We start from the raw sequence: 57,671 nt of genomic DNA, 5'->3' as shown, positions 1-57,671 counted from the left end.
CGGTGCGCAGTCGTGGGCGCTTTGAAAATAAAAAACAGGTGGAGCAATTTTATAAGATTGAGCGCTTTGCCAATCAAGACATTCATGGCGATCTTACCCAGCTTTCCGGCATTACCGAGCACGGGCTCTGGCCACAGGTGACCTCAACGACGGAAAATTGCCTCCATAATGAGTGCCCAAACTTTGAGGATTGTTTTGTCTTTAAAGCGCGTAAAAAGGCGATGGAATCGGATATCGTGGTGATTAACCATCACTTACTCTGCGCCGACTTTTCTCTTAAAAACGAGGGATTTGGCGAAATCTTACCGGATGTTGATGTAATTATTATCGACGAGGCCCATCAATTAGCGGAAACCGCGAGCCTCTTCTTTAGTACGCAACTCTCCACCAAACAATTTCAAGATTGGGTAGATGATCTTAATCGCGCCATTGCCGTGGAAGCACCGGATTTTAGCGGACACGATACCGCGTGCGATGCGCTGTTTAAAAAGATTACCGATCTACGCCGTGCGCTTCCGCAAGTGAACCAACGTTTTGCTCTCGCAGAATTTGAAGCGAACCCCATCATCACAACGCTCTATAGCGACATTCATTCAGTGCTTGAAACACTGGTCACGATCACAAAGCCCCTTGCCTCACGCCATACGGTGTTTACCAAAATGATCGATCGGATTGAGGAGTTAACGCTCCGCTGGAAGCGTCTTCTTCTTGCAACTGAAGAGAATAAAAATGCCATCAATTGGCTTGAAACTTATACCTTTCATGTGGGCTTTAATTCAACCCCGCTCGATATCTCCGATCATTTCCGCCAAAATAGCCAAAAACTGCAAGCAAGCTGGATTTTCACCTCTGCGACCCTTGCCGTTCGCGATGATTTTAACTATTTTTGTCGCCCGCTCGGGCTTTCCACCGAGAATACCTTAAAGCTCGATAGTCCCTTTGATTATCCGCGCATTTCGCTCCTCTATCATCCGCCGGGACTTCCCAATCCAAGCGATGCCAATTTCCTACCGGAGATGATTGAAGCCTCGCTCCCGGTGATCGATGCCGCTAAAGGGCGCACCTTTATTCTCTTTACCAGTTATCGCGCGCTCAATGAGGCGCATACACTCTTAAAAGATCGCACCGAATACCCGCTCTTTGTCCAAGGAGAGATGCCGAAGATGGCACTCATCGAGGCCTTTCGTGAAGCGGGCAATGGGATTTTGCTTGGCACCATGAGCTTTTGGGAAGGGGTGGACGTTAAAGGCGATGCCCTTGCTTGCGTGATTATCGAGAAATTCCCCTTTGCCTCACCTGGCGACCCGATTGAGCAAGCGAAAATTGATCTGCTTCGCAGTCAGGATAAAAACCCTTTTATGCTCTATCAACTGCCGCGCGCGATTATTTCGCTCAAACAAGGGGTCGGACGATTGATTCGTGACCCGAGCGATTATGGTGTGCTTGTGATAGCCGATCCGCGTCTTTCCACAAAACGATATGGCGTTCAATTTCTCAATAGTCTGCCGCCGATGACCAAAACCCTTAAAGAGGAACGGGTCTATCGTTTTTTTGACTATATGGAAAAAAAGCGTCAAACTAGCGACTAATTTTTCACTTTCCAACGAGTTCCAATGAACATGAATTTACTGCTTCCCGCGCTGATCTTTTTGATTAGCTATCTTGCTGGCTCCATCTCTTCGGCGATTATTGTCTGCCGCGCCTTTGGACTGCCCGATCCCCGTACAACCGGATCAAATAACCCAGGCGCCACCAATGTTATGCGTCTTGGCGGGAAAAAAGCAGCGATTATTACTCTCGTTGGCGACCTTCTCAAAGGACTTATTCCCGTTGCGATCGTCAATCTCTTAGCGCTATCACCGCTTGCGCTCGCGCTCTCGGCACTTGGGGCATTTTTAGGCCACCTCTTCCCGATCTTTTTTGGATTTAAAGGCGGAAAAGGCGTAGCAACCGCATTTGGGGCGATTTTAGGTTTAAGTCCTCTTGTGGCGCTTTGCGCTTTTGGAACGTGGATTCTCGTATTTCTGACCACAAAAATCTCATCGCTCTCCGCCCTTACCGCGGCTGTGTTAGCGCCCCTTTTTCTCTATCTCTTTAAAGCCCCCTTTGAAATCGTTATTGTGGTGATTATGATGGATCTTCTCCTCATCTATCGCCATAAAGCCAATATCTCGCGCCTTCTCAAAGGGGAAGAGGGAAAAATGAATTTGAAAAAATAGGCAGATCGATCAAAATGCTGATCGACCGAAACACGGATCAAAAAACGCGATGGCTTTAAAAGGCGCATCGCGTTTTTTGTATCGGCTGTTATATCGATTACGTTCCTAGAGGATCACTCAATAATCTCATCACGCTTTGCAAAGCTTTTACGATCGGTGGAACTTGGAATTCCTAACACATCGCGATATTTTGCCACGGTACGGCGCGCAATTTTATAACCATGCTCTTCTAAGAGTGTCACCAGTTTCGCGTCGCTATAGGGCTTTTCAGGGTTTTCTTGATCGATAATTTTCTGCAATTCTGCACGAATCGCCACCGCTGAGGCATCTTCATCCCCGTCAGCACTTGAGAGCGCCACTTGATTGGAAAAAAAGAATTTAAGCTCATAAGTCCCCGTCGGGCAGAGCATATATTTACCGTTTACCGCGCGCGAAATGGTCGATTCACTAAAATCCAAACGATCGGCAATGTCTTTGAGTTGCAGCGGACGAATTGCACTCGCCCCTTCAAAGAAAAATGCCCGCTGAAAACGCACAATCTCTTCGGCTACCATCAGCATCGTATCAAAGCGGCTATGAATACTGCGGATAAAGCCCTGCGCATCGCTTAAATGGGTGCGGAGCATCGAGCCATCTTCATTGGCAAATTTCGCAATGGTGGCATACTCTTTATTGATGCGAAGTTTCGGCACTACCTCATCGTTGAGCGCCACATTAATCAAGCGTCCATCGAGGGTGACAATAATTTCAGGGCGAATCCCACCAACGTTTGATCCGCCAATTTTATAACCCGGTTTGGGATCAAGGCGTTGCAACTCTCCTAAAATCACGCGGAGCAGCTCTTCATCAATCCCTAAAAGACGGCGTAATTTTGGAATATTGAGGCGTTCAAGATCTTTTTTACCTTTTTCAAGGAGCGTCACGGCATGATCGGCCCAATAAGGGCGCGGGGTGAGATCATTAATCTGATTGACCAAACTCTCTTCCACCGAACGTGCGGCAATGCCGGAAGGTTCAAAGGCTTGAATCCGTTTTAACACCGCTTCCATCTCAGCAATGGTGATATCCGCATAGACTGTCTCGAGCCACTCTTTAATCTCATAGAGCGAGGTTAAAAAGTAGCCCTCGTGATTAATTTCACTAATAATGCACTTACCAATCGTACGTTCACGCTCGGTAAATTGACTCACTTCGAGTTGCCACAAAAGATCCTCGTGCACCGTAGTCCGATGGGCTTCCGTCAATTGATTGAGCGGATCATTCTCCTCATCAGGCCCTGTGCTATAGCTCGTCTCACCGCCGGAATAATAATCCCAATCGGTCTCGACAGTGACGCTGCCCTCTTCATCAAAATCAAGGCTCTCATCACCACTTTTTTCTTCAAAATGTTCTTCAAGCGACTCAAGAGGCTCTTGGTCGCGCTCGTAGTCATACTCAAGCATGATATTAGAGTCGAGAAACTCATTAATCTCTAGCTGAAGATCTTGCTGATTGAGCTGTAAAATGCGAATCGCTTGCTGCAACCCTTGGGTCATTGCAAGGCGCTGCTTTATCGCTAACCGTGTCTGTAACTTCATATTCTCCTAATAAATGCATCTTCTATGATTACAATAAAGGCTTTCGTCCTTGACCTAACTCTTTATTATACAGGGAATGATTCGCCTTTGGTCACTTTATCTTTAATCTATGCTTACCTTTTGACCGCATTCATCGACAAAAATTTAAGTTTGTATACAATTAGATATTAAAATTAATTATTAATAGTTATTGTTTTTTATCAAATTTAATTTACTATAACTTTCAATAGCGATCGATTCTTTACTAAACTTACTCTGAGTCATCTAGTTCATATTGAAAGGGGATTAAAATGATTAGGCTTATGCGTTTAGTGGAAAATTACACTTGTTTTTTATAATTTGACTTATACAATGCTCTATAGGATTGTATACAAGTTAGTTTATTTGATGGATTATTAAGGAAGGTTAATCAAACCATGTTACAGAAAAATAATAAAATACTTCTCGTTGACGACGATAAAGAATTTACCGCCCTACTAGGTGAGCATTTATCTCGCGATGGATTCAATGTTTCCGTGGCCCACGATGGGAAAGAAGCACTGGTATTAATCGATGAAGACGACTATCACCTCTGTATTTTAGATGTGATGATGCCCCGCCTTAATGGAATTGAGACACTTAAAGTGATCCATCAAAAATATCCTGCGATGCCGGTCATTATGCTTACCGCAAAATCAGAGCCGATCGATCGGGTGGTCGGTCTTGAGCTTGGTGCGGATGACTACGTCTCAAAACCCGCTGAACCCCATGAGCTAAGCGCCCGCATTAAAGCGGTGTTACGCCGTACTTATAAAACCTTTGACGATGATGAAGAATCGCAGAATGATAAGATCGATTGGGACGATAATAAACGACTTTTTTACATTCACGGTGAAGAAGTGTTACTCACCGGCATCGAATATGAAGTTTTAAAAGTCCTTGCCACGAACTTAGGCGAGGTGGTCTCAAAAGAGGAGATCTCTGAAATTGCACTGCAACGAACCCTTAAACCCTTTGATCGTAGCCTAGATGTGCATATTTCTAACATTCGTAAAAAAATTAGCGAACTCGGCATCACCATTAAAAGTGTCCGTGGACGCGGGTACCAATTGATCCTTTAAATTGTCTACACAATTCTTAACAAAATTAACATTATAAATCGCCCATTAACCTCTATATATTATTCGATGATATTCCATCGAGGATATAATGGGTCGATTTAAAATGCTTACAAATGCTTACAAATAGTTGCATTACCATGGCTCAAACCTGACTTTTGACGTATGCTGTGAGGATATTAGCCTTTTTCCTGTTGATAGGATGTGTACTATGATCTTTTTTCGTTCATACTTCCATAAAGTCTGGTTTTCCACCGCCTTTTTGCTCATCATTTTGATGGTCATCGGTCAAGGCGCCTACATTCTCTCCCTAGACAAAGTTGAGCGGGACTGGAGTAAACTCTTTCGCTCAGAACTTCTTCAACCAACGATCGAAATTGTACAAATTACTGAAGATCACGGCATCAAGGCCGGTCGCGATTATATTAAATCGATCAATCGTGAAAAAAACTTCATTCTCACCAATGTCGATGTCAATCGCCCTGAACGCCGTGATGAATCGGTACGATTAAGTAATCACCAAGCGGTCATCTTTTTCTACTTTATGGATGAGAATCGAAACCCTATTCTCCTTGAGATTCGTAACGATCAGCGCATTTCACAATTTTTTAGCTCCACCATAGGGGGCTTTGTCCTGCGAACGATTCCGCTTATTTTATTAAGTTTTATCCTCACCTTTTTCTGGGTACGTCGCTTTAGCCAACCGTTAGAAGAATTTTCAAGTTATGTTAAGCGCATCAGCGATGGCGAGATGAATGTACGGATTCCCGAGCGCCTCACCCATCAGGCCAACGAAGTTGGGGACCTTGCGGTGCACTTTAACTACATGATCGATAACATTGCCGAGTTGCAAGAGAATCAGAAAAGGCTTCTATCGGACATTGCTCACGAATTAAGATCCCCACTATCGCGACAAAAATTGGCGCTCACACTTCTGCAAGATCCGAAAGTGCAAAACGATTCTGATGCGTTTTATCAATATATCGATCGTGCCGAAATGGAAGCCGATCGCCTCAATGAACTCATTAACGAAGTGATGGTTTATCTCCGTGAAGGGCGCAATAGTCAAGAGGTAATTACGCTCGAAAAGCTCTCGCTCACCTCCATGCTCGAGTCGATTATCGAGGATGCGAACTTTGAATTTTCACAAGAAAACCGCTCCATCGAGGCCTATCTGCCGAGCAATATTTTTATCAAAGGCGATTACATTCGCTTAGAGCGTGCCATTGAGAATATCATCCGCAACGCCCTTTTCTACACCCATGAAAATACCCGTGTCTTTGTGTCGCTACAGATTATCCGCCATTATGCCGTGATCGATGTGATTGACGACGGCGATGGCGTGCCGGCGGAACACATTCCCTTTATCACCAAACCCTTTTATCGTACCGATGAAGCGCGCAATCAGCGCCAAGGGGGCTACGGGCTTGGGCTTGCCATCACCCAAGAGATTATCGAGTGCCATCATGGCTCAATCGAATTTAAAAACCATGAACATAAGGGGCTTCAAGTCACCATTAAGTTACCTCTTTTACAAGAAGGCGTTAGCTCTGCGGACCCCGAGCCTAAAACAGAGACAGAGACGCCGTAATGAGTCCTCCTTTTTCGTTTTAGCTCACCCCTTTTTACTAGCACGGGCACTGCGGTGCTCGTCCCCATTCTTTTGCTATAAAGTTGATCTGAATTATTGTATAATTAAAAGTTTATCGCTAATTCTTTATTTAAGGAAATTATGACTGAACGTCTACAGAAAGTTCTTGCTAACCAAGGCTTTGGTTCTCGCCGTGAAATTGAAGGCTGGATTGAAGAAGGCAAGATCAAAGTTAATGGTGAAGTGGCGAAGCTCGGTTGCCAAGTGGATGGCACCGAAACCATTCATATTAATGACCGTCTAGTGACTCTAAAACCACTCGACTCCCTTGAGCGCCGTGTGCTTCTCTACTATAAACCTGAAGGTGAAATCTCAACGCGCCACGATCCTGAAGGTCGTCGCACCATTTTTGAGAGCCTCCCAAAAATCAATAACGGCCGCTGGATCTCCGTCGGTCGTCTCGATATCAATACGCAAGGATTATTGCTCGTCACCAACGACGGCGAACTTGCGCACCGTTTAATGCACCCTTCTCACGAAATCGAGCGTGAATATGCGGTCCGCGTCATTGGTGAATTCACTGATGAGATGGCGGAAAACATGAAAAACGGGGTGGAATTTGAAGATGGTCTCTCAAAATTTGAGGAGATCTTATGGTCCGGCGGTACGGGCGCAAACTTCTGGTATCACGTCACCGTTAAAGGTGGGAAAAACCGTGAAGTTCGTCGTCTTTGGGAATCGCAAGGCCTCATGGTCTCTCGCCTTATTCGAATTCGTTATGGCAATGTGGAATTACCGCGCCATCTTAAAGCGGGTCAATTTGTCGATATCGATGATGATGTGTTAAAAGAGCTGGTTGAATCGGTGGAGCTTGAGCATGTACCGACCAAAAAACGTTCCGAGAAAGATGAGCGCGTGCGTTCAAAACCTCGTCGCGTAGGCCGTCAGCAACAAGAACGTCGTCGCGGAGATCGACCAGAACGTGGAGAGCGCGGCGAGCGAAATGATCGCTTTGACCGTAGCGACCGCCCCCGTGGAGATCGTCAAGCCCGTCCAAATCGTTCGGATCGAAATGACAGAAATGAACGCAGTGACAGAAATGATCGCAATGAACGCCCGAACCGTTCAGATCGCCCAAGTCGTGATGATCGTTCAAACCGTTCACAGCGCGATGACCGTGATAATCGTAGCCAAAACCGCTCTGAGCGTCCCAGCCGTGATCGGAACTCAGGCAACTCAGGTAAACCGCGTCGCCGTTCATAATCGTTGACTCTTCTATTTAAAGGTTCTATTTAAAGGAATTAATATGGCATCCACACCTGCACTAAAAATTAGTCAGTTACGCAAAGAGTATAGTAATGGGAAAGTTGCCCTCAAAGGAATTGATCTAGAAGTGGAGGAAGGGGATTTCTACGCGCTCTTAGGCCCTAATGGCGCCGGGAAATCCACCACCATCGGAATTATTACCGATCTTGTCGAGCCCACCGCGGGCGATGTTGAGGTATTTGGCCACAGCATTCGCACCGATAAACATGCGGCAAAAGCCTTGATTGGTCTCGTTCCACAAGAATTTAACTTTAACCAGTTTGAGCCGGTTGAAGAGATCATTATTAACCAAGGGGGATACTACGGTATTTCACGCACCGAGGCGCGCCGAAAAGCGCATCGTCTGCTTGATCTCCTCGATCTGAGTGATAAACGTAAAGTGATGGCTCGCGAGCTTTCAGGCGGAATGAAACGCCGTTTGATGATTGCTCGTGCGCTCGTTCACGACCCAAAACTCTTAATTTTAGACGAACCCACTGCCGGCGTTGATATTGAAATTCGTCGTCAAACGTGGGAATTGATGCGCCGTGTGAACGATGATGGCACCACCATTATCCTAACGACGCACTACCTTGAAGAAGCGGAACAGATGTGTAATAACATCGCCATCATCAATCATGGTGAGATTATTCACAAAAGCAGTATGGATGCGCTGTTACGCCAACTTCAGTCGGAAAGTTTTATCCTCAATCTGCGTGAAACGCCTACTGAACTGCCGGAAATGGCAGGCATTACGCTCAAAGCGCTCAATGATCTGACGCTCGAAGCGGAGGTGCATAAACCGCATACCATTAGCGATCTTTTTGCCGGACTTGTGAGTAAAAATATTCACGTTGAGTCGATGCGCAATAAAGCTAATCGTTTAGAGGAACTCTTCTTGCGGATGACGCAGAAAGATAATTAATCGTTTCAAATAGGGATTATGATGAATAGAAATTATTGGACCGCGTTTTACACCATTTTGACGAAGGAGTTTTACCGCTTCATTCGCATCTGGCCTCAAACGCTTCTTCCTCCGGTGATCACCACCATTCTCTACTTTCTGATTTTCGGAAAGATCATTGGCGATCGCGTCGGTGATATGGCGGAAGGGATCGGCTACGCGCAATATATCGCACCGGGACTCATTATGATGACGGTGATTAGTAACAGCTACGCCAACGTCGTCTCCTCCTTTTTTAGTGCGAAATATAGCCGGCATATCGAGGAATTGCTCATCTCGCCGATTCCCAATTTAGTCATTATTGCAGGCTATGTTGGCGGCGGAGTAGCCCGCGGGTTTTCCGTGGGATTGATTGTGACTGCAGTGACGCTCTTTTTTGTGGATCTTAACATTCACAGTATTCCGCTTATGTTATCGATCTTTATTCTCACCTCGCTCGTCTTTTCACTTGCGGGGTTGATTAATGCGATTTTTGCGCGCCATTTTGATGATATCTCCATCATTCCGACCTTTATTTTAACGCCGCTTACCTATCTTGGTGGGGTGTTCTATTCGGTCGCGCTCTTACCTGAGCCATGGCAGTCGATCTCATATTTTAACCCCATTCTCTACATGGTTAATGCGTTCCGCTACAGCATTTTAAGCGTTTCCGACATCAATATCACCACAGCACTTGTGCTCTTAGGGGTGTTTTTTGTCGCGCTCTTTAGCCTCGCACTGACCCTCTTAAATCGTGGGATTGGCCTTAAATCTTAACTTAATTGTTCATACAAACGGCAGTTGGTACTATGAAATCATTGATTAAACTCACCTCTTTATTGGTCGCCGGCATCGTGCTCGCGGCCTGTGCGGGCACTCCGCATAATCCTCACGACCCGTACGAAGGGTATAACCGCAATGTCTACGCCTTTAATACCGCGTTTGATAAAGCGATTAGTAAACCGGTGGCAGAAGGGTATAAATTTGTCGTACCGCAAACCGTTCGTACTGGATTTGGTAACGCGTTTAGCAACTTAGGCGATACGCGCACTGCCGTGATTGATCTGACCCAAGGGCAATTTGTGGGCGCGCTTGAGAGCGTTCACCGTTTTGTCTTTAACTCAACTTTCGGGATCTTAGGCCTGATTGATTTAACGGAAAGCTTTAACCTTCCGGCAAAACATACCAACGATTTTGGGACAACCCTTGCAAAAATGGGCTGGAAAAACAGTAACTATTTCGTGATTCCCTTCTTAGGCCCTTCAACCCCTCGTGATGGCTGGGGCGTCGTCGGCGATCTCTTTGCAACACCGCACAACTATATGCTTAATAAATACGCAAGTGCAGGACTCACCGTTGCGGGACTTGTTCACCTACGAAGCGAACTGCTTGATGTGGATTCTGTGACGAAAAAAGCAGCGCTCGACCCGTATGTTTTCCAACGAGAAGCCTTTATGCAATATCGTACCGAAACCTTGCGTAAACGCGGCGTTACCATGCCCGATCACGATCAATATGTCGATTACGGCGATGACGATGATGAGATGTCGATCTCTGATCTCGCGCGAAAACGCAATCAAGCGAGCAATGATGATGAGGACGATTACGACAATCTCTCTTTAAGTGACCTTGCCCGGATGAAGAACCAATAATGAGCCGTTTTTACATCAATGAGCCCCTAAAATCAGGGGCTCTTTTAACATTAGCCGGCCCGCATTATAATTATATCGCCCGCGTTCTACGCATGCGCGAAGGGGAATCGATTACGCTTTTTAATGGCCAAGGCGGCGAATATTCCGCCACCATTGAATCGATTGCAAAGCGGGATTTAACCCTTTTAGTGGGCGATTTCAATCTTGAGAATCGCACCTCCCCCCTCACCATTCATCTCTACCAAGCGATGGCCAAAGGGGAGAAGATGGAGCTCGTCTTCCAAAAAGCAACCGAGCTCGGCGTGACCTCCATTACCCCCATTATCACCGAGCGTTCCGTCGCCACGTTAAAAGCGGCGCAACTGCCGAAAAAGATGGAGCGCTGGAATGCGATTATTGAATCGAGCTGTGAGCAGTGCGGGCTTAATATTGTCCCGACTCTCAACGAGCCGATCCCGTTTAATGCGCTTCTTGAGCGTTTATCTGCGGATTGTTCTACAAAAAGCGCTAACGAAAACCACGCCTATCTCACGCTCGCGCCCACAGGGGAGAAATCTTTTGGCGAGCTGATCAATACCGAGCTTTCCAAGATACGAGAATTTTCCATCATCATCGGCCCCGAAGGCGGATTAAGCGCTGATGAGATTGACGCATTAACCGAAAAAGGCGCACACAGTACGCGCATGGGAAGCCGAATTTTACGCACGGAAACGGCGGCCCTTAGCGTGATCTCATCGCTTCATGCACTCATCGGCGATTGGGCCGAATAGCGGAAATTGTTGCCCTTATTTCCCCCCATAGCCTACAATAATAGAATCATTTAATCGTAAATATAGAGACAATTATGAGTAACCAACCTCGCATTATTATCATTATGGATCCGATCCACACCGTTAATCCTGTGAAAGATACCACGCTCGGTATGATTGCAGGGGCGATGGATCGCGGCTTAGAGGTGATCTATACCCTACCGGAATCCCTCTATCTGAAAAATCAGCGTGTTTTAACCGAAGGGCAAACCATCACCATCGATCTGACTCAATCAGAGAGTTGGTACACGCTCGGCGAGCCTCAAACGATCGAGTTTGGGCCGAGTGATATCGTGCTTCAGCGTAAAGATCCGCCCTTTAATATGCACTATATTCACACTACTTACCTGCTTGAATTGATGGAAGCGCAAGGGGCATTTGTGTGCAACAATCCCCGCTCGCTACGCGATTGTAACGAAAAGATGTTTACCGCATGGTTCCCGGAATTCACCCCGCCAACGCTCGTTTCAAGCCAAGCCAAACACATTAAAGCCTTTATCAAAGAGCATCACGATACCATCGTTAAACCCCTTGATGGCATGGGCGGCGCTTCGATTTTCCGCGTTACAGAAACCGATCCGAACCTCAATGTAATTTTGGAAACGCTCACCGAACACGAGCAGACCTCCATTATGATTCAGCGCTACGTGCCTGAAATTAACAAAGGCGATAAACGCGTCATCTTAATTAATGGCGAACCGGTGCCCTATCTATTAGCTCGCATTCCCGCTGAAAATGAGACGCGCGGGAACTTAGCGGTAGGGGCAAAAGGCGTCGTGCAAGAGCTATCTGAGCGTGACTATGAGATCTGCCGAGGCTTAGCGCCAGAGCTTAAAAAACGCGGACTCTACTTTGTTGGCCTCGATATTATCGGCGATTATCTCACTGAAATTAATGTCACCAGCCCAACCGGCATCCGTCAAATCGATCAAGAAAAAGGTACCTTTATCGGCCGTGATCTGATTGATGCGCTTGTTGAAAACTGGAAGGCGCGCGGTTAACTTCACTGTTGCAAAAAAAATCTACTGCATGCCCTGTATCTATACAGGGCTTTTTTTGTCTTATCTTTCAAGATATTTACATGTACAACAACTTTATGCGAATGTAAAGTCTCTTAACACTAACAATTTTCTACTTTTCTTCTAAAAAAAATCTTGCTAGCATTAACACTTGAATTAGATCTTATCTATGGCGAGTCCTTCGTCAACAGAACAGAGAAACGGCAAGTTCACTGCTCTTCCGATAGTATTTGCGCATCTTTAAATGGAGTTAATCGTGTCTCACGAACGCGCCCTTCCCCCATCTGATTCCTCTTTTCTGTCACACTATTTTAAATTCAACGAGTACCAAACAAACTTTAAAAAGGAGATGATTGTGGCTTTTACCACGTTCATCACCATGCTCTATATTGTCTTTGTTAACCCCAAAATTTTGGGTGATGCAGGAATGGACTCTCAAGCAATCTTTGTCACAACCGCCCTCATTACCGCTATCGCCTGCATCTCGATGGGGCTAATTGCAAAGCTTCCCATTGCACTTGCCCCTGGTATGGGGATTAATGCATACTTTGCCTATGTCCTAGTTGGATCAATGAAGCTCTCATGGCAAACGGGCATGACGCTGTTATTTCTCTCTGCATCCACCCTCTTTCTTCTTTCTCTTTTTCGTATTCGCTATTGGATGGTCGCTAATATTCCTCAATCATTACGCATTGGCATTAGTAGTGGTTGCGGGCTTTTAATTACACTCATCGGCCTTCACAATGCAGGGATTATTGTAGCTAATCCCGATACTATGGTCACTCTAGGTGATCCTAAAGAGATTGGTTTTATCTTAGGATCACTCAGCTTTTTAATCGTTGCTGTACTTGCTTATCGTGGGAATCATGCTTCAGTTATGATCTCCTTTGTAATTATCACTGGAATTGCACTTATTTTCGATCCCAGTGTGAAATTCCATGGACTTGTTAGCCTTCCGCCATCTATTCGCCCCGTTGTAGGTCAATTTGACTTCTCAGAAGTATTCGAATTTTCCATGGTCGGTATTATTATCTCTGTGATGCTGATTAATCTTTTTGAGTCCTCCGGTACCTTTATTGCGGTCACTGAAAAAGCAGGCCTTGCTGATAAAGAGGGGCGTTATCCCCATCAACAAGCATCTCTATTTGTTGACAGTGGTGCTTCCGCTCTTGGTACTTATATGGGAACATCTGCTGTTACCGCCTTTGTTGAGAGTGCCTCAGGTGTTGCCGTTGGCGGCCGTACAGGCCTTATGTCAGTCGGCGTTGGCCTGCTCTTCTTATGTACAATTTTCTTCTCTCCTCTTGAGAAAATGATTCCTCTTTATGCTACAACTGGGGCACTTATCTACATCGGTGTTCTGATGGCGTCAGACCTCGCTCGCGTTAAATGGGATGATTTAACCGAAGCAGTCCCTTCTTTTGTAGCAACCATTGCGATGCCTTTTACCTTCACCATTACTGAAGGGATCGCACTTGGCTTTATTACGTACGCCATAATGAAGCTCTTTTCTGGACGTTTTAAAGAGATCTCATTCTGCACTATGCTAATGGCAATCCTCTTTTTAGCACGTTATATATTTTTATAATCCCTTAATGGAGTTCAATTATGTTTAAAGAAACCGTCACTGAAATGATCGAGGCTGGCGCCGCAAAAATTCCTGCTGACCTAATTATTAAGAATGGTCAGCTAGTTAATGTCACCTCAAGCGAAATCTATCCAGCAGAAGTAGCAATCTATCGCTCTAAAATTGTCGCAACTGGTGATGTAAGTGCATATTATGGTGAAAATACTAAAATCATCAATGCTAAAGGGAAATATTTAGTCCCTGGCCTTATCGATGGACATCTCCACGTTGAATGTAGTAAATTGTCAATGACAAGCTTTGCTAAAGCCGTACTTCCACGTGGAACCACTTCGATTATTTCAGGGCTTGACCAATATGTGGTCACTTCAGGTCTTGAAGGCATCCGTGAAATCTTAGATGAAATTAATGGCACCCCACTTAAGGTTTTTTGGGGGCTCCCTTTCCTTACGCCATACACTCTACCAAAAAGCAATATTGGATTTAATGTAACAGCCAAAACTCATGAGGAGGTGCAAAAATGGCCGGAAGTATTTGGCGTTTGGGAAACTGTCTCTGAATTTATTGAAAATCAACACCCAGACGTTATCCGCGCCATTGAGCTTGCACGTGAAAATCGTCTTCCCGTCTTTGGATGTGCGCCAATGACCCAAGGAGAGAAATTAAATTCCGTTATCTGCGCAGGTGTTAGGCTTGATCATGAAAGCTACAAACATGACGAGATGATGGAAAAAGTGCGTAAGGGAATGTATGTGCTTATTCGCGAATCCTCTATTTCTCACTTTATGGAGGAGAATATGAAGATCGTTACCCACTTAAATCCACGCGTTGCCCGTCGTGTTAGCTTCTGTACCGATGATGTAACAGCGGCCGATATTACTCAAAATGGGCATATGGATAAAGTAGTGCGTATGGCAATTGCACATGGCGTTGATCCAATTACGGCTATTCAAATGGGATCGATCAACTCAGCGGAAGCCTATCGCATTGATCACCTTGTCGGTTCTATCAGTCCTGGTCGCTTTGCCGATATTTTATTAATTGATGACTTGGTAAAATTTGAGATTGATACCGTTATCGCAAAAGGAGAGCTTGTCGTTGAACAGGGGGAACTCGCAATCGAACTCACCCCACCTCTTCGTAGTGACATTCTTCTCAATACAATGAAATTAAATAAAGTGAGAGCCGAAGATCTCTGCGTTCATACTGATCTTAATAAAGAGCACGTTCACGCCCTCTCGCTTGACGTTGATTTTGATATCCCCTTTGTTCGCCGCGCACGTAATGTCGTTCTTAAAAATAAAAATGGCATAGTCCTTCCTGATCTGGAGAATGATGTTCTATATGCCACCGTCATTGAGCGCTATGGCAAAACTCATGGTAAACCTGCTGTTGGATTCTGCTCAGGATGGAAATTAAAGGCTGGCGCTATGGCAAGCTCTTGCGCACCTGATGATAATAACGTGATCTGTATCGGCACCAATTCAGAAGATATGGCCGTTGCAATCAATCATTTACGATCAATCGGAGGTGGGCAAGTTATTGTTAAAGACGGGGAAATTTTAGGGCAACTGCCGCTCCCTATCGGTGGCATTGTCTCCGATCTTGATCCAAAACTGATGGCGATTGAAGAAGAAAAACTTCTCGCAATCACCCGTGAACTTGGCTCTGACCTACCAGATCCCATGTTCTATATGTGTTGTCTGCAGATCACTGCTATTCCCGATTTTGCAATTACCGACCTTGGCATCATCGACTTTGCAAAACAAGCGATAGCTGAGCCGGTTTTCCGTTGCGGCTGCAGCCACGGAAAGCTCGATCCTAACGCGATTCACTAATCGTTCTACAAATCAACCACTTAACAAATAGAGTGTTTACCTTTGAAAATTTAGCAAGAGCAATGACACTACAAAGGTAGATCACAACATAAAACCTTGGATCGCAGATACCTTCGTAATGCGGCCTAATGTTACAAAAGGAGTCAACATGTATACGTTTGATGATTTAGCCAAAACCATCGATATGGCATCCACCAAAATGGATGCCGATCTTCTTATCACCAACTGCCAATTTGTCGATGTCTATAACCAAGTTTTAGTCGATGGACCTGTGGCGATTGGTAATGGCCGTATTGTCGGCTGGGGCGATCATTATCGCGGGAAAGAGGAGCTCGATGCAAAAGGTGGCATTGTGATGCCTGGGCTCATTGATGGCCACGTTCATATCGAGTCCTCCTCGTTGACGCCGCCGCAATTTGCGCGCACCATTTTACCGTTTGGCACCACAACCATCATCGCAGACCCTCACGAAATCGCCAATGTATGCGGTTTAGATGGGATTCGCTATATGTTAAACGCCTCTGAAAATTTGCCCCTTGATGTTCGTTTAATGCTGCCCTCCTGCGTTCCGGCAACGCCTTTTGAATCCGCAGGCGCAGTTCTTGAAGCGGAGGATTTAGAAACGCTGATTCATGAAGAGCGCATCCATGGACTGGCGGAAGTGATGGATTATCCGAGCGTTATTGGTCATGCAAAACCGATGATCGATAAGATTTTAATGGCGAAAAAGCACGACCGCGTAATCGACGGGCATAGCCCCGGCGTCACCGGCACCGATCTTATGGGCTATGTGGCAAGCGGCATTATGACCGACCATGAATGCTCAACGCCGCAAGCGATGATCGATCGCCTCCGTATGGGGCAATATATTCTGCTGCGTGAAGGCTCGACCTGTAAGGATCTCCTCAATCTTCTGCCGGCGCTCACCCCGCATAATATGCGCCGCTGCGTCTTCTGCACCGATGATCGTGAAGCCAATGACATTCTCGAAAATGGCCATCTGACCAACCATCTTCGCCTTGCGGTAAAGGCCGGTGTTGATCCCATTATGGCAATTACTATGGGCACGTTAAATGCGGCAGAATGCTTTAGACTCTATGATAAAGGCGCGATTGCGCCGGGGAAAGATGCCGATCTTGTCATTATCGATAACCTTACCGATTTCAGGGCAAAACATGTACTTGTGAAGGGGCAAGAGATCGCCCGCGATGAAAAACTCCTCGTTGAGATCGACGATTACATCGATGAACGCGTATTAAATACGATCAATATTGCGCCCATCAGCGAAAACGATTTTGCTCTGCCTCTTACAAGCGACACCGTCCGCGCGATTGGAGTGATTCCGAAAAGTGTTGTCACCACTCTCAAAGAGACGCACGTGGTTAAAAATAACGCGGGGGAATTTGACCCAAAACTCAATGGTGATCTTAATAAACTCGCTGTAATCGAACGCCATCATGCCACAGGAAAGATCGGCTTAGGCGTTTTATCCGGCTATGGCATTAAAAATGGCGCGATTGCCGTTTCCGTCGCCCACGATTCCCACAACTTAGTGGTCGCCGGCGATAATGACCGTGATATGCTCGCCGCGGTAAAAGATGTTGAAGCGATCGGTGGCGGATTTTCCATCGTGCAAAACGGCGAAGTCTTAGCCCATCTCCCCCTTCCCGTTGGTGGCCTGATGTCCAATCAATCAGCGCAAGAGGTGGCGAGTGCTTTAGAAGAACTCATCCGCGTCGCCCGCGAAAAGCTCGCGCTTCCCGACACCTTCCATCCTCTTATGACCCTAGTCTTTATGACACTCCCCGTCATTCCAGAGCTAAAACTCACCTCAAATGGCCTTTTTGATGTTAAGCAGTTCAAGCTCGTCGATCTCTGTATTGAATAGCCTGCATTAATCCCAATAAAAAACCCCTTCCATTTCTGAAAGGGGTTTTACACAGTTGCCAGATTTTAACTTTCGGGTGCTATAGAATTTTGGGGGTTATAGCGTTTCAATCTTAGCAATTGTCTCTTCTAATATTTGGACGATCGCCTCATGCGTTTCGGCATCAACCTGTCGTTTATTACGGAGCACTCCGCGAAGGGTCTGCATTTTATCTCTAAAGGGAAATTCTGGAGAGAGTTTTTCTGCTTCATAGGCGGTTTCCATCGCATCAATCAATTGCCCCTGCGCTTTAAGCCACTCTAAAAGTGCCTCAGCATCGGCTCTATTTTGGGCGTAAATCTCTTGGCCTTCCTCGGTGATGGTGTAGAGCTTTTTCGCGCCATCCACCTCAGGCAATGCTAAATTACTCTCTTCTAAAAACGCGAGTACGGGATAGATCATTCCGGGACTTGGTTTATAAAATCCGTGCGACAGCTCCTCGAGCTCTTTGATGATTTGATAGCCATGCAGCGGTTTTTCAGCCAGTAATACCAGCGTTAAATTCTGTAATTCATCCGCTGAAATTCGGCGTGCGCCACTAAAACGCCCGGCTCCACGACCTTGTCGTCCTCTGCCGTTTCCGCCACATTGACCGGATCCACCATGACCTTTTCCGTGACCTCTACCACGCCCCACTCCTTTGCCACGTCCATGACCTGATCCTTCACCACATCCATGCCCACGTCCATGTCCGCCACCTTGCCCATCGTGACGACCACCACCGCCCATTCCGGCACATTTTCCATGGACATTTCGCATCCTGCCTGAGCCATGACGACACGCTCCTCGCTCCATCTCAAGGCCATATTCCAATCCGTATTCAAATAATCGTTTCATTGTTTGATCTCCTAATCTTGTGACGTAGTCCAAACATAGATCGACGATTCGATACGATGACTACGTGTTTTATATCTTAAGATATGTTTTACGATATACTTAATCCCTCTCTTCGTCAACTTTTTTTACCATTTTAGGTACGAACATTGTCTCCCTTCCCATTCTCACCTATGATGAAATCAGGACGTTTTTAATCCTTTTTAATGATTATGATATGAAAACCAAAGGAGACTCTATGAAGACTTTATCCCGCCGTGATGCGCTGATTTATGCCTTTAGCCCTGATAATCCCGCCAAAATGACCATCAATTCCGGCGACACCATCGCCATTGAAACCTATGACTGTTTTGAAAATCAGGTCAGTGAGAGCCAGCCCCTTGATAAAATGGATTGGGATCGCGTGAATCCGGCAACGGGCCCCATCTATATTAATGGTGCTGAACCTGGGGATATTTTACAAGCGGAGATTATTGCCATCGATATTGCCGATACCGGCGTGATGGTCACTGGCCCGGGGATTGGCATTATGGGACATAAAGTCGAAACGATGACGCAAAAGTCGATCCCGATTAAAGATGGTTTTGCGCTATTTGACGATAAGGTAAAAATCCCGCTCAATAAGATGGTGGGCGTGATTGGCGTTGCTCCAAAAGAAGGCTCAATTAATTGCGGTGTGCCCGATCAGCATGGTGGCAACATGGATACTAAACTGATTAAAGAAGGCGCGACACTCTATCTGCCCATCTTCCAAAAAGGCGCTCTCTTTGCACTGGGCGATCTTCACGCAGCGATGGGCGATGGGGAAATTGGTGTATCAGGGCTTGAAATTGAGGGGAAAGTGACGGTTAAACTCACCGTGATTAAAGGGAAATCGATCACCGATCCTGTGATTGAACTGCCAGAAAAGCTCGCATTTCTCTCCTCAAAAGAGACCCTTGATGAAGCGATTAAAACCGCGACGGATTTAGCGGTTACCTTCTTGCATGAGCGTAGCGGTTTATCCATTGCCGATGCCACTATGCTAATGAGCGCCGCCAGCGATGCGGAGATTTGCCAAATTGTCGATCCGCTCTTAACCGCGCGTTTTGTGATTCCCCGCTATATTTTAGAGGCGTACGGGATTGAAGGGTTTATCGAGTAACTAAGTAAAAAATCTCGCCTAAAATGCAAAAACCTCCTGCGATGTAGAAAGAGTCAATCTCTCATCCTCGCAGGAGGTTTTTAATAGCCAATTGAGTGCAAAGCGTGCTTAATCGCGACGACGTCTCGGTGCAAATGCCGGCTTTGCTTCCCGTTTTGAGCGCAATAGTAATAACAGACTCAATACAGAAAGCCCCGCTCCTAATAGATAAAGGAGTGGCGTGCTAAAGCCAATTCCGGACGAATCAAACAAGATAATATACGCCATCATTGCGAAAATGAGGCCAATCATCAACGAATTAATCATTTTTAAACGACGCGCGCGAAGGATCGCATCGCGTTTTGCTCTGTGCTCTGACATAATTCTTACTCCACCTGATGTCGTTCGAGCGCAATCGGTAATAATCTCGACATCTTATTTTGGTACGTTAAGGTAAATAATATTCTCTTCTAAAAAGAAGTTTAGGGGGCTACCTTATCAAACTCACTTTAGACGCTCATCTAAAGAATTGTTAAGAATGATTAATAAACCACTAAATACTTTTAGAATGAATCTATTAGGGTACGCCTTATTATTTTCATAGACAATCACTTACCCAAAGTATCTCTACTTAACTGATATACGTCAATCCCTTTATTCGGTTTATATGCTTATTGAAAAAGTGGCACAAAAAATTCCCTTAAAATCTCTTTCTGACAAGAAATGACACTTTAAGGGAATGTTATTACGAAGAATAGGGGGTATCTTCGTAAATTCTAGCGATATGACCGACTTTTCAGGCAGATCATTCGAACTGGGTGATTATTTAGAATCCTCTAGCCACGTTTGATATTGATCGCAGGAATTGCGCCTAATGACTCATGTTTCTCTAGGCGCTCGTAGCAACTATACACTTGTTTACTGCGAAGAGCTTCACGGCGTAATAGATAGCGCTGATGAAGGTTATTTAAAAGGAGCGCGGCGATAATAAAGAAGGTGCCCACATAATCGATCATCAATAATTCATAGCCTTGGATCGATCCAATCACGAGCGTTGTCACCGGCACAAAAGTGATAAAAAGCAGGCTATTGATCGGTTTTAGGATTCGCACCGCCTCATTCCAGCCCACAAGCGCAATCACACCGGGAAAGACAATCATAAAGAGTAGATCGTAACGAATCGCGTAGATACCCTCAAAAGTTGGCACCTCGGTCCAGCCCGCAAGCGAGGTTAACAGTACAATCACCGTCGTCGTCCCAATGCCGTAAATAAGCGTTAAGGTGGAGAAACGCAGCGTCGACCACTCCGGAAAACGATCGCCCCCCATTGAGTAGACCACCCAACCAAAGACGCCGAAAAAGAGGATCACTAAGGGGATCATTTGAGTGTGAATGGAGCTCATAAAATTGAGATCCCCTTTCGTGACCACAAGCAGTACGCCGATGAAGGCAAGTCCGATAAATCCTAAGGTAAAACTGTTGGGGCGTTTACGCGTTAATCCCCACACAAGGAGCACCGAAATCATCGGACATAAGGCTTCCATAATGGAGGCTAACAGCGTTCCGGTATCGCCTAAAAGATCCTGCCCCCAGAAGATAAAGAGGTTATAAACGGTGAACGCCATCACGCCGTAAAAGAGCACCGCCCCGCCACGACCTTCCGTTTTAAACGCCGCTTTTCCCTCTTTTTTATAGAGAATCACCGCTAAAATAAGCGCTACCGGGATGTAACGGAAAATCGTGAAATAGAATGTGTCAATATATTGGAAACTGTGGCTGGCCACGGGAAACATCGCGCCCCACGACACACTCGCCACCAGTGCTAAAAACGCACCCCATAAACGATTGCCTTGTAACATATCCTCTCCTTACCTTCGATCGGTTTTGTGTTGATCGGTTCTATTTTTTTACATCGATTTTTTTATTAATCGTTTTAATAACGAATTAGATGACATTAAACACTATTTCCTTTATCATTTGAAACGATTATAATTGATTATTATTATCATATATTTTGATATCTAAAATAACGATTACATCGATCAAATTCATTGAAAACAGAGCCTTAAGGAGGATTGAGGTGGATTTACGCGATCTCTATATTTTTCAAACAGTTGCTAAAGAACGTAACATTAGCCGCGCGGCAAAACAGCTCCATTATGTGCAATCAAATGTGACAACGCGGATCAAAGGACTTGAAGAGGAACTCGGCACCCAGCTCTTCCATCGGCACAATCGCGGGATGGAATTAACCCCCGAAGGGAAAAAGCTGATCACCTACGCAGAACGCATTACCGCCCTCGTCGATGAGATGAAAAAAGTGATGCAAGATGATGGCCAACCCGCGGGAAATCTCTCCATTGGCGCCGTTGAAACGGTGATTAAATTGCCGCTCATTCTCTCGCGCTATAATCAAGCCTATAAAAATGTGGATCTCTCCCTTGCCACCGGCGTTTCCGAGGAGCTGATCGATCGGGTCTTAAACTATAAGCTCGATGGCGCATTTATCACCGGAACGGCGCGCAGCAATCACCCCGATTTAAAGCAATATCACGTTTTTGAAGAGGAGCTCGTGCTCGTGACCGACCTTGAAACGAAAACTTTAGCAGAGATTAAAGAGCGCCCCTTTTTGGTCTTTGGCGCAGGATGTGGCTATCGGGCAAAACTGAAAGAATGGCTCCGCGATGAGCAGATTGTTTCGTCAAAAGTGATGGAGCTTGGCACGCTCGAAACGATCTTAGGCAGCGTCTATTCAGGGCTTGGCGTAACCTATCTACCAAAATCGGTGGTGGCCCATCATGAAGCCCGCGGGCTTATCAGATGCCACTCTTTACCGGCAAAATATAGCCGCATTCAGACGGTCTTTATCTGCCGAAAAGATGCCTACCAAACCCGCTCGCTTGAAGCCTTTATTGAAATTATTGAGGCGAGCCACGACGAACCAACCAAACCTGCGATGCTACCGTTTATATAATCTAGATTGCGCACAGATACTCGATTTTTGCCAATTTAATAGACAATTAGAAGGATCGAAGAACAGTTAGAAAAAAGTTATACTATTAAAAGTTGATAATATCGACGTAAATCAATCTTACGCGTTATTTTTATGATTTGTCTACGGAGACCGCTATGAAATTCAACCCAACGCATACGTTAATTACGCTTGAACATCTGGTGAATCGCCCCAGTCCGTCAGGCGATACGCGTGCAATCATCCACTATTTGAAAGATCGATTCACAGCGTCGGGCATCGAATTTACGACTACGCAAAAGGGCGCGATTTTAGTAACGCTAAAAGGTCATGACGATTCAAAAGCCCGTCTTTTAACCGCTCACGTTGATACCCTGGGCGCGATGGTCAAAGAGATTAAAGCCGATGGTCGCCTTAAACTCTCTAAACTCGGTGGCTTTAATTGGAATAGCGTTGAGGGCGAATATTGCATTATTCATCGCCACAATCAGCTTCCGGTACGCGGCACCATTTTGATGCATCAAGCGTCGGTGCATGTCTATAAAGAGAGTGGCGAGCTACCTCGAAATGATGAGAATATCGAGGTACGCATTGATGCGATCACACGTTCAAAAGAAGAGACCGAAGCGCTCGGCATTTCGGTGGGCGATTATGTGTCGTTCGATCCTCGTTTTGAAACGCTCGATAATGGCTTTGTTAAATCGCGCCATTTAGATGATAAAGCTGCGGTTGCACTTCTAATTGAGCTTGCCGAACAGATCGCTTCAAATGCGATCACCCTGCCCTACACCACCTATCTCTATATCTCCAATAATGAAGAGGTGGGCTTTGGGGGGAACTCCGCAATTCCGGCTAATGTAACGGAATATGTTGCGGTGGATATGGGCGCGATTGGCGATGGGCAAAATTCCGATGAGTTTAGCGTTTCGATCTGCGCGAAAGATTCATCGGGGCCTTATCATCACGGACTCACCTCACAGATGCGCGCACTCTGTAGTGAGTTTAAAATTCCTCATAAAGTCGATATCTATCCCTATTATGGCTCAGACGCCTCGGCGGCAATTCGTGCAGGATACGATCTGAAACATGCGCTCATTGGCCCGGGAATTGATGCCTCACACAGCATGGAGCGCACCCATATTGACTCACTTCACGCGACGTTTAATCTCTTAGTTCGCTATGTGGAAAGTGAGATGATTAGCGAATAATCTTTTTCAGAAAATCCGCCGATCCCTTATAATGAACGGTTATACGATTCATTGACCGATTTTAAACAAAAAGGCAGTACTATGTTGTTATCTATGACGGGCTTTGCTCGCGAATCACAGCTGACCGATCTTGGCATGCTTAGCATCGAAATCCGCAGCGTCAATCACCGCTATCTCGACCCTTCGTTTCGAATGCCGGAGCTGCTCCGCAATTTTGAGCCGGTACTCCGTGAAGTGCTCGCTGAGAAGATTTCACGTGGAAAGGTGGATATTTCGATTCGCCTCGACATGGACCAAAACCCGGCATCGACGCTCATTTTTAACCGCGATTTAGCCACTCGCATTGTGGAAATTCATCAAGAAACACAAGGTTTGCTCGGCGATGAGCGCGTATTAACCGCAACCGAATTGATGCGTTTCCCCAATGTGGTAACCACTGCAGCGCCTGATCCTGAAGCGATTAAACCGGTGTTAATGACACTTTTTAATAACGCGCTTGATGCCCTTTTAGAAAATCGTAAACGTGAAGGAACTCGCATTCTTGAGATGCTCACCGAGCGCCTTAATAAGATGGCAGACCTTGTGATTGATGCGAAAGCCCAGCGCCCGACCGCCATTGAAAAAATTAAAGAGCGCCTACTTTCGCGCCTTGAAGAGATCGATATTGAGCACGATCCCAACCGTTTTGAGCAAGAGCTCGTCTATGTGACTCAGCGCCTCGATGTCGATGAGGAGATCGATCGTTTAAACGCTCATATTGAAGAGATGCGCAATGTCTTTACCCGCAATGAACCCGTAGGTCGTCGCTTAGATTTTCTCTCACAAGAGCTCAATCGTGAAGCCAATACCCTTGGCTCAAAATCCCAAGATGTGAAGCTCACCCAGATCGGCGTTGATCTTAAAGTATTGATCGAACAGATCCGCGAACAGATTCAAAACATTGAGTAATTTGGGCATCAGATCATTCAATCAAGATTGAGATACAGGGCTCCGATGGGAGTCCTTTCTTATTTAACCTACTCCCAATCAAAGCAACAGTAATAGACAACACAATCACAAAAAAGCCTTTAATACCACTCAACATAAGGATATTAAAGGCTTTTTCATCTCAATCTGGCGCGCCCAAGAGGGATCGAACCTCTGACCTTCAGTTTCGGAAACTGACACTCTATCCAACTGAGCTATGAGCGCTTTTAATAATAGGAAGGTATTATACAAGATTTTTACTAAAAAGGGGAAGATTGCGGATTTTATAGTGGAAATTTATTACCAACAGGTAAAAACTTGATTAACCCCACTCGATTACATAAATATGCTAAAATTACGCCTTTACGAGAGTGTGACTGCTTGTATAATAGAGCAGTGTGTAGATTGTTGTAGCTTATTATTAGGGGTTAATGTGACGGATCATTTTCATCGTCGCCATTCGCGTTGGTACGAGGTTATTCTGTTTAACTTCTGGTTCCAACTCATTGTTGGCGCCTTTTTTATCGTGCTTCTCCCACATGCGATTCGTTGGGAATCTTTGCTTTTCAATCAAGCAAAGTGGAATTCCGTCCAGATTAATACGCTCATCGCCAATGGCGTTGCTTTTTTTATCGCCTTTTTAGTATTAAAAAAGATGCAACAATTCCCAGGCTCTCGTTCCATGAGCTACCTCTTCCCTACCATCGCAACTAGCTGGCTTATCGTTATCGCCATACTGCTTTTTATGCGCGAAGAGTATGCCCGTAGCGTCCTCTTTATATCGTTTTTACTCGCCAATTTCTGGGCATTTTTAGGGTTTTTCATTGGCCGAAAATATTATAAGCCTAAACTCGCCATCGTCCCCTTTGGTCGCGCACTTGAATTAGCCGATACTAAACAAGCCGTCATCACTATTTTAGATTCCCCCGATCTTGGCAAACGCCGCTATGATGCCATCGTCGCCGATCTTCATTCAACGATGCCCGATGAGTGGCAACGCTTTTTAAGCGAATGCACTCTGTCCCATATTCCTGTCTTTCATACCACACAACTGACTGAAAACCTAACTGGCCGAGTACAGCTCGATCACCTCTCCGAAAATATTTTTGGGCATCTGCAACCTTCCCTCTTTTATATCGGCGCAAAACGCTTATTCGATACACTCGTTGCCCTTGGCTTTTTGCCTTTACTGCTCCCTGTATTTCTCATTACCGCAATTTTAATCAAGCTAGATAGCAAAGGTCCCATTTTTTATAATCAAGAGCGTATTGGTTATCGCAATAAAATATTTAAGATGTATAAATTCCGCAGTATGAGGACCGATTTAGAAGGTCGCGGCTTTACAGAAGGAGAAGACGACCCCAGAATTACGCGAGTAGGTAAAATTATTCGTAAATATCGCATCGATGAATTACCACAGTTTCTTAATGTTTTGAAAGGCGATATGAGCTTTATCGGCCCACGCCCTGAATCTCTAACACTGTCAAAATGGTATGAAAAAGATGTCCCATTCTTCAATTATCGTCATATCGTCAGACCGGGAATCTCCGGCTGGGCACAAGTCACACAAGGCTATGCCGCAGAAGTTGACGGCATGAAAATAAAGCTACAATACGACTTCTACTACATCAAACATTTCTCCCTCTGGCTCGATATTTTAATTGTCTTTAAGACGATTCGAACCATGTTGACGGGATTTGGGGCTAGGTAACATGACTAAACCTACGTCTCTTAAAAGAAATGCATTTTCGCTTCTTACAATGCAAGCAATTAACTATCTTGTCCCATTAATCACACTACCATACTTAACCAGAACTCTAGGAGTTGATCAGTATGGGGCGCTCAACTTAGCAATAAGTTTAATCCAGTATGGAGTACTGTTTGTTACTTTCGGATTTAACCTTAGTGCAACACAATATATAGCACGACATAGGGAATCTTCCTTACTAATTAGCCGTGCTTTTTGGGAAACTATTACTGCAAAATTTATACTACTCGGCATTGCCTTCACAGTACTTACTATCATTACTCTCACTATAGAAAGTTTCTATGAAATTCGATGGGTTATTTTTATTCTTTTTTTACAGTTGATAGCCGTAGCTATCGATCCATTATGGTTTTTCCAAGGAATAGAAAAGCTTGAAAAAGTATCACTTATAGGGTCAGCTATTAAAGTCTTAAACATTCCACTACTATTTTGGTTTGTGCACTCCCCTGACGATGTTGTTATTGCAGCAGGAATTCAAGCTTTCATTATTTTATTAATTGCGCTAATCAACTTATACCTTGTAAAAAAAGAAGCAATTATAAAGTGCATTAAGTATTCTCAGTTAAAAATCACCAAAGCATTAATGGCTTCTCTTCCTCTATTTATTGGCGCTGCGGCAATTAGCCTTTATAATACCAGCACCCCTATTATTTTAGGGCTAGTCAATAGCTATGAGGAGGTAGGAATCTATTCTGCAAGTTTTAGAATACAAGTAGCTGCTATAGGAGTGTTCACTGTTTTAGGGCAAGTAATCTACCCTAGAGCTAATCACCTTTTTGCAACAGATACCAAAGCTGCATACCTATTTATAAAAAAACTACTCGTTTATATGCTACCTACCTTACTAATATTTTCTATACTTTTTTATTTTATTGTGCCTATTCTAGCCACTTGGGTATTAGGAAAAGAGTTTAAACAATCTGCTGAAGCATTAAAAGTTATGACTCCAATGCTATTTTTTACTCCTTACTGCGTTGTCTTTGCTCATAATTTACTTTTACCTCTTGGGTATAAACGTCTTTATTACATTCAACCTCTCATCATTGGTCTAATACATGTTTTTTATACAGTTATCCTTAGCTCTTATTTTGGAGCTCTTGGAGCCAGTATTTCTATCACAATCACTGAAAGCCTGAATTTTATTGTTTTAGGGATTTGCGTTCTTTTACTCACAGATCTAAAAAAATATTTTATTAAAAAGTGACTACATATCCATATCCTATCTAAAAACTATGAATAAAAACCCAACAATTTCTATTATTATTCCTGTTTATGGCGTAGAAGACTACATTGAAAAATGCATCCAAAGCCTACTCGACCAAACATATACTCATTTTGAGGCTATTATTGTAGATGATGGCAGCCTTGACAATTCTATTGCTATCGCAAAAAAACTAGTAGGAAATGACCCTCGGTTTATTTTTTTAGAAAAAGAAAATGGCGGCCAGTCCAGTGCTCGTAATCTTGGCCTAGATATAGTATCAGGCGATTATATTGCTTTTGTCGATAGTGATGACTATATCTCACCTAAAACTTTTGAATATTGCATTCATCGTTTTTCACAAAAAAAAGATACCGACATTGTGACCTTTGGACTTCAATATGTTGATGAAAATGGGGAAAGTCTAGGATTATCGCTACCAAAACTACATAAACATTCACTAGAGAAAGACCCTCTTTTATTTTATGGTGCATTAGATACATCAATGTCCACCAAAATTTATAAAAAGAAAATCTTTGAAAACATACGGTTTATAGAAGGTATGATCTATGAAGACCAGCAAATATTGCCTGCGATTCTATATAATCAAAATATTGATGTTATAGATGATATTTTTTATTTCTACGTAATTCATTCTAACTCGACAATGCGACGATATAATCCTCACTACCTCACTAGTTTTTTAAAATTATTTGATTCTCATAAAAGTTTTCTCTGTGAGAATTACCCTACTAGTGCCTATAAAAAATATTACGAAACTGGTTACCTATTAAATTTTTATGTTAAAGCGATAACATATATCAGCATTTACTCTCCGAACTTTAATCAGGACTATAATGATCTTAACGATGCTATAAACAAAAAAATTATAAAATCCTCAAACATATTGAACCTTTTACCTTTAAAGTCTAGAGAATTATGGGCTATTTTAATATTTAAAACTTCACCAAAATTGTTTAAATTTATTTTCAAATCTGTATATAAGAGAGTTAAAAATACATTATGATTTCAGTAATAATGGGAATTCATCGCATTGATGAGTATGTTGACAATGCTATAAATAGCATTTTAAATCAAACATTCGCAAATTTTGAATTTATCATTGTTGCGAATGGTTCTGATGCATTTAATGTAGCTAAATATATACAATCTCACTTTAATGATCCTAGAATTAAAGTTCTAACAAGCTCTATTGGACAACTAGCACATGCTTTAAATATAGGATTAGATGCTAGTCAATATAATTATATTGCTCGCATGGATGCTGATGATATTGCTCATCCTGAACGCTTGAAAAAACAATTAAAGTATTTATTAGAAAATTCTCTTGATCTTGTTGGTAGTAATTTAAATTTAATAAATGAAACAAATGAAAAAATAGGTGATCGTAAGTATCCCGTACAACATAAAATTAATAGACTCCTTCCTTTTAAAAACACTTTCGCACATAACACGACTTTATATAAAAAAAAGACAGTCATAAATGCAAGAGGATATAACTCTGGTTTTAATACCGAAGATTATGATCTTTGGTTACGACTAAAAAGAAAAGGGATTAAATGGGACAATATCCAAGAGCCCTTGTTAGATTATAGAATTCACACAAACGCATCACAAAGACGCTTACTTGGATATGCTGAATGTGCAGGATATGCTATGAGAGAGTTTTTATTAAAAAAAAGCTTTACTAATTTTATAGCTATATTTATCCAGTGTTTCAAAGCATTAATTAGACCCGACCGTTCAAAAAAAGATTAAGCAAAAACTATGGAAATATATTTACTTGGTTACGCCTTCTTACTAATTGGTCTTTTTTTATGGGAAAGAACTTATCCTAAAACTAGGCTCATTTACTTTCTGGGTTTTATTTATATTGCATTTATAGTGATTTTCAGGGGAAATGTTGGTACAGATACAGGCACCTATGAGAGTATTATTGCTAATATCTCTTTAGATAATTGGCTAAAACAACCTACCGAACTAGGGTTTAACCTCTCGGTTGCCTTACTAAATCTATTAGGCTTTTCTAGTGTTATAACATTGAGAATATTAACAGCTATATATATTAGCCTAATAATTCCGCTCTTAATAACCTCTGAAAAAAATATTAGACAATTTATTGCCATTTTTTTTATACCGGCAACTATCTACATATTTTCAATGAATGCTTTACGAGTTGGGATTGCTATCAATCTTTTACTCATTTCATTAAACCTATTTCAAAAAAAGAGGAACGTCTCTTTAGTTGTTTTCCTTATTGCTATCTCCTTCCATGTTACAGTTTCTTTGATTATTCCTATTTTATTTTTATTTCAAAAAAACAACTCTAAAAAAATTATAACAGCCTTTTCCCTTACTCTACTGCTATTTGCAGGAGGAGCTATTTACTATGAACATATTTATAATAAATTAATTTTATATTCTAATTACTCTTCTCCCAATCTTTCATCCGGACTATCTGATGTCATCCTATTTATACTGTTTTTGCGCTTCTTTTACTTATACCCAACAAATAGACACTTCAAAATTGGCTTTTCTTGTGTAGCCACATTACTAATAGCAATGTCTTTTATAATTGCCAAATTTAGCTATGGTGGTTTGCGTATTCTACAGCTATATACTCTTTTATTGCCTTATACATTCCTTTACATATCCAATCTACGCTATGGAATGTTTATTTTAAATAAAAAATTATTCTACTCTCTATATCTAACATCTATCATTGCTACAATATTTACTTTACGTAATTTTATAGACTCATCAGGACAAGCATATGGGTTTATTCCCTATTCTTTTATATTTCAGTAATTATAATTTATTATGAAAAAAATAATCCTCATCGGAACAGTTGCCTCATCAACTATCCAATTTAGACAAGACTTAATTAAGCTATTGGCTCAAAACAAGTGGCAAGTTTATACCTTTGTTTGTGAGTATAAAGACGATGAGCTAAAAACTTTAGAATCATTAGGTGCAACCCCTATTACTTATAAAATGAGCCGTGGCGGACTCAATCCGTTTGCCGATATCGCTTCTATGTGGGATTTAAAAAAGAAAATAACGAAGATTAAGCCTGATATTGTTTTTTCCTACTTTTCAAAACCTGTCGTCTATGGAACCATTGCTGCTAAGCTAGCGAAAACTCCAAAAATTATCGGCATGCTCGAGGGACTTGGCACTCCCTTTACGATCCCTAAAAATGGCCAAAGCACTAAAGTAAATTTTATCCAGAAAGCACAAATTTTTCTATATCGACTTGCTTTTCCTTTCCTAGATAAAATAATTTTCCTCAATCCTGATGATCCTGTAGATCTCATTGAAAAAAATAAAATTAAATGTAAAACAAATGCTATACATGTTTTAGGCGCAATAGGTCTCAACCTAGACCAATATCCTTATAGCCCATGGCAAAACAATACATTTTCTTTTATCTTCATCGCTCGCTTGCTTGCAGAAAAAGGTATTTTTGAATATGTAGAAGCAACTAAGTTAGTTAAAAAGCAATACCCTAATGTTGTGTGTACAGTAATCGGTGGATTAGATAAAGAAAATCCAAGCGGACTAACTGAAAGAGAATTGGAGAGATTAATTAATGACAATATTATCGAATATCCTGGTTTTGTAAATAATGTACCTGATTACATCACCAAAAGTGCCGTATTTATTTTACCCTCTTATTATCGTGAAGGCGTGCCCCGAAGCACCCAAGAAGCTATGGCAATCGGGCGTCCTATTATTACAACTGATGTTCCTGGTTGTCGGGAAACCGTAATTGATGGGCAAAATGGTTTTTTAGTCCCTAAATGGGATGCAAATGCTCTCGCCGATAAAATGATCTATTTTATCGAACATCCTGAACAAGTAAACATTATGGGAAAAGAGAGCTATAAGCTTGCTAAAGAACACTTTGATGCCGATAAAGTCAATCGTAAACTATGCAATATAATTGGCATCGAGCTATCATAAACAGATTATTTTCACATTCATTAAATACGTATTTTATACCATGATCAAAAAAGCAATTCTTCCCGTTGCGGGACTCGGGACTCGTTTTTTACCGGCGAGTAAGGCAATTCCTAAAGAGATGGTGACGGTGGTCGATCGTCCTGCGATTGAATATGTTGTCAAAGAGGCGGTGAATGCTGGGATTAAAGAGATTATTTTGGTGACCCATAGTTCAAAAGCATCGATTGAAAACTATTTTGATCGCAACTTTGAGCTCGAAACCACCTTAAAAGCAAAAGGGAAATATGACCTTTTAGCTGAGATCTCTCATATTATTCCTAACGATGTCACGATTATTGCCGTTCGCCAGCCTGAACCGCTTGGGCTTGGGCATGCGGTATTGTGTGCTAAAAGCGTTGTCGGGGATGACGATTTTGCGGTGCTGCTACCGGATGTTTTAGTTAAAAACAGAGCTAGTGAGCATGATTTAACCACGATGATTGAGCGCTTTAATCGATCCAAGCGTGCTCAAATTATGGTGGAAGCGGTGCCCGAATCGCTGGTGGATCAGTATGGGATTGTGGATGTTGAAACCCGTCCTAATGAAGGGGAGAGCATTGTGATGCGTGGGATTGTAGAGAAACCGCCCGCCCACAAAGCGCCCTCTAATCTTTCGGTCGTTGGCAGATATATTCTCCCCGCTCGGATTATGTCGCTCCTTGAAGAGACCCCAAAAGGTGCGGGAAATGAGATTCAGCTCACGGATGCCATTGCAAAATTGCAAGAAGATGCTGAGATTGAGGCGTACCGCATGAAAGGAGAGACCTTTGACTGCGGGAGTAAAATTGGTTATCTCAAAGCCATTTTGCACTACGGCGTGGATCACCCAACCTTGGGCGAGGATTTTAAACAATTAATCGATGAGTTAAAGTAAGATGAATATCGCGATTGTCGGAGCAACATTGCAAGCGAAAGTCTTTGCCGTCGTACTTGCCGAAGTGGCCCATAGAATTCATTGGCTTGTCCCCCATTTACCACAAGATGGTGAGCTTTCTGAGCGTATCAATACCTTGCATGAGAGGGGGCATATTACATTCGTCCATAACGTGGCGCATCTTCCCCATGATCTTGAAACGTGCCTGCTCTGCTATCGTCCGACTGAAAAGGAGAACGCCCTTCTCTTTTTAGATGCATTAAAAGCCATTCCCACACCTCATTTAACCATGATGATTAATGGCTCAACCTTTGGCCTTCACGGCACGGCGCAATTACAAGCGAAAAGTCCTCAATACGAGTGGAGCTATCTGCCGGATATCATTCAGGAAGGGAGCGCTTTAAAGAGTTTTTTAGAGGCAAAACAGATTATGGTAGGGCTACAATCGGAGGCATCAAGAACATGGATGGATGAATTTCTGCGCCCCTTCTTCCCGCTTGCCCACCAAAAACTCTTTATGCCTATTTTGGATGCAGAGCTCGCGAAACTCTCCATCTCGGGGATGCTGGCAACGCGCATTAGTTACATGAATGATGTGGCTCATGTGGCTGAAACGCTCGGCGTCGATATCTTAAATGTCAAACAAGGGATGGCCGCCGATACTCGAATTGGCGCCTCTTATCTCTCTCCGGGCGTTGGCTTTGGCGGGGAGAATTTTTCTCATGATATTTTAATGCTCTCAAGCGAGGTATCTAAAAGTGGGGCGAAAAGCCGGCTACTTGAACAAGTTTGGGAGATTAATGAGGATCAAAAAGAGATTCTATTTCGTAAGCTGTGGGATTATTACAATACCAATCTCCAAGGGAAAACCATTGCCATTTGGGGTGCATCCTTTAAAGAAAATAGCGGAAATACTCATAATTCCCCCATTCATAAGATGTTGAGCGCGCTTTGGGCACAAGGGGCGATCGTAAAGCTTCATGACCCTGAGGCTCTGCCTGAAATTTTAGAATGCTACGGAAACCGCGAAGATTTGATACTCACGGATGATCCTTATCGTGCAGCTGAAAATGCTGATGCGCTTTGTGTGATGACTGCGTGGAGATGTTACTACAGCCCAAATTATCAACGGTTATTGCAGGCGATGAACCATCCTCTTATCTTAGATGGACGCAATATTTACCATCCAGACCATATGAAACATTTAGGATTTATCTATCAAGGAGTAGGACGGTGCTAGCGCGATTACACCATTTAGCAGAACGCTTTCAACACCGGCATCTGAGCGATCTTTTTCAAGAATCACCGGATCGATTTGAACAATTTTCACGATCGTTTGAGGCACTCACATACGATTTTAGCAAACAGCGCATTGATCAAGCGGTTCTCAATTCGCTCGTCGCGTTCGCAGGTGAAAAAAATCTTTCCGAGTGGATTAAACGGCTCTTTTCAGAGGAAAAAATCAACTACACCGAAGATCGTTCTGCGATACATTGGGCGCTAAGAGAGCCTAAAGAGCATAGCTCACTCCCAAATATTTCTCAAAAAGTGCACCATGAATTGGAGACGATGTATCGCCTCGTCAATAAAATTCATACCGGCCAATATCGCGGCGCCACGGGAGAGGTGATTCAAGATGTGGTCAATGTTGGGGTGGGAGGCTCAGATCTTGGTCCGCTTATGGTGAGCTATGCGCTCTCTGATTTCAAAGTGCAAACTGAAAAACCGCTCAATATCCACTTTGTTTCCACCATGGATGGCAGCCAATTATCGGACCTTCTCTATCAGCTTCGCCCTGAAACAACGCTCTTTATTATCTCTTCAAAGTCCTTTACCACGATCGATACCCTCTCCAATGCGGAAACAGCGAAAACGTGGCTGATGAATGCTTTAGGTCCTGAGCCCCGCGTTGTCCAAAATCACTTTATCGGCGTGTCGAGCGATCGTGCAAAAATGGATGCTTGGGGAATCACTCCTCATCATCAGCTCTGTTTATGGGAATGGGTCGGTGGCCGTTATTCACTCTGGTCTACTATTGGTCTCCCCATTGCTCTCACCATCGGGGTTGATGGATTTAAAGAGCTACTAAATGGAGCCGATTTAGTCGATATACACTTTCAAACTGAATCGTTTGAGCGTAATATTCCCGTATTAATGGCCCTTCTAGGGGTATGGAATAGCAATTTTTTAAATATGCAGACCCATGCGGTGCTTCCCTACGATGGCCGTTTAAAATATTTTGCCTCTTATCTACAACAGCTTGAGATGGAGTCTAACGGAAAATCGATCAAACGAAATGGGGAGCGCGTCACCCATCATACCTGCCCGATTATCTGGGGAGAAGTGGGCCCTAATGCACAACATGCGTTTTACCAGCTCCTGCATCAAGGCACCCATGCGGTTAGTTGCGATTTCATCGCGCCCATTAAACGCTATAACGGAAAACACTACACCTATGTAGAAAATGAAGCGACCCTCACCGAACAGCATCATTTAGCCTTAGCCAACTGTTTGGCGCAATCAAGACTCCTTGCCTTTGGAAATAGTGCGCTCTCTGAAAAAGAATTGACAGGCATCCCCAATTACAAACAATATAGTGGGAATCAGCCCAGTAGTACTCTGCTATTAAAAGAGCTCAATCCACAAACGCTTGGGATGCTCATTGCGTTATATGAACATAAAGTCTTTGTACAATCGGTCCTTTGGGGCATTAATCCCTTTGATCAATGGGGCGTTGAGAAAGGTAAAGAGATTGCAAAACAGATTTTGCCAATTTTAAACGGTAATCTCGACGAATTAGCCCATTTAGATGCCTCAACTGCTGGCCTTATACACCATTTATTAGGAGATCACGATGAACCATAAAATATTAGTCACAGGGGGCGCAGGATATATTGGTTCCCATACCTGCGTTGAGCTTTTAGAAGAAGGGTTTGAGATCTTAGTGCTCGATAATCTTTCAAATAGCTCTGAAGAATCCCTAAAGCGCGTCGAAAAACTGACGGGCAAATCGCTCACCTTTATTGAAGGGGATATTCGTGATGGTGTGCTATTAGATCAAATTTTTAATACCCACGCCATCGATGCGGTCATCCATTTTGCGGGGTTAAAAGCCGTCGGTGAGAGCCAAGAGATTCCCCTAGCCTACTTTGATAATAATATCGCAGGGTCTGTGAGCCTGATTCAAGCGATGGAGCGCGCGGAGTGTTTTAATCTTGTCTTTAGCTCATCAGCAACGGTGTATGATGAGGCAAATCCCTCACCACTAAATGAAGAGATGCCAACGGGAATGCCATCGAATAACTACGGCTATACCAAACTCATCGTTGAGCAGATGCTCGAAAAAGCCTCCCGTGCGGACGCGCGTTGGTCCATTGCTCTTCTTCGTTATTTCAATCCGGTGGGCGCTCATAAAAGTGGCGAAATTGGTGAAGATCCGCAAGGAATTCCCAATAATTTAATGCCCTATATTACTCAAGTGGCCGTGGGTAAGCGTGACAAGCTCTCCATTTTTGGCAATGATTACAAAACGCCTGACGGCACTGGGATTCGTGATTACATTCACGTTGTCGACCTTGCATCAGCCCACGTCTCAGCCCTCCAAAATCGCCTTGCCCATAAAGGGTGCCGTGCATGGAATATCGGTACAGGGAGCGGGACTTCTGTATTAGAGATGAAAAACACCTTTGAGAAGGTGAACAACATCAGCGTTCCCTTTGAGTTTGCGCCTCGCCGTGCAGGAGATGTTGCAATCTCCTATGCCGATAATAAACGCGCTACCGAAGAGCTCAACTGGACACCTAAACACACCTTAGAGGATATGCTCAAAGATAGCTGGCGCTGGCAGAAACTAAATCCTCAAGGGTATCGTTAATATAACGAATATTAAATAATATGCGACTCACAAAAAAGCTCGATAGATCTACCATTAAATCTATCGAGCTTTTTATTCTCTATGTATCATTAACATTGATGATTCATTATTAATCCCGTTAACTCATCAATATAGTCCTGCATTTTCTGGGGATTTTGATCGGCGCGCGCTTCAATATTGAGGCGTAGTAATGGCTCGGTATTTGATGCTCTGACGTTAAAACGCCACGCTCCAAAATCAAGGCTGACGCCATCGGTCTGGTCGATTTGTGGATTTTGAGAGGCATAATAATCAAATATTATCTGGATCGTCGCTTGGGTATCGCTTACTTTAAAATTGATCTCACCACTGCAGGGGAATTTTTCGATCATTTTCTCCACAAGTGCCGACAACGTTTCACCGGTTTCTGACATCACCATCACCGTCAAAAGCCACGGAATCATGCCACTGTCGCAATAGGCAAAATCACGGAAATAGTGATGGGCACTCATCTCCCCCCCATAGACAGCGTTATGCTCGCGCATCACATCTTTAATAAAGGCATGCCCCGATTTTGACTGCACCGCAACGCCATCATAACGATTGATAATATCAAGTGTATTCCAGATTAAACGCGGATCATGGACGATGTTTTCACCCTTCTCTTTCAATAAAAAGGCCTGTGCAAGGAGTCCAACCACATAATACCCCTCGATAAATTGCCCCTTTTCATCAAAAAGAAAGCAACGATCAAAGTCACCATCCCAAGCAATGCCCATATCGGCTTGATGCGCAAGAACGGCCTGCTCGGTCACGGCTCTGTTTTCTACCAAAATTGGGTTAGGAATGCCATTGGGGAAGTTACCATCCGGCTCATTATGGATTTTGATAAATTCAATCGGAATTTGATGTTCGGAAAAAGCGCGTTCTAATGCATCAACCACATGTCCTGCTGCCCCATTTCCTGCATTCATCACAAGTTTCATCGGCCGAATTTTTTGAGGATCAATATAGGTTAAAAGATGCTCGATATATTCAGCTAAAACCGAATAGGATTCAACGCGCCCTTTATCAGTATCAAGGATTTCGGTAAATTCACCCGATTCTGCCAAAGCTTGAATCTCTTTTAATCCCGTATCGGCACTAATCGGGCGTGCGCCTTCACGAACAAATTTCATCCCGTTATAATCCATAGGATTATGGCTCGCGGTAATCTCAATCCCCCCTTCAACATCGAGATGAAAGGCGGCAAAATAGACCTCTTCCGTGCCCGTTAATCCAAGATCAAGCACGTCCACTCCGGCATCATTGAGCCCGCGAATTGTCGCTACTTTAAGCGCTTCACTCGTAAGACGAACATCACACCCTACCGCAACACGTTTTGGCTGATAGATCTGTCCATACGCGCGCCCAATCCGATAAGCGATCTCTTCATTAAGCTCACTGCCCAATTGCCCGCGAACATCATAGGCTTTAAAACAGGTTAATTTCATCTCTATCCTCTCTCTTTGTCTCGCGCTTAGTTTAATCCCGTTTGCTTACGATTACGCATCGCAATGCGCACTAGCGCAATCATGCCACCTAACATAAAGCCCACAAGGCCGCCGATTAAGACAACGAGCTTTTTCTTAGGTTTAATCGGTTTCTCAGGAAGCTCTGCCGGTGCATCTAGGTTATAGAGGGAAATTTTATCTTCATCAAACTTAATGCCTTTAAAAAACTCATGCTTAACGGTGAGCTCTCTTAATTCAGGAAGTAGGAGAACATCAATACCGCGCTTTTCTAGCACTTCAATTTGAGCGGTTAATGCTTTACTACCGCGCATGTAAAGAAGATTCTGATCAACATATGCAGCGCCCTCTTTAGTCGCTTTTCCTTCTGGCATCATTGGCGACTCAATCCCTAGTTTTTCTGCAATGTAGAGCCCTTCTTTAAGGCGGTCTAATTCACTTTTTTGCAGTAATTCTAATTTTTGCTTTAATGTAGTAATTCCAAGCTCAGTATTTTGTAAAATAGTGTTCACTTCTGCTTTTCGGTCAGTCAAGATTCGCTCTTTTGCCCACTTTCCTGCTAAAGCGACATATTCATTGGCCCATAATTCAATTATTTCTGGATTTTGATGAGTCACCACTACCTGATAACGATCGGGCGTTTCTTTACTATTGGCTTGTTTAATGCTGAGCGTCTTAGCAAAAGATGCGCGCAAACTATCTAATGAGTTCGCTCTTTCTTTTTCATCTAAAGAAGACAGGTAATAATGTTCAAAGAAATATCGATTTAATTCTTTGGAATAGAGAGTATTTCTAAAGAGTGCATAAGCTTCGTTAATTGAGATCGGTTTTAACGCATTGCTATCTTCTTCTTTATCGCTTAAATTAATCGCCCCTTTATTTAACGCCGTAATTTGCGACACATAGGGGGGTAAAACTTCCGCTTGGGATTGATAAATCGGCGTGGCTAAAAGCGCGTAGGCAACGGCGATGATACTGGCAATCAATGTGGTGCTGATGATAATCCACTTATCTTTCCAGAGATCGGCGATTAACTCAAAAAGATCAATCTCATCTGAATAGGGAGAGGCCGATGTTGGCTCGCGATTTTCCGTCAATGAATTCATAAAAAACTCTCTTTTTAAAAGTAAGGCGTGCATATCCTACGAGCCGAGCACAGCTCCTGTCAAGATAAAGGCCAATAATTTAACCTAGTTGATTGATTATAGAGACACCCGCTCGCGGCGGTACGTTGTCTCATTTGATAAACCCTTTATTTTAACGGATATTTACCTTTTTTTATAATGTTTATCCCATTAAATGATGGTTAGAGGCGATTTTTCGCACGGCATTCAACGTGGGTCTCCGTTACGTAATCGCCGCAGACATCGCAGTGGGGGTTTTTGCCATATTTAAATTCACGCCACTCATTATCGAGCGCATTATAGATTCGAAGGCGGCGAGTGGTAAGTTTCCCGATGCCAAGCAGGAGTTTGAGCGTCTCTTGAGCTTGGGTGACACCGATAATATGCACCACTGGGGAAAATACGCCAAAAAGTGCGCAATTGCCATCTGAGGCCTCATCACCATCAAAAAGGCAGGCGTAGCATGGAGAGGTGTCATCGCGAAAATCATAGACGGTGAGCTGCCCTTCATAACGCACTGCTGAACCTGAAATGAGCGGAGTTTTTGTAGAAACGGCCGCACGATTGATCGCTTTACGTACCTCAAAGTTATCGGTGCAATCTAAGATCGCATCTGCCGATTGGCAGAGCTCTTCAAGCCGTTTAAAACAGGTCTTTTCATCATAGGTATGAATGATGACATCGGGATTGAGCTCGGTGAGCTTTTGTTTTGCTTGCACCACTTTCGAACGCCCAATGTCCGCGGTTTTATAATAGGTTTGCCGGTGCAGATTGGAAAGATCCACCTCATCGTAATCTAAGATCGTGAGCTCGCCGATCCCGGCCCCAGCTAGAAGGGGAAGTGCTGCCATACCGAGCCCGCCACAACCGACTACCACCACGTGTGCTTTTTTAAGCGCGAGTTGCCCCTCGATATCAAATTGATCGAGCAAAATATGGCGGGAATATCGCAACAATGAGTGGTCGTCTAGCATGATGATCTCCTTATATACTAAAAAAGCAGAGATTCCCTCTCTGCTTTTGCTCGGCTTACGCTTGAATCTCTATTTTTTATCGCCTTTCCAAATTTCACAGGAAATGGGCTTACCTTTCACAAATTCAACCACGGCGTAATCGGCTTTGGTGTGGATTGAGAAACCATCATGATTGGTATAATACGCGCCGCTTGCTGCCGGGGTAATAATCATGGTCACAATCCGGCCCGAATCATCTTGCATCCGCGCAATCTCGCCATCATAGAGATATTCTACCGTGATATTGGTATCCATCGGACAGTTGTATGAAACGCGCATCGTATCATCTTGTGTATTCGTGGTTGCACAGCCAGCTAAAACGGCCGATCCAGCGAGGATCATCGCTAATTTTTTCACAGAGAGTCTCCTTTCGAGGTTAATAAAATTTTGTGCTCACTTGAAATTCTCAATTCTCCCCTCATTATAGCACTACAACTAAAAATATCGTAAGGAGATACTAGTGGAACAATTTAGAGGAACTACGATCTGTGCAGTCCGCCGCGGCAATCAAGTTGTCATCGGTGGCGATGGCCAGGTTTCAATGGGAAACACAATTATGAAGGGCAACGCACGCAAAGTTCGTCGCCTCTATAATGGCAAAGTGATCGCGGGATTTGCCGGCGGTACCGCCGATGCCTTCACCCTCTTTGAGCGCTTTGAAGGAAAACTTGAAAAATATAGCGGCAATCTCACCCGTTCAGCGGTTGAGCTCGCTAAAGAGTGGCGTACCGAACGCGCGCTGCGTAAATTGGAAGCCCTGTTAATCGTTGCCGATGAGACCGCAACCTTTATCATCTCAGGATTGGGCGATGTGATCGAACCGGAACACGATATCGCCGCGATCGGATCAGGGGGAATGTTTGCCCACAGTGCAGCGCTTGCATTAATCGAAAATACCGAGCTTCCTGCCGAAGAGATCGTACGCAAAAGCCTCAACATTGCCGGCAGCGTCTGTATCTACACCAACACCAATTTAACGATTGAAAAACTCGAATTTTAATTAGGAACCCAATATGAGTGCTATGACCCCAAGAGAGATTGTTCAAGAACTCGATCGATACATTGTCGGGCAACATGAAGCCAAACGCTCCGTTGCCATCGCATTACGCAATCGTTGGAGACGCCAACAAGTCGAAAGCGAGATTCGTGCGGAAATCACCCCGAAAAATATCTTAATGATCGGGCCAACCGGTGTGGGTAAAACAGAGATTGCCCGCCGTTTAGCCAAGCTCGCCAATGCCCCCTTTATTAAAGTGGAAGCGACGAAATTTACCGAAGTCGGTTATGTTGGCCGCGAGGTGGATTCCATCGTGCGTGACCTTGTGGAAGCATCGGTGAAACAGGTGCGCGAGCAGGCTATTAAAGCAGCCTATCCGAAAGCGGAAGAAGCGGCGATTGAGCGTGTATTAGATGCAATTTTACCACCGCCCAAACATATTGGATTTGGTGATGAACCGGCAGCTCCTTCAAAAGAAAACTCCGCAACGCGCCAAAAATTTAGAGAAAAACTGATTCGCGGTGAGATGGACGATCGTGAAATTGAGATCGATATCGCTGCCAATGCAGGATTGGGCATGAATATTATGACGCCTCCCGGCATGGAAGAGATGGCCGAGCAGTTGCAATCGCTCTTCCAACAATCAGGGCAAGAGCGCCGTAAACCGCAAAAAATGAAGATCAAAGATGCGCTGTTACAGGTGCAAAATGAGGAAGCAGCACGCCTTGTTAATGAAGAAGAGATCAAACAAACGGCCATTGAAGTGGCGGAAAATCAGGGCATCGTCTTTATTGATGAGATCGATAAAGTCTGTGGTCGCGGCAACACAAGCGGCGCCGATGTTTCACGTGAAGGCGTTCAGCGCGACCTCCTTCCTTTAATTGAAGGCTGTACCGTCTCCACTAAATATGGCGCAATCAAAACCGACCATATTCTCTTTATCGCATCCGGTGCGTTCCATCTTGCTAAACCTTCGGATCTAATCCCAGAACTTCAAGGCCGTCTCCCGATTCGCGTTGAATTAAAATCGTTAAATGCCGATGATTTCTATCGCATTTTGACCGAGCCTTCCTCAGCGCTTATTAAGCAATATAAGGCGCTTTTAAAAACGGAAGGAGTGAATCTTGAGTTTGAAGATGAAGCCCTTAAAGAGATGGCAACGATCGCCTTTAGCGTCAATGAAAAGACCGAAAATATCGGCGCGCGCCGTCTTCATACAATTTTAGAACGTCTTTTGGAAGAGGTCTCTTTCTCAGCCTCTGAAAAAGAGGGCGAAACCGTCACCATTACTAAAGGCTATGTACGTAATGAACTTGGCGAACTCTCTGAAGATGAAGATCTGAGCCGCTTTATTCTCTAAAGAACCACGACTCAATATAGACCCAAGGTCTGCTAACCCCACAAGGTTAGCCCTTGGGTTTTTTGTTGCTTCTTTTATTACCTGCAATAAAAAAGCGATCCGAAGATCGCCTTTTATTATTAATGGTGTGCTGACCGTTTAACTAACCGAGCTCCCTAAAATTCATAACGAATCCCGGCTGAAATTTTAGTATCGCGGTAGCTGTTGGACCCTTTACGGAAGCCCACATCGCCCCACACTTTGAGGTTGTCATTCACATCCGCTTCAAGGCCCACTTTCACCTCACCTAAGTTACGTGTGCCCTTCTGCTCAACGCGAATGCCATCAAACTCAGCGGCAAACGGTTTAGAGTTATGGATATAGTTAAGATCCATATAAGGACGAATTGATCCGCCATTCGCGAGTGCTTTATCCGCAAAGAGACGCACACCGAGACGGGTTTCAATATTATCCTTACTGCCACGGATTTTCGTGCCCGATCCATCGGTCATATCATCCATTTTGGCGCCCATCCAGGTGAGTTGCAGTTGCGGTTGAAGATGGAGATTTTGACTTAATTCAAATGCATAGCCAGCTTCAATAGAGGCAATGAATCCTTTAACTTTATAACTTTCATTATCTATACCTGCACTTTTAATCGTACTATCCATATAGATATATTGGAGCCATCCATCGACATAGCGATAATGATCCTCCCCTAAGGTCCCATAGATTCCAATTGCATATGCATCACCACGGCCCTTTGATTGATACCCTGTGACTTCATTTCTACTCTTACTTTCAGTGTAACCATAACCGCCCATCAACCCAAATGTGAATGGCTGATCCCCAAACACTCCTTTAATCACGTCACCTCCAACTTGGAAGGCATAGTAATCCTGCGTTATCTTCGCCTGATTGCTACTATCTCTAAACGTGCCAAAATTTGCATTGGTTCGTGTCCATAATGAGCTTTCTGGCGTAATATATTGGCGATCGTGCAATCCATGATTAAAAAGTCTATTAGCTGAAGCTAAATTGCCAATATAGGCACCTGTTTCTGATCTAAATTGAGGCGTCGTTGGATCCACATCTGGGGGCAACACTTCGTCCTCAATATGATTGGTGAGATACCAATGCCCTTTTTCTAGCTCAACGAGCCTATATTCATACGCACCTCCCACTGTACGGCCCTTATGAATCAGTTCAATATCGGAATGATCTCCATCATCAATCCTGATCAGCTCAATGCCTCGATTGGTAGGAGCACCCAATCCATGAATATTATCCACAACCACCTGGCTCTCTCCGGTAGCTTTCCCCTCAATGACTAACTGGTCAGTGGGCGATTGATCATTACCATAAATCGTACCAAAATGGATCGTACTACCTTTACCGCCGAAATAGTCCCCTTTGATCGTAAACACCCCTGGAGTAAACTGATTTGCGTCGGGCTGATTATCACCTTGTGCATTAATTCGCGATCCTATCTGCAGTTTTCCGTTATTATTTAAATTCCCCTGAAGCGTGCCATATCCACCAATTACCCCATTATTCTTAACTGAATTTGCTGAAACAAATGACTGATCCAGAAATGTGAGCATTCCTTCTTGATCGATATAAAGCGTCGCATCGGTTTGATAAGTTATTCCAGAATCGATGCGTAATGCGCCCTGCTTAATCTCAATATCCCCACTATAATGCTGGCTTTGTTCAAATGCTAACGTTCCACCGCCCAATTTTGTAAAAATACCTCTCCCCGTCAATTGTCCACGATACGTTTTTACGCCTTCATTAATATCGAAAGTCAACGCTCCCTCATTGTTAATATTTCCGGAAATTAACCCAAATTGATCCATTGTGACTCTTGATAAATCATCAATGACCAACGCCCCTTTAAAGCCATTGTTATCCCCCTGTAGATAGAGAGCGCTATTTTCAACATTGAGATAACTTGATTGAGTGCCACTTATCTGAGTACCAATCACCGCAATGTCCTGCTGGTTATCTCCAGAAACATTACGATAGGTTAACGTGGCATGATCTGTTAACTGCACATCTCCACGACCTAGCGCTGCCTCATGCTCAGCAATTAACGTTTTATTATTTTCAATTAAAATTGTGCCATAATAATCACTATTATTTGCAGTAAAGATCGTATCATCCCCAGAAACGGTAACAGACGCTGTTTTACTACCCATAAGCCGATTATCAAATCGACCTTCACCTGCGAGCGTTAAGCGTCCCTCATTCCAGATCACTCCCGCACTCTTTCCCTCCGAGCTTTTTCCAAGAGCGTGATGATTTTTAAGTACAACCCCAGCCCCCTGATCGATGCGTGTGGTGCCTGCGTAATCCTCATTACCATTACTGAGCGTCAACTCCCCCCCTGCTACAGTCAATTGCCCGTTTTTATCACTTGTAATCGAGCCGTCAATTGTTCCGCCATTACGAATTATTAAATTACTCTCATTCAGTGAGAGCTTCGCACTATTCGAGATACTAAGAACCCCTACCTCTTGTCGCTTTTCTCCCACAAATGTCACATGACTTCCATCTTCTAAATTAAGATGGCTCGTTCGTCCAAAAGCATTATCTGTGGTAGCCCGCACTTCGCTTCCTTTAATATGCGTTTCACCCATATAACTGCTTTTTGCATTACCAACCTCAACAGGATGTTCTTTACTTGATGGGGTAATATCAAAAGTAAATCCACCTTCACCTGATAGAATTACCCCTAATTTTGTATTGCCCTCCGCATCATTTTTTAATGTTAAAAAGTGATCTTTCTTTGCTTCTAATTCCGTTAATCCATAGGTTAAGGCAATTAAGCCACCCTCTCCCTCTTTAGACTCTACGATTCCTTTATAATCGTAAATCGCTACGCCGCCCTCAAGCTCATGCCGTGCTTCTAAGCCACTTTCAATCAATTGACCTTCTTTATTGACTAACGTAATAGAGGAGCCGTGACTCTTATCGGTCAGCTGATTGGCTTCCACAAATTCAGCCCCAATCACACCTTTTTGCTGATCAAAAAAGCTGATTGAACGATCAATGTCATCTAAACTCTCTTGCCCTTTGATTGCCTCAAGATCATCAATCATTAGTTCACTACCAGACATCACATGAAGCGACTCTACATAGAGCGGATCGAAGGAATTGCCTTTAAATTGAAGCGTTCCTCCCGCTAAATTAAGCACATTCCACCGATCATTCTCATCACTTGTTTGCACAATCCCAATTGAGCCCTTTTTAAACGTAAGCTCTGCGCCTTTTAATTTAGCCTGATGATCGAGATCTAAAGCCATGGTGCCTTGGTTCAGTATTAAATTTCCAGAAAATCCACTCATATCCGCTTGACCGAGTGTGAATTGACGGTCGCGACTATCTAGCGTTACTGAGACCGTTCCTGCACCGCCTAAACCATGATGAAGCGTATAACTCCCCATTTTATCAATGATAAATTCGGAATTCTCATCCACTGAAAGCCGCCCTGTATAACCGCTATAATCGCCCTTAATGCCAATTGACGCCTGATCGTTTAAATCAATGGCTCCTTCTCCTACAATGGCGTTATTTAACTGATGGGAAAATCTATTTAGGGCAAGTGTTGCCTCTTTACCAATGGTAACTTGATTATACTCATGGTTACCTAGCGCATAGGCGTGAGTAATCGTCAATCGGCTCTCATCTTCTAATGCAAAACGACCAGCATAAGTTGAACGATCTCCTGTAAAATGAATATCGGCTTGTTTATCAAGTTTAATGAGCGCCGTTTTATCATCCTTGGTGGTGATAATCTCATTACCAAATACCCCTTTAGCTTCTTCGGTAAAGAGGAGCGTTCCTTGTTTAAGATTCACTTTGCCAAACCCGCCTATAGAAGCCACACCATAAAGTGCCAATGTCGCATCCTGATTAACAACAAGCGTTCCTTTAAAAGGATGATTATCAAGTTGCTTAATAGAGAGGCGCTCTCCATCTGCTATTGTTAAATGACTCTTATCACTCCCCGTTAAAAACCCTTCTATTATTCCATCTCCAATTAAAGAGAGATGCCCCTCATTTAAATTTAAAAGCGATCCTGTTGCGGTATTCAATCCTCCCGCCGTTTGGGCTATATGGTTTAAATCAAGCTCTGTATTGTGATTTAAAATAATATTGGATGTACGTCCAAGTACCTGATCGCTCTGTAGATTTAACTTGCCGGATGTTAGTGTTGTAACCCCACGGTAATCATTGGGCCTTTCGTGGGCATCACGGTATAGCGTAATTTGATCTTCTGATTTAAAGGTAAAGCCACCTTCTCCTGTAAGTAACACCTTAAACTTTTTTGCCTGATTCTCATTATCTTTATGATTACTGATTAAGATGGAGTGATTTTGATTCGCTTCAAGTGACGTTAAAGTCGCACCATACCCGATTCCATTCTCCCCCTCTTTACCATCCGTAATAATTAATCCTTGACCGGCACTATAATAGGCAAATCCAGCATTATCGGCTAACGCGGTTTTTGTCGCCTCTTTTTCACTTATAGGATTGCCCTTTTCATCCTCCAGATAGATCTCGGCACCCGTCTCTTTTGATGCTGTTTTCCCTTGAATAATCATGCCGGCTAAAGCGCCTTGTTGCTGATCAAAGAAGTTCCCAGAAGGAAGCGTATCTGTCTTAAAATCAGCCCCATTGACCTTGATCGTACTCACCCCCTTTTTCACGTGAATATGCTCTTTGATCTTGAGTGTTTCAAAGCCGCCTGTTTGCGCTGTAAAATTGATCGTGCCACCATCAAGCGTTAACCCTTTACTTGATTGAGTCAAACCACTATGAACGTTGACCGTTCCTGAAGCACCAACCTCCAACGTTGCATTGGGTAGCTTATTTAAGTAGGTCATATGATCAGTATTAAAGTCGATCGTACCACTAGTTAACTGTAGCGTTCCATTAAACTCATCCCCTTTCATATCCCAGGTAAAATTAAACAGATTACTCGGCTCAATATCTACTTGGAAAATCCCTGCCCCACGAATATTATGATGCAGCGTAAAAGTATTCGCATCACGGTTAAAGCGATAGATAGAGTTTTGATCAATATCGAGCATCCCACTAAAGCTTGTCATTCCACCTGTATAACCCGCTAAAATAAGATCACTCCCCACTAAACGAATAGTGCCTTGCCCTTCAAATTTATTATGAATCTGCCCTGTTAGCTGAACCATCAGTAGATCGCCCTCAACCACTGCAGTATTATCAAATCCCAGTGCCTGTAAATCACGAATGGTTAATTTCCCACGTGTATCGATCTGATATTGCCCTTTATAAGCATCGTGGCTACGATCAAAAATGATGTGAGCATCCTGCGTAATATTTAATCGTCCGCTTTCGCTGCCCGATAACGAATTCTGAAAAACACCCTTTCCACCAAGATTAAGCGTTCCATCTAAACGGATCCCACTCAATGCTTGCAGCGCCTCATTAGGATATGACTCCGTCACTCCAACACCAATCTGATGCTCACCAAGAACTGAGAGAGAAGGCAATGAATGCCCATATACGGGAGAACTCAACAATGAGCTTGATAATCCCATAAGACCTACCGACATAATCGCGCCACAACGGGATAGAGCACGCCTCCCCCTTCGAACCATTCGAGTCTGTTTTGAAGATTTTTTCCGAGCATGTCCTAATTCAGAGGTCACTACCCAACCGAAAAGCCTAACACTCCAAATAATTCGATACACTCTATTCATCTATACTCTTCCTTCCTATTGTATCCATCAGATTAAGGTAACCAACATTACAATACTTAACACTATTAGCCCAATAGCATAATAGTCAATTATTAAAAAACAATCCCTTTCTTTCCTAACCTCACCAGAAAATAAAATTTAATATAGGTTCATCATCAATGTTCACACATAAAAAAAGCGATCCGAAGATCGCCTTTTATCATTAATGGTGTGCTGACCGTTTAACTAACCGAGCTCCCTAAAACTCATAACGAATCCCGGCTGAAATTTTAGTATCGCGGTAGCTGTTGGACCCTTTACGGAAGCCCACATCGCCCCATACTTTGAGGTTGTCATTCACATCCGCTTCAAGGCCCACTTTCACTTCACCTAAGTTACGTGTGCCCTTTTGCTCAACGCGAACGCCATCAAACTCAGCGGCAAACGGTTTAGAGTTATGGATATAGTTAAGATCCATATAAGGACGAACCGATCCGCCATTCGCGAGTGCTTTATCCGCAAAGAGACGCACACCAAAGCGAGTTTCGATATTATCCTTACTGCCACGGATTTTCGTGCCCGATCCATCGGTCATATCATCCATTTTGGCACCCATCCAGGTGAGTTGCAGTTGCGGTTGAAGATAGACATTTTCCGCGATTCCAAAGGTGTATCCCCCCTCGATTGACCCAACAAATCCTTTCGATTTTGAGGTTTCATCGCGTAAGCCATCGCTCTTCACGCTATTTTTAAAATAGACGTACTGGAGCGAGCCATCGAGATAGAGCCCTTCTTGGAGCTGATCGCCAAAGGTGGCGTAAAGCCCGAGAGAATAACCATCACCACTACCTTTCGCTCGTGAGCCGGTATCGCGGTTGGTGGTTTTACTGCTGCTATATCCATAACCGCCCATCAGCCCGAAGGTAAATGGTTTATCTGCTAACGATGTTTTAAGTAGGTCGCCTCCGATCATTAGAGTGAAGCTATCGATACTGGTACGATTGATGCCGCCATTATCGTTAAACTTCTCGAAACTGCCGTGCGTGAAGGTCCAAAGTCGGCTCTCCTCGCTTAGGTAGTTACGCTCTACCATCGAATGGCTAAAGAGTTTATTGGCGGCACTTAAACCGGCAAGATAGATGCCCGTTTCAGGACGATGGCCCTTCATGTTTTTCAGCATCCAGTTGCCATTGTCATCTTGTACCAGTTCAAACTCATAAACGCCCCCGACGGTACGCCCGATATGATCAAGCAATAGACTATTATTGCCTTCAATATCGACCAACGGAATATAGAGCACATCGTCACCCAGCTCATGCAGTTCTAAATGATGGATATCATCCACCCAAACACCGCTTTGACCAGTGGCATCGCCCTTAATAATGAGACGGTCTGCATCGGTTTGATCGCTACCAAAGTGAATCACACTGCCCTCTTCGGCAATTAAATTACCATCGACAACAAATTCACCCATCTCCGTATTGGGCTCAATATGATCGACACGGCTGCCCACATCGAGATGACCTTTCAGATTAAGATCACCATGGATGGTGCCGTATCCCCCGATTGACGCATCCGGATCGACAGTCACATTGCTATTAATATAGCTATTATGATCCATCGAGAGCTCGCCATGATCAGTCACAAGGACGTCATCGGCATTTAATCCCGCGCCTTGATCGAGCACTAAATGGCCGTAATCATCAACGATCACATGATTGCCATTCATGGTTGAATTTTCACCAAGATTGAGGAGTCCATCATCATTGACGTAGATATCATCAAAATGGGATTCCGACTCTTTGCCTTGATTAAACGACCCATCATTATTGACAATAAGATCGCCCGAACCGTTACCAAATTGGGCATTATCGCCAATGTTGAGTGCCCCCTCATCCACAATGGTATTCCCGCCAAAGTGTGAGTTATCCCCATTTAAATTGAGATTGCCATCGCCAATTTTATGAAGATCACCCTCACCGGAAAGCTCGCCATTGAAATCCACATCGATCTCAGGATTCACTTCCGCGGTCCAGCCACCGTGATTATGAATATTACCACCGGGAACGCCGTGGTCGATCGTGTGAAGATGTGAATCATCCTCAATAATCAGATCGCCCGTGAGTTCGCTATTATCGCCGGTAAAGATCACATCGCTATTATCGAGCGTAATCGATCCATCCCCTTTAAAGTTATTATCAAAGGAGCTGTTCGGTTTCTCCGCATCTGCGATCACAAGACCGCCATCGCCTCCGCCGATAATTTCGATATCGCCACCATTACCGAGCGCATTACTGTCGTTCACGATCACTTCTTGATCCGGACCGAAATAGAACTCGCCATCGTAACCACTATTATCGCCCGTTAAATGAACCGAGCCACTGCCCGAGAGATCCACTAAACCGGTCTGATCACCCGTAAATTGGTTGGAGAGCTCGCCATCGCCATCGACCAGATAATTGATGGTGCCATCATTTTCAATTCCGCCATCGCCTAAGCCGGCAAAATCATCGAGATTCACCACACCCTCTTCAAGCACATGAGTATCGCCATGATACTCCTCTTGTGGGCCATGAATGGTGAGTTCGCCACCGTCTTGACTATCGACCGTGAGATTACCCGATCCTTTCAGATCGCCATTCACCTCACCGCCATTTAAGATGGTTAAATTGCCCTCGTTAATATCAACGGTTGCATCAAGATCGGTATTGAGTTCCCCAACGGTTTGATCGTTTCCATTGAGATCGTAATAGGCATCATCATTAAGATTGAGCTCGGAGGTATTCCCAAAGGCGTTGTCTGAATCGGCAATTACCGTACCGCCATTCACCTCTGTTTCTCCCGTATAATTGCTGTTTTGATTGCCTAAATGAATCGTTTGATCGTTAGTATTGATGATAAAACCGCCATCGCCCGTTAACTCTACATTGAGCGAGTCGGTCGAATCATTTTCACCTTTCTCAATAATGATCGATTCACCTTCATGGGCATTAAGTCCAACGAGGCCATAATCGATATTAACCCCATTATCAAGCACAAGACCGCTGTAATCATAAATCGCAGAACCGGAGCCATCCTCTAGCTCTTTTTCCACGCGATTAATACTCTCAATGGCATTGCCATCTTCATCCACTAAGGTGAGTTGCGCGCCTTCGCTGCCGTCTTTAATCTTATCGGCTTGGATAATCTGCTCGCCGCCAGCCCCGCCACTTTGTTGATCAAAGAATGAGCCACTTGTATCGATATTATCGATGGCATCCTCTTTTCCTAAGAGATCAAGATCATCTAAAATGATGTGACTACCGCTCTCAGCACCGAGTTCGCCGACGTGAAGAAGATTGTGACGATCCGATTCATTCTCATTGACGTGAATATGAATGGTACCGCCATCGAGATCGAGCTCATTGAGATAGCCATCCTCGTCGACATGCAGTTTTCCATCCTCGCGTACGACCACATCGGCCCCGCTCAATTTATCGTAATGATCTTCATTGAGCGCCATTTCACCGCTATTGAGATCGAGCGTTCCGGTAAATTCATCGGGATTGATCTTGTCACCTAACGTAAATTCACTCTCTTTATTGCCAAGATCGACCACAAGCGAGCCATTGCCTTGAACGCCATAATCGAGCGTGTAATCGCCAGTTAGATCGCCGCCGATAATCCATTGTGAGCTCTCTTGATCTAAATCGACCATGCCGGAGAAGTCGTTCGGCGTCTGATTTACCGTAATTTGGCTATCGCCCACGATAAAATCGCCGGTGCCTCCAAAGGCATTATCAAAATCCACCGCGCCAAGGTTATTAAACTCGAGCGTACCATCATTTTGTAGATAGCCGTTACCAAGTCCATCCATGGTGTTGGTCGATGCATAACCCAGATCGTCAATGGTGAGATTGCCATCAAAACCGGAGTTATCGCCGGTAATCACCACTTGATCGTCAGGCGTTCCGCCTAAAATATTGAGCTCAGAATCCGCGCCCCCAGTAATGGTATTGGCAAGATTGCCACCGCCATGGATATTGAGTTTATTCTCGCCTTCCATGTCGATCGTTCCTTTGCCAAGGCTATCGCCATATTTAAGATCTGCAGTTGCATCATCTTTAAAGGTCGTGCTGGTTTCAAGATCGGGATTGTGCGTATTGACCGTAAGATTGCCATTTTCAACCACTAAATGACTCTCTGGGCCACCCTTTAAATCGCCATCAATCACACTATTGAGATCATTCCCATTCCCATCTGTCCCGCTTAAAATAATATCGCCGGCATTTAAGTCTACGACCGTTTCTTCTGATGTGGTTAATGAGTCCGCATGTTGAACATAGGTATCCATATCGAGGTGAGCATCATTCTCTAAAATGAGTGCGCCCTTATCACCAAAAACCTCATTGGCCCCCGCGGTAATCTTTCCGCCTGAAAAGGTGGTATCGCCGGTGTAATCGTTCTTGCCGTTACTGACCGTCAACCCCTCTTTATCGGAGAGGAAATCAAATCCACCCGCGCCATGAAGCTCAATGTGCAGATCTTTCTCGTCACTGCCAACGCTATCGATGGTGAGGGTTTTATCCGCATTCGCAGTAAGACTCACCAGCCCATAACCAAAGCCAATGCCGTCGCTCAGCGCTAACCCTTTATAGTCATAATCGGCCGTTCCTGCGCCTTGCTGAATCACAACTTCAACCCGTTTTGAGCTCTCTAACGCGTTACCCTCTTCATCGACTAAGGCTAATTGAGCCGTGCCACCCTCTTTAACCTCGCCTTCGATAAAGCGATTTCCATAGGCCAGCGTTTGCTGATCGAGTAGCGAGCCTTTCTCATCGATGCCCTCCATTTCACCGGATAGACCGATCGAGTCTTCATCTTTGATCATAATATTGCTCTGATCTTTCAGATAAATTTCGCCCGCGCTTAAGGTATTGAGCTGATCGCCCGTCGCATTTTTCTGCACATAGAGCGTTCCGCCATCTAATACTAAACCGCGCAGATCGCCATCAACACTCAGTTCACTATACGCGCCACTGCCTAGCGTTAATTGGGTGGATTCAAGTTTTGGTAAATGCGCCTCATTGAGATCCAAATGCCCCGTTTGGATAATTAAATCTCCAGCAAAATCACCGCTAAATTGATCACTGAGCGTAATCTGACTGGTGGAATCTGTAAGGTTAAATTGAAGTTCACCGTTACCGATCACATCGTAATTGACTTGATAGTGATCGTACGCTTCAAGATGCCACGCAGACGTTGCTTCATTTAGCGCAAGTGTGCCTTTGAAATCGTCATGATTGCCTGTCATCTTAATTTGATTGTCATTAACAACGAGTGACCCCGAGCCGGTAATTGTATTGCCTAATTCCGCCGTTTCATCGCCATCTTTAAATTCATCAAACCCGAGCGTTCCGCTCTTATTGAGATTAAGCGTGCCCGTTCCAACACTGTTTTCCCCTTTAGCCACGGCATAAACATCATCAGCAATGGACACTGTCCCGCTAAAACCACTATTATCACCGGCTAATGTGAGCGGAGCGGTTTCACTGCCGCCATTGACATTTAAAGTAGTCTCCTCATCACCTGTCACCGTATTATCAAAAATCCCCTCTCCTTCGAGATTGAGCTTCCCGAGCATTCCAAGATAAATAGTACTTGAACCCGCTGACTGAACATCTTTTAAGGTTAGCGATGAGTTGTAATATATCTCAATGTTGGCATTTAAATCATGATTTTGATTGTGGAGCGTGACATCTCCTTTATCCAACGTGATCGCGCCATCCCCTTTGATTTCACCATAGAGATGACTTTCTCTGTATTTCATATTTGGAAGTCGCCCATTATCAATATTGAGCGTTCCACCCGCAAGATCGAGAATCGTGCCTACTTTACTCTGTACGCTATCGACATCTTGAGTGAATCCTGCTAGATCAACGCTACCCCCATTTAAAATGAGCTGGCCCGTCTGCTTCTCTAGATCAATCCCGCCAAGCGCCTGATCATTCCCTAAAATCACTTTCCCTTGATTGACAATGGTATCGCCGGTGTAATTATTGCTGTGCGTTAAAATAATTGGCTCAGAGTGCGCATCAAAGGTGAATCCGCCTTTCCCAGTGAGGAGCGCATCCAATTCAGATCCGCCTTCATGATTGCTAATACCAATGGTTTGGTTTTCATATGCATTGAGCTCAGAGAGGAGATAGCCTAAATTAATGGAGCCTTTGCCTCCTTCAATCCCATCGGCGGTAAAGAGTAGCTCGCTATAATGAGCCTCGCCCACTTCCGTATCGCCCGTTTTGAGTTTTCTCACCGCATCGATATCGACCTGTGGGAGAATCTCTCCCGCTTGATTGACAAAATCGAGCTCTACGCCAACCCCGGTAAACTGATCGGCCTCTAAATAGGTGCGGTGCAGATAATTACTAAAGAAATCCTCTTCTGCGGGATTAAACTCCGATGTCCCCAAATCCGTTAAAGCATCCATATCTTCCACGACAATTTTACTACCCGCCGTGATGGAGAACTCTTTCACATGGAGCGGGGTAAAATCTCCATCCAAAAATTCAAGCGCACCTTGATTGATATTGAGTTTGCCGATAGTGACATTAAATTGCCCCACATTATCGGAATTAATCTGCAACAAAGCATCTTTCTCAATATTTAAAATGGCATCCTGCAAATTCGCGCTATAGATCGCATTATTGAGCGTTAATGCGCCACTCTTTAGATTAAACGTTCCGGAGAAAAGAAGATCGGGCGCTGTTTCATTGGTGAAGATAAAGTGGTGAAGCGCTGTCCCTTCTGCCCCTAAATCAACATCCACCGTGCCTGTGCCCCAAAGCGCTGCATCAAACTGATAATCTCCATTGACCTCTTTAACGACAAAACGGCTCTCCGCATCAATGCCAAGTTTTTCAACATCGGTAAATGCCTCGGTTGCGGTGAGTGTGGATTCATTTTTAAGGTTGATCTCATTAAAGCCCGTGACCTTTCCAACCTCATCATAACGAAAGTCGTTATTATCCAGGGTGAGTTCACTTGTTTTATCCCCGTTGGCATGGAGCGAGCCATTAACGACAACGCCATCTTTAAGCGTTAAATCGAGCGATCCATTCTTACTTTCGATATCCGAAACAGTCCCGCCCGTTAAGGTTACGGTATTGTGGCTTTCGGCATTGGCATCATTATTAAAGGTCATTCCGCCTTTAAAATCGAGGATAGCGATGGTATTACTGCCACTTCCCGCGGTGATATCACCCATCACCGATGCCCCATCTTTTTCTGAGGTAAAGATATTATCCCCATCACCAAGACGAATATCGCTATGGATTACCCCTTCATTGGTAAACTCACTTCCCGTTTTACTCGCTAGATAGAGGCCTGTGCCGCCCTCTTCCATCTCGATTAACCCTTTAAAGAGGAGATCGCCATTGAGAACCTGAATGCCCGTTCCCGCATTACCGGTAATTTTGAGCCCTTCTAAGGTTGCAAGGCCACCCGTTCGATCCACATTGATTGCAACTTGATCCCCTTGATTGAGCGTAATTAAGAGCGCCTCACTCTCGGCACCCTCATTAAAGGTAAAGGTTTCGCTGCCGGTTAGATGAAGTCCTTGATTACCCTCACCTTCCAGTGCGATTTGTCCGGAAATATTGATATTGTTATCCAAATTAAAACCAATTCCGCCACCTTCAACCGTCATATCAAGATTGGTAAAGGTGAAATTATCGAGCCCATTTTGCGTAAACCCGGTCACCTTATCCCCGACAATCACCTTACCGCCAATCACTTTAATGGCGTGAGCCTCACCATCTGTTCCTTTATAGACAATCCATTGCCCCGCATCAGTCAGCCGGATCTCTCCATGGTTTTCAATCTGCGCGCTTGATTCATCAATATGGAAGACAACGCCATTCGAAGCCGCAATATTGCCGTGATTACTCACCGTTGCCCCCTCGCCATAGAGATTTGCGAAGGTTTGCTTTTTATTTGTTAAATTAAAATCGCCATGGTTGATGAAATGGGCGTTTTCACCAATATTTGCTCCAATAAAGGACTCATATCTGTGCCCGGCAAATGTAGGCGTTTGGCTGTAGCTTGTAAGCGTTGCCCCATTTTTAATGTCATAGAGTGTAATCCGCTCCGTAGTTTTATTATCAACGGAAAAATTGGCGTGTGAGGTCGCCGTAACATCCCCATCGAGCTCAATACCGATGGAGTAATGTGCACTTGGGTCTTTAACTGGTGCAGATGACGAATGATATTTTGAGAAAAGGATTTGATTGGAATCTAAGACATCGATATGCCCCCCATCAACCCCTTTAATCGCGGTGCCCCGCTCGAGTCTAAAGAGCGAATCTTTAACAGTTAACTTTGACTCTTTTCCCGCGTCTATCCCTGAAAAAATCGCCCCATAACCGTGGGTATATTTATGCAATAGTGTGGGATCCGCAGCCGTTCTCACTTCTTTAACACTTAAAAGAAAATCCTGCTTGTAGGCCGTTTTAATATCAAAAATGACTGCCGCGCCCTGTTCATTGTCCGCCCCTGGCATGTCGTTCGCAACCGTATCTGAACCTAAAAAAGTTATCCCAGATGCATCAATCTCATAGATATCTTTGGCAAATTGAACCGCATCTTCGCCAAAATCAAAATCAAACAATGTAGTATTGGTTCGATTATGTGCGATCAACGCTTGGTTAAAGGTCAAATTAACGCCTGCATCCTTTATGGTAAAACTCGAAACATTCGATCCTTTGGTGCTGACTACCAGCTTAATCGGTTTTGAACCATTGCCCATTTGTAGGCTATCCCCACTTTTTAGTACGAAGCCTTCTTCCACATCAATCCGCTGCTCCGTTGTATAGTTATAATTTGTTGCATAGGCACTACTGCCCAGCATCATACCGAACGTTAACGCCCCAACCTGCAACACTTTATCTTTAAACTTCGAGCTCTTTTTATGGCTACTGCCTAATTCTGAGGTAACGACCCAGCGATTCACTGCTTCATTCCAGACCACTCTATAAATTTTATTCATTTGGATATCCTCGTCTTGTTGAAATCAACACTGCCGAAATATTCGACAAAATATTATCCCCATATCCATAGCAGAATATATGCCATAAAAAATAAACCTAGCATTATCAATGCTTTAATGATTTCAAATAAGACAAAAATCAATCACTTACTTTTAAAATGGTTTTAAGTTGTGGATTTTCAGATAAATTACGGGATTTTGTCACATATCGAATAAAATCAAATAAAGTATAATATTGTATACATTTACAAATCGAGACACTCATCTGATAATCATTAATCTCTGCAAAGATTCCCGCGGTCTTTTTTGTGTTCATCCCAGAAATCCAAAAAAAGTTTCAACCCAACACCTGATTGGCATTAACTTATGTAAACAAATGTATGGCGCTTTTTTGTCACTTTCTCGATATTTTCTGCTTTTTAGCAAGACTCCGATCGAACGTTTATTCTCAAAAACTGATATACTTTTCTCATCGTTTTTCAGCAATTTAATGGAATAAAAACAGAGTATGGCGCAGGAATTTAAAGTCTATTTAGTGGGAGGCGCGGTG

At 43.9% G+C, this 57,671-nt stretch carries 40 protein-coding genes and 1 tRNA gene (2 of these 41 only partly in view); 30 read left to right on the top strand and 11 right to left on the bottom strand.

What is annotated here, in order from left to right; genetic code table 11:
- Both OXI21_RS05425 and plsY read left to right on the top strand, forming a co-directional pair.
- Positions 1–1,589, top strand: the 3' portion of a protein-coding gene (locus tag OXI21_RS05425; protein WP_279618544.1) for an ATP-dependent DNA helicase. 361 nt of this gene lie to the left of the window's left edge; only the last 1,589 of its 1,950 coding nucleotides appear in the window; its start codon lies beyond the left edge, outside the window; its stop codon occupies positions 1,587–1,589.
- A 30-nt stretch (positions 1,590–1,619) separates the two neighbouring features.
- On the top strand, positions 1,620–2,219 hold the full coding sequence (gene plsY / locus OXI21_RS05420; protein WP_347815514.1) for a glycerol-3-phosphate 1-O-acyltransferase PlsY: 600 nt from the start codon (positions 1,620–1,622) through the stop codon (positions 2,217–2,219).
- 113 nt (positions 2,220–2,332) lie between these two features.
- Here plsY and rpoN read toward each other — a convergent pair whose 3' ends face one another.
- Entirely contained in the window at positions 2,333–3,796 is a 1,464-nt protein-coding gene (gene rpoN / locus OXI21_RS05415; RefSeq protein ID WP_279618542.1) for an RNA polymerase factor sigma-54, read from the bottom strand.
- Positions 3,797–4,212: 416 nt separating this feature from the next.
- On the opposite strand from rpoN, the gene OXI21_RS05410 reads away from it, so the two are divergent.
- The 11 genes from OXI21_RS05410 to ade all read left to right on the top strand — a co-directional run bounded on the left by OXI21_RS05410 (position 4,213) and on the right by ade (position 17,523).
- The gene (locus tag OXI21_RS05410; protein WP_279618541.1) at positions 4,213–4,896 is read left to right on the top strand and encodes a response regulator; all 684 of its coding nucleotides are present in this window, start codon (positions 4,213–4,215) and stop codon (positions 4,894–4,896) included.
- Positions 4,897–5,104: 208 nt separating this feature from the next.
- A complete protein-coding gene (locus OXI21_RS05405) occupies positions 5,105–6,484 on the top strand; it encodes an ATP-binding protein (RefSeq protein ID WP_279618540.1) in 1,380 nt (459 codons plus the stop codon).
- A 141-nt stretch (positions 6,485–6,625) separates the two neighbouring features.
- Entirely contained in the window at positions 6,626–7,747 is a 1,122-nt protein-coding gene (gene rluB / locus OXI21_RS05400) for a 23S rRNA pseudouridine(2605) synthase RluB (RefSeq protein ID WP_279618539.1), read from the top strand.
- Between the two features lie 43 nt (positions 7,748–7,790).
- Positions 7,791–8,714, top strand: a complete 924-nt coding sequence (locus tag OXI21_RS05395) for an ABC transporter ATP-binding protein (RefSeq protein ID WP_279618538.1) — start codon at positions 7,791–7,793, stop codon at positions 8,712–8,714.
- A 21-nt stretch (positions 8,715–8,735) separates the two neighbouring features.
- A complete protein-coding gene (locus OXI21_RS05390; RefSeq protein WP_347815513.1) occupies positions 8,736–9,509 on the top strand; it encodes an ABC transporter permease in 774 nt (257 codons plus the stop codon).
- 32 nt (positions 9,510–9,541) lie between these two features.
- Positions 9,542–10,384 carry a VacJ family lipoprotein gene (locus OXI21_RS05385; protein ID WP_279618536.1) on the top strand — a complete coding sequence of 281 codons (843 nt, stop codon included), beginning with the start codon at positions 9,542–9,544 and terminating at the stop codon, positions 10,382–10,384.
- A complete protein-coding gene (locus tag OXI21_RS05380; protein WP_279618535.1) occupies positions 10,384–11,154 on the top strand; it encodes a 16S rRNA (uracil(1498)-N(3))-methyltransferase in 771 nt (256 codons plus the stop codon). Before OXI21_RS05385 ends, OXI21_RS05380 begins: the two co-directional genes overlap by 1 nt.
- 74 nt (positions 11,155–11,228) lie before the next feature.
- Positions 11,229–12,194, top strand: coding sequence for a glutathione synthase (gene gshB, locus OXI21_RS05375; protein WP_279618534.1), 966 nt, complete (start codon positions 11,229–11,231; stop codon positions 12,192–12,194).
- A gap of 367 nt (positions 12,195–12,561) precedes the next feature.
- Positions 12,562–13,800 carry an NCS2 family permease gene (locus tag OXI21_RS05370; protein ID WP_279619404.1) on the top strand — a complete coding sequence of 413 codons (1,239 nt, stop codon included), beginning with the start codon at positions 12,562–12,564 and terminating at the stop codon, positions 13,798–13,800.
- A 20-nt stretch (positions 13,801–13,820) separates the two neighbouring features.
- Positions 13,821–15,635: an adenine deaminase C-terminal domain-containing protein gene (locus tag OXI21_RS05365; RefSeq protein ID WP_279618533.1), complete on the top strand. Its 1,815-nt coding sequence runs from the start codon at positions 13,821–13,823 to the stop codon at positions 15,633–15,635.
- Positions 15,636–15,783: 148 nt separating this feature from the next.
- Entirely contained in the window at positions 15,784–17,523 is a 1,740-nt protein-coding gene (gene ade, locus OXI21_RS05360) for an adenine deaminase (protein WP_279618532.1), read from the top strand.
- 96 nt (positions 17,524–17,619) lie between these two features.
- Here the strand turns inward: ade and OXI21_RS05355 are convergent, their stop codons facing one another.
- Complete coding sequence (locus OXI21_RS05355) at positions 17,620–18,399, bottom strand: PadR family transcriptional regulator (RefSeq protein ID WP_279618531.1); 780 nt, start codon at positions 18,397–18,399, stop codon at positions 17,620–17,622.
- Between the two features lie 235 nt (positions 18,400–18,634).
- Between OXI21_RS05355 and OXI21_RS05350 the strand changes: the two genes are divergently transcribed.
- Positions 18,635–19,540, top strand: coding sequence for an acetamidase/formamidase family protein (locus tag OXI21_RS05350; RefSeq protein ID WP_279618530.1), 906 nt, complete (start codon positions 18,635–18,637; stop codon positions 19,538–19,540).
- A 108-nt stretch (positions 19,541–19,648) separates the two neighbouring features.
- Here the strand turns inward: OXI21_RS05350 and OXI21_RS05345 are convergent, their stop codons facing one another.
- The gene (locus OXI21_RS05345; RefSeq protein ID WP_279618529.1) at positions 19,649–19,900 is read right to left on the bottom strand and encodes a hypothetical protein; all 252 of its coding nucleotides are present in this window, start codon (positions 19,898–19,900) and stop codon (positions 19,649–19,651) included.
- Positions 19,901–20,355: 455 nt separating this feature from the next.
- Positions 20,356–21,378 (bottom strand): DMT family transporter, encoded by a 1,023-nt coding sequence (locus OXI21_RS05340; protein ID WP_279618528.1) that lies wholly within the window; start codon positions 21,376–21,378, stop codon positions 20,356–20,358.
- Between the two features lie 221 nt (positions 21,379–21,599).
- On the opposite strand from OXI21_RS05340, the gene OXI21_RS05335 reads away from it, so the two are divergent.
- The 3 genes from OXI21_RS05335 to OXI21_RS05325 all read left to right on the top strand — a co-directional run bounded on the left by OXI21_RS05335 (position 21,600) and on the right by OXI21_RS05325 (position 24,646).
- Entirely contained in the window at positions 21,600–22,493 is an 894-nt protein-coding gene (locus OXI21_RS05335; RefSeq protein WP_279618527.1) for a LysR family transcriptional regulator, read from the top strand.
- A 155-nt stretch (positions 22,494–22,648) separates the two neighbouring features.
- Positions 22,649–23,698, top strand: coding sequence for a M42 family metallopeptidase (locus tag OXI21_RS05330; RefSeq protein ID WP_279618526.1), 1,050 nt, complete (start codon positions 22,649–22,651; stop codon positions 23,696–23,698).
- Positions 23,699–23,779: 81 nt separating this feature from the next.
- Positions 23,780–24,646, top strand: coding sequence for a YicC/YloC family endoribonuclease (locus OXI21_RS05325; protein ID WP_279618525.1), 867 nt, complete (start codon positions 23,780–23,782; stop codon positions 24,644–24,646).
- 166 nt (positions 24,647–24,812) lie between these two features.
- On the opposite strand, the gene OXI21_RS05320 is transcribed toward OXI21_RS05325, so the two are convergent.
- Positions 24,813–24,889: transfer RNA gene (locus OXI21_RS05320), tRNA-Arg, on the bottom strand.
- A gap of 208 nt (positions 24,890–25,097) precedes the next feature.
- Here OXI21_RS05320 and OXI21_RS05315 point away from each other — a divergent pair.
- The 10 genes from OXI21_RS05315 to galE are packed head-to-tail and all read left to right on the top strand — an operon-like array spanning position 25,098 to position 36,407.
- On the top strand, positions 25,098–26,375 hold the full coding sequence (locus OXI21_RS05315) for an exopolysaccharide biosynthesis polyprenyl glycosylphosphotransferase (protein WP_279618524.1): 1,278 nt from the start codon (positions 25,098–25,100) through the stop codon (positions 26,373–26,375).
- A 1-nt stretch (position 26,376) separates the two neighbouring features.
- Positions 26,377–27,636, top strand: coding sequence for an oligosaccharide flippase family protein (locus tag OXI21_RS05310; protein ID WP_279618523.1), 1,260 nt, complete (start codon positions 26,377–26,379; stop codon positions 27,634–27,636).
- A gap of 28 nt (positions 27,637–27,664) precedes the next feature.
- Positions 27,665–28,660 (top strand): glycosyltransferase, encoded by a 996-nt coding sequence (locus tag OXI21_RS05305; RefSeq protein ID WP_279618522.1) that lies wholly within the window; start codon positions 27,665–27,667, stop codon positions 28,658–28,660.
- The gene (locus OXI21_RS05300; protein WP_279618521.1) at positions 28,657–29,412 is read left to right on the top strand and encodes a glycosyltransferase; all 756 of its coding nucleotides are present in this window, start codon (positions 28,657–28,659) and stop codon (positions 29,410–29,412) included. Before OXI21_RS05305 ends, OXI21_RS05300 begins: the two co-directional genes overlap by 4 nt.
- Positions 29,413–29,421: 9 nt before the next feature.
- Positions 29,422–30,462, top strand: a complete 1,041-nt coding sequence (locus tag OXI21_RS05295; protein ID WP_279618520.1) for an EpsG family protein — start codon at positions 29,422–29,424, stop codon at positions 30,460–30,462.
- A 12-nt stretch (positions 30,463–30,474) separates the two neighbouring features.
- Complete coding sequence (locus OXI21_RS05290; RefSeq protein WP_279618519.1) at positions 30,475–31,620, top strand: glycosyltransferase family 4 protein; 1,146 nt, start codon at positions 30,475–30,477, stop codon at positions 31,618–31,620.
- Positions 31,621–31,660: 40 nt separating this feature from the next.
- Positions 31,661–32,533, top strand: a complete 873-nt coding sequence (gene galU / locus OXI21_RS05285) for a UTP--glucose-1-phosphate uridylyltransferase GalU (protein ID WP_279618518.1) — start codon at positions 31,661–31,663, stop codon at positions 32,531–32,533.
- A gap of 1 nt (position 32,534) precedes the next feature.
- Positions 32,535–33,773 carry a UDP binding domain-containing protein gene (locus OXI21_RS05280; protein ID WP_279618517.1) on the top strand — a complete coding sequence of 413 codons (1,239 nt, stop codon included), beginning with the start codon at positions 32,535–32,537 and terminating at the stop codon, positions 33,771–33,773.
- Positions 33,743–35,398, top strand: a complete 1,656-nt coding sequence (gene pgi, locus OXI21_RS05275) for a glucose-6-phosphate isomerase (RefSeq protein ID WP_347815512.1) — start codon at positions 33,743–33,745, stop codon at positions 35,396–35,398. The genes OXI21_RS05280 and pgi overlap by 31 nt, the downstream gene beginning before the upstream one ends.
- Complete coding sequence (galE, locus tag OXI21_RS05270; protein ID WP_279618515.1) at positions 35,388–36,407, top strand: UDP-glucose 4-epimerase GalE; 1,020 nt, start codon at positions 35,388–35,390, stop codon at positions 36,405–36,407. The genes pgi and galE overlap by 11 nt, the downstream gene beginning before the upstream one ends.
- A gap of 89 nt (positions 36,408–36,496) precedes the next feature.
- Here galE and OXI21_RS05265 read toward each other — a convergent pair whose 3' ends face one another.
- From OXI21_RS05265 to OXI21_RS05250, 4 genes are all read right to left on the bottom strand, one after another.
- Complete coding sequence (locus OXI21_RS05265; protein WP_279618514.1) at positions 36,497–37,879, bottom strand: phosphomannomutase CpsG; 1,383 nt, start codon at positions 37,877–37,879, stop codon at positions 36,497–36,499.
- A gap of 26 nt (positions 37,880–37,905) precedes the next feature.
- Positions 37,906–39,003: a Wzz/FepE/Etk N-terminal domain-containing protein gene (locus OXI21_RS05260; RefSeq protein ID WP_279618513.1), complete on the bottom strand. Its 1,098-nt coding sequence runs from the start codon at positions 39,001–39,003 to the stop codon at positions 37,906–37,908.
- A 200-nt stretch (positions 39,004–39,203) separates the two neighbouring features.
- Positions 39,204–39,995: a HesA/MoeB/ThiF family protein gene (locus OXI21_RS05255; protein ID WP_279618512.1), complete on the bottom strand. Its 792-nt coding sequence runs from the start codon at positions 39,993–39,995 to the stop codon at positions 39,204–39,206.
- A gap of 69 nt (positions 39,996–40,064) precedes the next feature.
- On the bottom strand, positions 40,065–40,391 hold the full coding sequence (locus tag OXI21_RS05250) for an MliC family protein (RefSeq protein WP_279618511.1): 327 nt from the start codon (positions 40,389–40,391) through the stop codon (positions 40,065–40,067).
- 103 nt (positions 40,392–40,494) lie between these two features.
- On the opposite strand from OXI21_RS05250, the gene hslV reads away from it, so the two are divergent.
- Together hslV and hslU are read left to right on the top strand one after the other, a co-directional pair.
- Positions 40,495–41,034 (top strand): ATP-dependent protease subunit HslV, encoded by a 540-nt coding sequence (gene hslV / locus OXI21_RS05245; protein ID WP_279618510.1) that lies wholly within the window; start codon positions 40,495–40,497, stop codon positions 41,032–41,034.
- A 13-nt stretch (positions 41,035–41,047) separates the two neighbouring features.
- The gene (hslU, locus tag OXI21_RS05240) at positions 41,048–42,391 is read left to right on the top strand and encodes an ATP-dependent protease ATPase subunit HslU (protein WP_279618509.1); all 1,344 of its coding nucleotides are present in this window, start codon (positions 41,048–41,050) and stop codon (positions 42,389–42,391) included.
- Between the two features lie 155 nt (positions 42,392–42,546).
- On the opposite strand, the gene OXI21_RS05235 is transcribed toward hslU, so the two are convergent.
- On the bottom strand, positions 42,547–47,970 hold the full coding sequence (locus tag OXI21_RS05235) for an autotransporter outer membrane beta-barrel domain-containing protein (protein ID WP_279618508.1): 5,424 nt from the start codon (positions 47,968–47,970) through the stop codon (positions 42,547–42,549).
- 385 nt (positions 47,971–48,355) lie between these two features.
- Positions 48,356–57,121: an autotransporter outer membrane beta-barrel domain-containing protein gene (locus OXI21_RS05230; protein WP_279618507.1), complete on the bottom strand. Its 8,766-nt coding sequence runs from the start codon at positions 57,119–57,121 to the stop codon at positions 48,356–48,358.
- Positions 57,122–57,629: 508 nt separating this feature from the next.
- Between OXI21_RS05230 and OXI21_RS05225 the strand changes: the two genes are divergently transcribed.
- On the top strand, positions 57,630–57,671 hold the start of the coding sequence (locus tag OXI21_RS05225) for a multifunctional CCA addition/repair protein (protein WP_279618506.1). 1,200 nt of this gene lie beyond the right edge of the window; 42 of the gene's 1,242 nt are visible here — the first part of the coding sequence; the start codon lies at positions 57,630–57,632; its stop codon lies off the right edge, out of view.

The sequence above is a fragment of the Ignatzschineria sp. RMDPL8A genome (assembly GCF_029815055.1).
GTDB lineage: Bacteria > Pseudomonadota > Gammaproteobacteria > Cardiobacteriales > Wohlfahrtiimonadaceae > CALZBJ01.
This window is presented reverse-complemented; position numbering and strand designations above follow the sequence as displayed.

Coding starts and splice junctions, on each gene's coding strand:
- OXI21_RS05280 (WP_279618517.1), top strand. CDS start 32,535: ATGAATATCGCGATTGTCGGAGCAACATTGCAAGCGAAAGTCTTTGCC.
- OXI21_RS05290 (WP_279618519.1), top strand. CDS start 30,475: ATGAAAAAAATAATCCTCATCGGAACAGTTGCCTCATCAACTATCCAA.
- OXI21_RS05305 (WP_279618522.1), top strand. CDS start 27,665: ATGAATAAAAACCCAACAATTTCTATTATTATTCCTGTTTATGGCGTA.
- OXI21_RS05255 (WP_279618512.1), bottom strand. CDS start 39,995: ATGCTAGACGACCACTCATTGTTGCGATATTCCCGCCATATTTTGCTC.
- OXI21_RS05395 (WP_279618538.1), top strand. CDS start 7,791: ATGGCATCCACACCTGCACTAAAAATTAGTCAGTTACGCAAAGAGTAT.
- OXI21_RS05340 (WP_279618528.1), bottom strand. CDS start 21,378: ATGTTACAAGGCAATCGTTTATGGGGTGCGTTTTTAGCACTGGTGGCG.
- galU (WP_279618518.1), top strand. CDS start 31,661: ATGATCAAAAAAGCAATTCTTCCCGTTGCGGGACTCGGGACTCGTTTT.
- OXI21_RS05390 (WP_347815513.1), top strand. CDS start 8,736: ATGAATAGAAATTATTGGACCGCGTTTTACACCATTTTGACGAAGGAG.
- OXI21_RS05260 (WP_279618513.1), bottom strand. CDS start 39,003: ATGAATTCATTGACGGAAAATCGCGAGCCAACATCGGCCTCTCCCTAT.
- OXI21_RS05350 (WP_279618530.1), top strand. CDS start 18,635: ATGAAGACTTTATCCCGCCGTGATGCGCTGATTTATGCCTTTAGCCCT.
- OXI21_RS05370 (WP_279619404.1), top strand. CDS start 12,562: ATGATTGTGGCTTTTACCACGTTCATCACCATGCTCTATATTGTCTTT.
- rluB (WP_279618539.1), top strand. CDS start 6,626: ATGACTGAACGTCTACAGAAAGTTCTTGCTAACCAAGGCTTTGGTTCT.
- OXI21_RS05345 (WP_279618529.1), bottom strand. CDS start 19,900: ATGTCAGAGCACAGAGCAAAACGCGATGCGATCCTTCGCGCGCGTCGT.
- OXI21_RS05330 (WP_279618526.1), top strand. CDS start 22,649: ATGAAATTCAACCCAACGCATACGTTAATTACGCTTGAACATCTGGTG.
- OXI21_RS05235 (WP_279618508.1), bottom strand. CDS start 47,970: ATGTCGGTAGGTCTTATGGGATTATCAAGCTCATTGTTGAGTTCTCCC.
- OXI21_RS05365 (WP_279618533.1), top strand. CDS start 13,821: ATGTTTAAAGAAACCGTCACTGAAATGATCGAGGCTGGCGCCGCAAAA.
- OXI21_RS05385 (WP_279618536.1), top strand. CDS start 9,542: ATGAAATCATTGATTAAACTCACCTCTTTATTGGTCGCCGGCATCGTG.
- rpoN (WP_279618542.1), bottom strand. CDS start 3,796: ATGAAGTTACAGACACGGTTAGCGATAAAGCAGCGCCTTGCAATGACC.
- hslU (WP_279618509.1), top strand. CDS start 41,048: ATGAGTGCTATGACCCCAAGAGAGATTGTTCAAGAACTCGATCGATAC.
- gshB (WP_279618534.1), top strand. CDS start 11,229: ATGAGTAACCAACCTCGCATTATTATCATTATGGATCCGATCCACACC.
- galE (WP_279618515.1), top strand. CDS start 35,388: ATGAACCATAAAATATTAGTCACAGGGGGCGCAGGATATATTGGTTCC.
- OXI21_RS05325 (WP_279618525.1), top strand. CDS start 23,780: ATGTTGTTATCTATGACGGGCTTTGCTCGCGAATCACAGCTGACCGAT.
- OXI21_RS05380 (WP_279618535.1), top strand. CDS start 10,384: ATGAGCCGTTTTTACATCAATGAGCCCCTAAAATCAGGGGCTCTTTTA.
- OXI21_RS05300 (WP_279618521.1), top strand. CDS start 28,657: ATGATTTCAGTAATAATGGGAATTCATCGCATTGATGAGTATGTTGAC.
- OXI21_RS05310 (WP_279618523.1), top strand. CDS start 26,377: ATGACTAAACCTACGTCTCTTAAAAGAAATGCATTTTCGCTTCTTACA.
- OXI21_RS05410 (WP_279618541.1), top strand. CDS start 4,213: ATGTTACAGAAAAATAATAAAATACTTCTCGTTGACGACGATAAAGAA.
- OXI21_RS05265 (WP_279618514.1), bottom strand. CDS start 37,879: ATGAAATTAACCTGTTTTAAAGCCTATGATGTTCGCGGGCAATTGGGC.
- OXI21_RS05295 (WP_279618520.1), top strand. CDS start 29,422: ATGGAAATATATTTACTTGGTTACGCCTTCTTACTAATTGGTCTTTTT.
- OXI21_RS05230 (WP_279618507.1), bottom strand. CDS start 57,121: ATGAATAAAATTTATAGAGTGGTCTGGAATGAAGCAGTGAATCGCTGG.
- OXI21_RS05405 (WP_279618540.1), top strand. CDS start 5,105: ATGATCTTTTTTCGTTCATACTTCCATAAAGTCTGGTTTTCCACCGCC.
- ade (WP_279618532.1), top strand. CDS start 15,784: ATGTATACGTTTGATGATTTAGCCAAAACCATCGATATGGCATCCACC.
- OXI21_RS05355 (WP_279618531.1), bottom strand. CDS start 18,399: ATGAAACGATTATTTGAATACGGATTGGAATATGGCCTTGAGATGGAG.
- plsY (WP_347815514.1), top strand. CDS start 1,620: ATGAATTTACTGCTTCCCGCGCTGATCTTTTTGATTAGCTATCTTGCT.